Annotated in this window: 53 protein-coding genes, 2 tRNA genes and 3 pseudogenes (2 of these 58 cut by a window edge); 23 read left to right on the top strand and 35 right to left on the bottom strand. The window is 67.2% G+C overall.

The genetic code is table 11. The features are described from left to right. The 3 genes in view from kasA to AAHH99_RS20140 are tightly spaced (at most 35 nt apart) and all read left to right on the top strand, a layout consistent with a single transcriptional unit that may run on beyond the window. Window positions 1-47: the final stretch of a 3-oxoacyl-ACP synthase KasA gene (gene kasA, locus AAHH99_RS20150; protein WP_418770242.1), read on the top strand. The gene continues 1,204 nt to the left of window position 1, outside the view; 47 of the gene's 1,251 nt are visible here — the last part of the coding sequence; the start codon falls outside the window, past its left edge; the stop codon is at window positions 45-47. Window positions 48-70: 23 nt separating this feature from the next. Then, entirely contained in the window at window positions 71-1,324 is a 1,254-nt protein-coding gene (kasB, locus tag AAHH99_RS20145; RefSeq protein ID WP_418770241.1) for a 3-oxoacyl-ACP synthase KasB, read from the top strand. Between the two features lie 35 nt (window positions 1,325-1,359). Next, a complete protein-coding gene (locus AAHH99_RS20140) occupies window positions 1,360-2,784 on the top strand; it encodes an acyl-CoA carboxylase subunit beta (protein WP_418770240.1) in 1,425 nt (474 codons plus the stop codon). 102 nt (window positions 2,785-2,886) lie between these two features. Here AAHH99_RS20140 and AAHH99_RS20135 read toward each other — a convergent pair whose 3' ends face one another. Beyond that, complete coding sequence (locus AAHH99_RS20135; protein WP_418770239.1) at window positions 2,887-4,431, bottom strand: FAD-dependent oxidoreductase; 1,545 nt, start codon at window positions 4,429-4,431, stop codon at window positions 2,887-2,889. Further along, entirely contained in the window at window positions 4,428-5,006 is a 579-nt protein-coding gene (locus tag AAHH99_RS20130; protein ID WP_418770238.1) for a TetR/AcrR family transcriptional regulator, read from the bottom strand. The genes AAHH99_RS20135 and AAHH99_RS20130 overlap by 4 nt, the downstream gene beginning before the upstream one ends. A gap of 59 nt (window positions 5,007-5,065) precedes the next feature. Here AAHH99_RS20130 and AAHH99_RS20125 point away from each other — a divergent pair, with 59 nt between their 5' ends. Continuing rightward, complete coding sequence (locus tag AAHH99_RS20125) at window positions 5,066-6,646, top strand: FAD-binding oxidoreductase (protein ID WP_418770300.1); 1,581 nt, start codon at window positions 5,066-5,068, stop codon at window positions 6,644-6,646. Then, window positions 6,643-7,560 (top strand): diacylglycerol kinase, encoded by a 918-nt coding sequence (locus AAHH99_RS20120; protein WP_418770237.1) that lies wholly within the window; start codon window positions 6,643-6,645, stop codon window positions 7,558-7,560. The genes AAHH99_RS20125 and AAHH99_RS20120 overlap by 4 nt, the downstream gene beginning before the upstream one ends. 115 nt (window positions 7,561-7,675) lie before the next feature. Here the strand turns inward: AAHH99_RS20120 and AAHH99_RS20115 are convergent, their stop codons facing one another. The 5 genes and pseudogenes from AAHH99_RS20115 to AAHH99_RS20095 all read right to left on the bottom strand — a co-directional run. Next, the gene (locus AAHH99_RS20115; RefSeq protein WP_066841821.1) at window positions 7,676-8,188 is read right to left on the bottom strand and encodes a DUF3145 domain-containing protein; all 513 of its coding nucleotides are present in this window, start codon (window positions 8,186-8,188) and stop codon (window positions 7,676-7,678) included. A gap of 109 nt (window positions 8,189-8,297) precedes the next feature. Then, window positions 8,298-9,122, bottom strand: coding sequence for a serine hydrolase domain-containing protein (locus AAHH99_RS20110; protein ID WP_418770236.1), 825 nt, complete (start codon window positions 9,120-9,122; stop codon window positions 8,298-8,300). Between the two features lie 10 nt (window positions 9,123-9,132). Then, window positions 9,133-10,209 (bottom strand): class I SAM-dependent methyltransferase, encoded by a 1,077-nt coding sequence (locus AAHH99_RS20105; protein ID WP_418770235.1) that lies wholly within the window; start codon window positions 10,207-10,209, stop codon window positions 9,133-9,135. Window positions 10,210-10,280: 71 nt separating this feature from the next. Beyond that, a pseudogene (locus AAHH99_RS20100) lies at window positions 10,281-10,391 on the bottom strand (dioxygenase); the annotation flags it as partial. Next, window positions 10,377-10,502 (bottom strand): annotated as a pseudogene (locus tag AAHH99_RS20095) (dioxygenase); the annotation flags it as partial. The pseudogenes AAHH99_RS20095 and AAHH99_RS20100, both read right to left, overlap by 15 nt. A 37-nt stretch (window positions 10,503-10,539) precedes the next feature. Between AAHH99_RS20095 and AAHH99_RS20090 the strand changes: the two are divergent. Both AAHH99_RS20090 and AAHH99_RS20085 read left to right on the top strand, forming a co-directional pair. Next, window positions 10,540-11,628 (top strand): S-(hydroxymethyl)mycothiol dehydrogenase, encoded by a 1,089-nt coding sequence (locus AAHH99_RS20090; RefSeq protein WP_418770234.1) that lies wholly within the window; start codon window positions 10,540-10,542, stop codon window positions 11,626-11,628. A 28-nt stretch (window positions 11,629-11,656) separates the two neighbouring features. Next, a complete protein-coding gene (locus AAHH99_RS20085) occupies window positions 11,657-12,286 on the top strand; it encodes an MBL fold metallo-hydrolase (RefSeq protein ID WP_418770233.1) in 630 nt (209 codons plus the stop codon). A gap of 20 nt (window positions 12,287-12,306) precedes the next feature. Here the strand turns inward: AAHH99_RS20085 and AAHH99_RS20080 are convergent, their stop codons facing one another. Further along, window positions 12,307-13,050, bottom strand: coding sequence for an SHOCT domain-containing protein (locus tag AAHH99_RS20080; RefSeq protein WP_418770232.1), 744 nt, complete (start codon window positions 13,048-13,050; stop codon window positions 12,307-12,309). Between the two features lie 136 nt (window positions 13,051-13,186). Between AAHH99_RS20080 and AAHH99_RS20075 the strand changes: the two genes are divergently transcribed. Continuing rightward, entirely contained in the window at window positions 13,187-14,275 is a 1,089-nt protein-coding gene (locus AAHH99_RS20075; RefSeq protein WP_418770231.1) for an SAM-dependent methyltransferase, read from the top strand. A gap of 4 nt (window positions 14,276-14,279) precedes the next feature. Here AAHH99_RS20075 and AAHH99_RS20070 read toward each other — a convergent pair whose 3' ends face one another. The 5 genes from AAHH99_RS20070 to AAHH99_RS20050 form a co-directional block, all read right to left on the bottom strand. Continuing rightward, entirely contained in the window at window positions 14,280-15,242 is a 963-nt protein-coding gene (locus AAHH99_RS20070; protein ID WP_418770230.1) for a GlxA family transcriptional regulator, read from the bottom strand. Window positions 15,243-15,312: 70 nt separating this feature from the next. Beyond that, window positions 15,313-17,088, bottom strand: coding sequence for an Hsp70 family protein (locus AAHH99_RS20065; RefSeq protein ID WP_418770229.1), 1,776 nt, complete (start codon window positions 17,086-17,088; stop codon window positions 15,313-15,315). Next, window positions 17,088-18,116 carry a dihydrodipicolinate reductase gene (locus tag AAHH99_RS20060; protein ID WP_418770299.1) on the bottom strand — a complete coding sequence of 343 codons (1,029 nt, stop codon included), beginning with the start codon at window positions 18,114-18,116 and terminating at the stop codon, window positions 17,088-17,090. Before AAHH99_RS20060 ends, AAHH99_RS20065 begins: the two co-directional genes overlap by 1 nt. A gap of 134 nt (window positions 18,117-18,250) precedes the next feature. Then, a complete protein-coding gene (locus AAHH99_RS20055) occupies window positions 18,251-19,321 on the bottom strand; it encodes a DUF4185 domain-containing protein (protein ID WP_418770298.1) in 1,071 nt (356 codons plus the stop codon). 67 nt (window positions 19,322-19,388) lie between these two features. Further along, window positions 19,389-19,934, bottom strand: a complete 546-nt coding sequence (locus AAHH99_RS20050) for a hypothetical protein (protein ID WP_418770228.1) — start codon at window positions 19,932-19,934, stop codon at window positions 19,389-19,391. A gap of 140 nt (window positions 19,935-20,074) precedes the next feature. Between AAHH99_RS20050 and AAHH99_RS20045 the strand changes: the two genes are divergently transcribed. The 5 genes from AAHH99_RS20045 to AAHH99_RS20025 all read left to right on the top strand — a co-directional run bounded on the left by AAHH99_RS20045 (window position 20,075) and on the right by AAHH99_RS20025 (window position 25,968). Beyond that, window positions 20,075-21,610, top strand: coding sequence for an ABC transporter substrate-binding protein (locus AAHH99_RS20045; protein ID WP_418770227.1), 1,536 nt, complete (start codon window positions 20,075-20,077; stop codon window positions 21,608-21,610). After that, complete coding sequence (locus AAHH99_RS20040) at window positions 21,610-22,578, top strand: ABC transporter permease (protein WP_064394108.1); 969 nt, start codon at window positions 21,610-21,612, stop codon at window positions 22,576-22,578. The genes AAHH99_RS20045 and AAHH99_RS20040 overlap by 1 nt, the downstream gene beginning before the upstream one ends. Further along, entirely contained in the window at window positions 22,575-23,465 is an 891-nt protein-coding gene (locus AAHH99_RS20035; protein ID WP_418770226.1) for an ABC transporter permease, read from the top strand. Before AAHH99_RS20040 ends, AAHH99_RS20035 begins: the two co-directional genes overlap by 4 nt. Then, window positions 23,462-25,078, top strand: coding sequence for a dipeptide ABC transporter ATP-binding protein (locus AAHH99_RS20030; RefSeq protein ID WP_418770225.1), 1,617 nt, complete (start codon window positions 23,462-23,464; stop codon window positions 25,076-25,078). The genes AAHH99_RS20035 and AAHH99_RS20030 overlap by 4 nt, the downstream gene beginning before the upstream one ends. A 149-nt stretch (window positions 25,079-25,227) precedes the next feature. Continuing rightward, window positions 25,228-25,968 carry an SDR family NAD(P)-dependent oxidoreductase gene (locus tag AAHH99_RS20025; protein WP_418770224.1) on the top strand — a complete coding sequence of 247 codons (741 nt, stop codon included), beginning with the start codon at window positions 25,228-25,230 and terminating at the stop codon, window positions 25,966-25,968. Between the two features lie 7 nt (window positions 25,969-25,975). On the opposite strand, the gene AAHH99_RS20020 is transcribed toward AAHH99_RS20025, so the two are convergent. The 5 genes from AAHH99_RS20020 to AAHH99_RS20000 all read right to left on the bottom strand — a co-directional run bounded on the left by AAHH99_RS20020 (window position 25,976) and on the right by AAHH99_RS20000 (window position 31,578). Beyond that, a complete protein-coding gene (locus AAHH99_RS20020; protein ID WP_126315843.1) occupies window positions 25,976-27,619 on the bottom strand; it encodes an alkaline phosphatase D family protein in 1,644 nt (547 codons plus the stop codon). A gap of 71 nt (window positions 27,620-27,690) precedes the next feature. Continuing rightward, window positions 27,691-29,346 carry a hypothetical protein gene (locus AAHH99_RS20015; RefSeq protein ID WP_418770223.1) on the bottom strand — a complete coding sequence of 552 codons (1,656 nt, stop codon included), beginning with the start codon at window positions 29,344-29,346 and terminating at the stop codon, window positions 27,691-27,693. 225 nt (window positions 29,347-29,571) lie between these two features. Beyond that, window positions 29,572-29,961, bottom strand: coding sequence for a glycosyltransferase (locus AAHH99_RS20010; protein ID WP_418770297.1), 390 nt, complete (start codon window positions 29,959-29,961; stop codon window positions 29,572-29,574). 112 nt (window positions 29,962-30,073) lie between these two features. Continuing rightward, window positions 30,074-30,262, bottom strand: coding sequence for a hypothetical protein (locus AAHH99_RS20005; protein WP_418770222.1), 189 nt, complete (start codon window positions 30,260-30,262; stop codon window positions 30,074-30,076). A 35-nt stretch (window positions 30,263-30,297) separates the two neighbouring features. Continuing rightward, window positions 30,298-31,578, bottom strand: coding sequence for an acyl-CoA dehydrogenase family protein (locus AAHH99_RS20000; protein ID WP_418770221.1), 1,281 nt, complete (start codon window positions 31,576-31,578; stop codon window positions 30,298-30,300). A gap of 132 nt (window positions 31,579-31,710) precedes the next feature. Here AAHH99_RS20000 and AAHH99_RS19995 point away from each other — a divergent pair, with 132 nt between their 5' ends. From AAHH99_RS19995 to AAHH99_RS19985, 3 genes and pseudogenes are all read left to right on the top strand, one after another. Further along, on the top strand, window positions 31,711-32,010 hold the full coding sequence (locus AAHH99_RS19995) for a DUF732 domain-containing protein (protein ID WP_418770220.1): 300 nt from the start codon (window positions 31,711-31,713) through the stop codon (window positions 32,008-32,010). A 50-nt stretch (window positions 32,011-32,060) separates the two neighbouring features. Further along, window positions 32,061-32,978, top strand: a pseudogene (locus AAHH99_RS19990) (lytic murein transglycosylase); the annotation flags it as partial. Between the two features lie 60 nt (window positions 32,979-33,038). After that, window positions 33,039-33,710 carry a DUF1460 domain-containing protein gene (locus AAHH99_RS19985; protein ID WP_418770296.1) on the top strand — a complete coding sequence of 224 codons (672 nt, stop codon included), beginning with the start codon at window positions 33,039-33,041 and terminating at the stop codon, window positions 33,708-33,710. A 7-nt stretch (window positions 33,711-33,717) separates the two neighbouring features. On the opposite strand, the gene AAHH99_RS19980 is transcribed toward AAHH99_RS19985, so the two are convergent. The 8 genes from AAHH99_RS19980 to AAHH99_RS19945 form a co-directional block, all read right to left on the bottom strand. Continuing rightward, a complete protein-coding gene (locus AAHH99_RS19980) occupies window positions 33,718-35,028 on the bottom strand; it encodes a S1C family serine protease (protein WP_418770219.1) in 1,311 nt (436 codons plus the stop codon). Window positions 35,029-35,172: 144 nt separating this feature from the next. Next, window positions 35,173-35,976: a crotonase/enoyl-CoA hydratase family protein gene (locus tag AAHH99_RS19975; protein WP_418770218.1), complete on the bottom strand. Its 804-nt coding sequence runs from the start codon at window positions 35,974-35,976 to the stop codon at window positions 35,173-35,175. Window positions 35,977-36,081: 105 nt separating this feature from the next. Continuing rightward, a complete protein-coding gene (locus tag AAHH99_RS19970; protein WP_418770217.1) occupies window positions 36,082-36,726 on the bottom strand; it encodes a glycine-rich domain-containing protein in 645 nt (214 codons plus the stop codon). A gap of 36 nt (window positions 36,727-36,762) precedes the next feature. Beyond that, window positions 36,763-36,894: a hypothetical protein gene (locus AAHH99_RS19965; RefSeq protein WP_418770216.1), complete on the bottom strand. Its 132-nt coding sequence runs from the start codon at window positions 36,892-36,894 to the stop codon at window positions 36,763-36,765. A 268-nt stretch (window positions 36,895-37,162) separates the two neighbouring features. Beyond that, window positions 37,163-37,236, bottom strand: a tRNA-Ile gene (locus tag AAHH99_RS19960). A gap of 116 nt (window positions 37,237-37,352) precedes the next feature. Further along, window positions 37,353-38,159, bottom strand: coding sequence for a carboxymuconolactone decarboxylase family protein (locus tag AAHH99_RS19955; RefSeq protein ID WP_418770295.1), 807 nt, complete (start codon window positions 38,157-38,159; stop codon window positions 37,353-37,355). A gap of 52 nt (window positions 38,160-38,211) precedes the next feature. Then, window positions 38,212-39,585: a metallopeptidase TldD-related protein gene (locus tag AAHH99_RS19950; RefSeq protein WP_418770215.1), complete on the bottom strand. Its 1,374-nt coding sequence runs from the start codon at window positions 39,583-39,585 to the stop codon at window positions 38,212-38,214. Window positions 39,586-39,588: 3 nt separating this feature from the next. Further along, window positions 39,589-41,106 (bottom strand): TldD/PmbA family protein, encoded by a 1,518-nt coding sequence (locus tag AAHH99_RS19945; protein ID WP_418770214.1) that lies wholly within the window; start codon window positions 41,104-41,106, stop codon window positions 39,589-39,591. A gap of 46 nt (window positions 41,107-41,152) precedes the next feature. On the opposite strand from AAHH99_RS19945, the gene AAHH99_RS19940 reads away from it, so the two are divergent. The 3 genes from AAHH99_RS19940 to AAHH99_RS19930 are packed head-to-tail and all read left to right on the top strand — an operon-like array spanning window position 41,153 to window position 44,164. Next, window positions 41,153-42,022 carry a carbohydrate ABC transporter permease gene (locus AAHH99_RS19940; RefSeq protein WP_418770213.1) on the top strand — a complete coding sequence of 290 codons (870 nt, stop codon included), beginning with the start codon at window positions 41,153-41,155 and terminating at the stop codon, window positions 42,020-42,022. Further along, the gene (locus AAHH99_RS19935; RefSeq protein WP_418770212.1) at window positions 42,009-42,836 is read left to right on the top strand and encodes a carbohydrate ABC transporter permease; all 828 of its coding nucleotides are present in this window, start codon (window positions 42,009-42,011) and stop codon (window positions 42,834-42,836) included. The genes AAHH99_RS19940 and AAHH99_RS19935 overlap by 14 nt, the downstream gene beginning before the upstream one ends. Continuing rightward, window positions 42,833-44,164 carry an ABC transporter substrate-binding protein gene (locus tag AAHH99_RS19930; protein ID WP_418770211.1) on the top strand — a complete coding sequence of 444 codons (1,332 nt, stop codon included), beginning with the start codon at window positions 42,833-42,835 and terminating at the stop codon, window positions 44,162-44,164. The genes AAHH99_RS19935 and AAHH99_RS19930 overlap by 4 nt, the downstream gene beginning before the upstream one ends. Window positions 44,165-44,236: 72 nt before the next feature. On the opposite strand, the gene AAHH99_RS19925 is transcribed toward AAHH99_RS19930, so the two are convergent. Both AAHH99_RS19925 and AAHH99_RS19920 read right to left on the bottom strand, forming a co-directional pair. Further along, on the bottom strand, window positions 44,237-45,082 hold the full coding sequence (locus AAHH99_RS19925; RefSeq protein ID WP_418770210.1) for a CbiQ family ECF transporter T component: 846 nt from the start codon (window positions 45,080-45,082) through the stop codon (window positions 44,237-44,239). Further along, complete coding sequence (locus AAHH99_RS19920; protein WP_418770209.1) at window positions 45,079-47,118, bottom strand: ATP-binding cassette domain-containing protein; 2,040 nt, start codon at window positions 47,116-47,118, stop codon at window positions 45,079-45,081. Before AAHH99_RS19920 ends, AAHH99_RS19925 begins: the two co-directional genes overlap by 4 nt. A gap of 91 nt (window positions 47,119-47,209) precedes the next feature. Here AAHH99_RS19920 and AAHH99_RS19915 point away from each other — a divergent pair, with 91 nt between their 5' ends. After that, on the top strand, window positions 47,210-47,650 hold the full coding sequence (locus AAHH99_RS19915; protein ID WP_064394128.1) for a MarR family winged helix-turn-helix transcriptional regulator: 441 nt from the start codon (window positions 47,210-47,212) through the stop codon (window positions 47,648-47,650). Between the two features lie 397 nt (window positions 47,651-48,047). On the opposite strand, the gene AAHH99_RS19910 is transcribed toward AAHH99_RS19915, so the two are convergent. Further along, window positions 48,048-48,761 (bottom strand): VIT1/CCC1 transporter family protein, encoded by a 714-nt coding sequence (locus AAHH99_RS19910; RefSeq protein WP_418770208.1) that lies wholly within the window; start codon window positions 48,759-48,761, stop codon window positions 48,048-48,050. Window positions 48,762-48,861: 100 nt separating this feature from the next. On the opposite strand from AAHH99_RS19910, the gene AAHH99_RS19905 reads away from it, so the two are divergent. Together AAHH99_RS19905 and AAHH99_RS19900 are read left to right on the top strand one after the other, a co-directional pair. Next, the gene (locus AAHH99_RS19905) at window positions 48,862-50,835 is read left to right on the top strand and encodes an acyl-CoA dehydrogenase (protein WP_418770207.1); all 1,974 of its coding nucleotides are present in this window, start codon (window positions 48,862-48,864) and stop codon (window positions 50,833-50,835) included. Between the two features lie 94 nt (window positions 50,836-50,929). Further along, on the top strand, window positions 50,930-51,238 hold the full coding sequence (locus tag AAHH99_RS19900; RefSeq protein ID WP_418770206.1) for a hypothetical protein: 309 nt from the start codon (window positions 50,930-50,932) through the stop codon (window positions 51,236-51,238). Window positions 51,239-51,244: 6 nt separating this feature from the next. Here AAHH99_RS19900 and AAHH99_RS19895 read toward each other — a convergent pair whose 3' ends face one another. The 4 genes from AAHH99_RS19895 to AAHH99_RS19880 all read right to left on the bottom strand — a co-directional run bounded on the left by AAHH99_RS19895 (window position 51,245) and on the right by AAHH99_RS19880 (window position 54,748). Beyond that, window positions 51,245-51,721 carry a hypothetical protein gene (locus AAHH99_RS19895; RefSeq protein ID WP_418770205.1) on the bottom strand — a complete coding sequence of 159 codons (477 nt, stop codon included), beginning with the start codon at window positions 51,719-51,721 and terminating at the stop codon, window positions 51,245-51,247. A gap of 1 nt (window position 51,722) precedes the next feature. Continuing rightward, window positions 51,723-54,071, bottom strand: coding sequence for a DUF4185 domain-containing protein (locus AAHH99_RS19890; RefSeq protein WP_418770204.1), 2,349 nt, complete (start codon window positions 54,069-54,071; stop codon window positions 51,723-51,725). A 159-nt stretch (window positions 54,072-54,230) separates the two neighbouring features. Continuing rightward, window positions 54,231-54,602, bottom strand: a complete 372-nt coding sequence (locus AAHH99_RS19885) for a hypothetical protein (RefSeq protein ID WP_066841708.1) — start codon at window positions 54,600-54,602, stop codon at window positions 54,231-54,233. A gap of 73 nt (window positions 54,603-54,675) precedes the next feature. Beyond that, a tRNA-Asn gene (locus AAHH99_RS19880) sits at window positions 54,676-54,748 on the bottom strand. A gap of 147 nt (window positions 54,749-54,895) precedes the next feature. Between AAHH99_RS19880 and AAHH99_RS19875 the strand changes: the two genes are divergently transcribed. Continuing rightward, a complete protein-coding gene (locus tag AAHH99_RS19875) occupies window positions 54,896-55,150 on the top strand; it encodes a hypothetical protein (RefSeq protein ID WP_066841707.1) in 255 nt (84 codons plus the stop codon). Here AAHH99_RS19875 and AAHH99_RS19870 read toward each other — a convergent pair. Together AAHH99_RS19870 and dnaG are read right to left on the bottom strand one after the other, a co-directional pair. Beyond that, on the bottom strand, window positions 55,147-55,440 hold the full coding sequence (locus AAHH99_RS19870) for a DUF7155 family protein (RefSeq protein ID WP_369829764.1): 294 nt from the start codon (window positions 55,438-55,440) through the stop codon (window positions 55,147-55,149). The genes AAHH99_RS19875 and AAHH99_RS19870 overlap by 4 nt on opposite strands. Before the next feature lie 64 nt (window positions 55,441-55,504). Then, window positions 55,505-55,603: the 3' end of a DNA primase gene (gene dnaG, locus AAHH99_RS19865; RefSeq protein WP_418770203.1), read on the bottom strand. Its footprint extends 1,833 nt past the window's final position; 99 of the gene's 1,932 nt are visible here — the last part of the coding sequence; its start codon lies off the right edge, out of view — the gene reads right to left on this strand; the stop codon is at window positions 55,505-55,507.

Here is a 55,603-nt window from a genome sequence, read left to right as displayed (position 1 = left end):
TCGGCTTCGGCGGACACAATGTCGCCCTGGCCTTCGGACGCTACTGAGCGGAAGGAAGTCCTCAGCAGTAATGGCAGGGTTATCGACGGGGGACGGTTTCCCCAACGTCGTCGTCACGGGTATCGCCATGACGACGGCCCTGGCCACCAGCGCGGACGACACCTGGAAGAAGCTGCTGGACGGCCAGAGCGGAATCCGCAGGCTCGAGGACCCGTTCGTCGAGGAGTATGACCTGCCGGTTCGGATCGGCGGGCATCTCCTCGAGGACTTCGACCACGAGTTGACCCGAGTGGAACTACGCCGGCTGTCGTATCTGCAGAAGATGTCGACGGTCTTGAGCCGGCGGGTCTGGGAAGACGCGGGCACACCGGAGGTCGACCCCAAACGGCTGATGGTGTCGATCGGCACCGGCATGGGCTCCACCGAGGAGTTGGTGTTCAGCTACGACAACATGCGCGCCAAGGGCCTCAAGGCGGTTTCACCGTTGGCCGTGCAGATGTACATGCCCAATGCCGCTGCCGCCGCAGTGGGATTGGAGCGAAAGGCCCGCGCCGGGGTGGTCACTCCGGTGTCGGCCTGCGCATCGGGTTCCGAAGGCATCGCGCACGCCTGGCGCAACATCGTGCTCGGCGATGCGGACGTCGCGATCTGCGGCGGGGTGGAGACCAAGATCGAGGCGGTGCCGATCGCCGGCTTCGCTCAGATGCGAATCGTCTTGTCCACCACCAACGATGACCCTGCCGGCGCATGCCGCCCGTTCGACAAGGACCGTAACGGGTTCGTGTTCGGCGAAGGGGGTGCGCTGATGGTCATCGAGACTGAAGAGCACGCCAAAGCCCGCGGCGCCAACATCCTGGCCCGGCTCATGGGAGCCAGCATCACCTCGGACGGCTACCACATCGTGGCGCCGGACCCGAACGGCGAACAGGCCGGTCACGCGATGACGCGCGCCATCCAGCTCGCCGGGCTGCAGCCCACTGACATCGACCACGTCAACGCGCATGCCACCGGCACCAGCGTCGGCGATGTGGCCGAGGGCAAGGCGATCAACAACGCGATGGGCGGCCACAAGCCTGCGGTGTACGCACCCAAGGCGGCGCTCGGCCACTCGGTCGGCGCGGTCGGTGCCGTGGAGTCCATCCTGACCGTTATGGCGTTGCGCGAAGGCATCATTCCGCCGACGCTGAACCTGCGAAACCTCGACCCGGAGATCGATCTGGACGTGGTCGCCGGTGAACCGCGGTCAGGCAATTACCAGTACGCGATCAACAACTCGTTCGGATTCGGTGGGCACAACGTCGCGCTCGCTTTCGGGAAGTACTGACACTCCCCGGAATCCAGCGCAACAGGAGGTATTGAATGACGACCATGGCGCCCGAGACAGTCGGCGAATCGCTCGACCCTCGTGACCCACTGCTGCGTCTGAGCACCTTCTTCGACGACGGCAGTGTCGAACTGCTGCACGAGCGCGACCGTTCGGGCGTTCTCGCCGCCGCCGGAACCGTCAACGGGCTGCGCACCATCGCGTTCTGCACCGACGGCACCGTCATGGGCGGGGCCATGGGCGTCGAGGGCTGTGCCCATATCGTCGACGCCTACGACCAAGCCATCGAGGAGCAGAGCCCGATCGTGGGCATCTGGCACTCCGGTGGCGCCCGCCTCGCCGAGGGCGTCAAGGCGCTGCACGCCGTCGGCCTGGTGTTCGAGGCGATGATCCGGGCCTCCGGCTACGTCCCACAGATCTCGGTCGTCGTCGGGTTCGCCGCCGGCGGTGCGGCGTACGGTCCGGCACTCACCGACGTGATCGTGATGGCGCCCGAGAGCCGGGTGTTCGTCACCGGACCCGACGTAGTGCGCAGCGTGACCGGCGAGGACGTCGACATGGCGTCGCTGGGCGGCCCGGACACCCACCACAAGAAGTCCGGCGTCTGCCACATCGTCGCCGACGACGAACTCGACGCCTACGAGCGCGGCCGCCGACTGGTCGGATTGTTCTGCCAGCAGGGCCATTTCGACCGGGCCAAGGCCGAAGCGGGCGACACCGACCTGCACGCGCTGCTGCCGGAGTCGGCGCGGCGCGCATACGACGTGCACCCGCTCGTCGAGGCGTTGTTGGACGAGGGCGTGCCGTTCGAGGAGTTCCAGGCCAAGTGGGCCCCGTCGATCGTCATCGGTCTCGGTCGGTTGTCCGGTCGCTCCGTCGGCGTCATCGCCAACAACCCACTGCGTCTCGGCGGCTGCCTGAACTCTGAAAGCGCCGAGAAGGCGGCGCGATTCGTGCGCCTGTGCGACGCGTTCGGGATTCCGATCATCAACGTCGTCGACGTTCCCGGTTACTTGCCCGGCGTTGATCAGGAGTGGGGCGGCGTCGTGCGGCGCGGAGCCAAGCTGCTGCACGCGTTCGGTGAGTGCTCGGTCCCGCGAGTGACCCTCGTGACGCGCAAGATCTACGGCGGCGCCTACATCGCGATGAACTCGCGCTCGCTGGGTGCGACGAAGGTCTATGCATGGCCGGACGCCGAGGTCGCGGTCATGGGTGCCAAGGCCGCGGTCGGCATCCTGCACAAGAAGAAGCTGGCCGCCGTGGAAGATCTCTCCGAGCGCGAGGCTCTGCACGAGCAGTTGGCCGTGGAGCACGAGAAGCTCGCGGGCGGAGTCGATTCCGCGATCGATATCGGCGTCGTCGACGAGAAGATCGATCCGGCGCACACCCGCAGCAAGCTGACCCAGGCGCTGGCGGAGGCGCCGGCACGCCGCGGCCGGCACAAGAACATCCCGCTGTAACCTCCAGCGGCGCCGCAACCTCCAGCGTCGAAACCGACGTTTGGGCGGGAATGCGCGCGTGGAATCGACCATTTCGTCGGCCTCGGTGAAAGAGGCGCGAAGCTACCGTTCGCGCGCTGACACCAAGAACTCGTCGGCTACCGCCACCACCCGTTCGCGGTCGGCCTCGACCAGTCCGATGCGGGTGCGGCGGTCGACGATGTCCTCGACGGTGAGCGCGCCCTCATGGGTCACCGCGTACTCGAATTCCGCACGGATGACGTCGATATCCTCGGCGACCGGTTCCGTAGGCCGCTCGCACGCAGCGGCGGCGATGACGTTCGGCGCCTCGGCGCCGAAGCGAGCCACCAGTGAACCGGGCATCTCCGTCGGATGACGCAGCGTGGCAACCGGATTCGACGGCGCCCCGACAAGTGGCAGGTTGCGGGTGCGGCAGTCGGTCGCGGTCAGCCCGCGCCACTCGATCGCCCGGTCGAGCACGTCCTCGGCCATGAAGCGGTACTCGGTCAGCTTGCCGCCGATGACACTGATGACGCCCGAGGGTGATTCGACGACCGCGTGTTCGCGCGACACATCGGCGGTGCGGCCCGCGCCCGTGTCGATCAGAGGACGCAGCCCTGCGTAGGCGCCGATCATGTCGGACGGGCTCAACGCGACATCGAGGGCGGTGTTCACCGTGTCGAGCAGGAACGAGACCTCCTCAGGCGCGGGTTCGGGAATGTCCGGGACCGGCCCTGGCGCGTCCTCGTCGGTCAGCCCGAGGTACACCCGGCCCAGCTGCTCGGGCATCGCGAACACGAAACGGTTGATCTCCCCTGGTATCGGAATAGTCAGCGCCGCAACCGGTTTGCCGAACGCCGCCGCGTCGAACACGAGATGCGTTCCACGGCTGGGCCGCAGCTTGATCGAGAAATCCACCTCGCCCGCCCACACCCCGGAGGCGTTGATCACCGCGCGCGCTGCAACCTCCAACGACTCGCCGGTGAGCTGATCGGTCAGCCGGACCGAGGTGCCGGTCGCGTGCGACGCCGCCACCCGCGTCAACACCCGGGCGCCGTGTTGGGCCGCCGTGCGCGCCACCGCGGTGACCAGGCGGGCGTCATCGATCAACTGCCCGTCATAGGCCAGGAACGCGCCGTCGAGACCGTCGCGGCGCACGGTCGGCGCCAGCTCGACGGCCCGGCGCGCGTCGATCCGCCGGGAGCGCGGCAACACCGACGCCGGCGTGCCCGCCAGCTTGCGCAGGCCGTCGCCCGCGGCGAAGCCGATACGCACCAACGCCCTCGACGCGGGGTTCATCGACGGAAGCAGCGGAACCAGTTGCGGCATCGCCGAGACCAGGTGAGGTGCGTTGCGTGTCATCAGGATTCCGCGTTCAACGGCGCTGCGGCGGGCGATTCCGACGTTGCCGGTCGCCAAATATCGCAGCCCGCCGTGAACCAGCTTGGAGCTCCAGCGGCTGGTGCCGAACGCCAGGTCCTGCTTCTCCACCAGCACAACGCTCAGACCGCGGGTCGCCGCGTCCAGCGCGATGCCCGTTCCGGTGATACCACCGCCGATGACGATGGCGTCGACGCGCTCGCCGTCGGCCAGCGCCGCCAGTTCGGCGCTGCGCCGCGCGGAGTTCAGAGCCGTCGAGCCGGTCACGGTGCCAGATACCCGTCGAGGGCGTGCGCCAACTCGGCGTCGAGCGCATCGGTGTCCAACAGCTTTTCGACCATCTGCGCGGACTGAATCGCCGACTGGGTGATCAGCAGGCACATCGCGGCCAGCTGGCGCGCATCACCGGCGCGCACGCTGCCCTCGTCCTGAGCAATCTTGATGGCGTGGGTCAACGCGTCGATGAGGATCATCTGGCTGGTCCCGAGCCGGTTGGCGATGTAGACCATCGCGAATTCCGGTGCATCCCGCAGCACCGACATGATGATGTCGTCGTTCCGCAGGTGCCGGGCCACCTCCACTACCCGCTGCACCAGCGCTCTGCGGTCGGAACCGCTGTCGGGCACTTTGTCCAGCACGCCCGCGATGCGCTCGGTCATCAGCGCCGCGAGCACGCCGTTCGTATCGGACCACCTGCGGTAGATGGTCGGGCGGCTCATGCGCGCGCGCCGGGCGATGTCGGTCAGCGTGACCCGCTTGACCCCGACCGCAAGCACGCAGGCCGCCGCGGCATCGATGATGCGCGCCTCGACCGTCGACTCCTCGTTACGGATTGACGACATGTGTAATACTGTAACGCATGACGCGTCCGGATGCTCCCTCGACCACTCTCCTGCCCCCGATGAAGTGGAACGCCTGGGGCGATCCCGCCGAGGCGAAACCACTATCCGACGGCATCCGGACGCTGCTCGAACAGGCGCTCGGCGTAGAGACGTCGACCGACGGAGAACTCGAATCCGAGCAGGTGCGCCTGCGGCCGTCGGCGCTGACCGACGAGGACCGCGATGCGCTCACCGGCATCGTCGGGAGCGACTACTGCCGCGTCGACGAGCGGGGTCGTCTGCTCCGGGCCGGCGGCAAGTCGACGCTGGACCTGCTGCGCCGCCGCGACCCCGGTGAGCAGGACGCGCCGGACGCCGTGGTGCTGCCGGGCACCGAGGAGGAGATCGCGGCGATCCTGCACCTGTGCGGTGAGCGCCGCCTCGCCGTCGTCCCGTTCGGCGGCGGCACCAGCGTCGTCGGCGGCTTGGATCCGATCCGCGGCGAATTCCGCGCGACGATCTCCCTGGACCTGCGCCGATTCGACGAACTGCACTTCCTCGACGAGGTGTCCGGGGAAGCCGAACTCGGCGCGGGAGTGACCGGGCCGGACGCCGAACGCCTGCTGGGTGCGCGCGGCTTTTCGCTCGGCCACTTCCCACAGAGTTTCCAGTTCGCCACCATCGGCGGCTTCGCCGCGACCCGTTCGTCGGGCCAGGACTCGGCGGGCTACGGCCGCTTCAACGACATGGTGCGCGGCCTGCGGGCGGTCACGCCGGTCGGCGTTTTGGACCTCGGCCGCGCACCGGAGTCGGCGGCCGGACCTGACCTGCGACAACTGCTGATCGGGTCAGAGGGCGTGCTCGGCGTCATCACACGGGTTCGAGTAAGGGTGCATCCGGTCCCGACGGCCACCCGCTATGAGGCGTGGTCGTTCCCCGACTTCGCCTCCGGCGCCGACGCCCTGCGCGCCGTCGTGCAGACCGGAACGGGCCCGACGGTGATCCGGCTGTCCGACGAGGCCGAGACCGGAGTGAACCTCGCGACCACCGACAGCATCGGCGAAAAGCAGATCACCGGCGGCTGCCTGGCGATAACGATGTTCGAGGGCACCGAAGCCCATGTCGCCAGCAGACATTCCGAGACGCGCGCGGTGCTCGGGGCCGCGGGCGGCACCTCGCTGGGCGAAGAACCCGCACGCGCATGGGAGCACGGCCGGTTCAACGCGCCGTATCTGCGTGACTCGCTGCTGTCGGCGGGCGCGCTGTGCGAGACGCTGGAGACGGCGACGAACTGGTCGAACGTGCCTGCGCTCAAGGCCGCGGTCACCGAGGCGCTGACGAACGCGCTGACCGAAACCGGCACGCCATCGCTGGTGCTGTGCCACATTTCGCACGTGTATCCGACCGGCGCGTCGCTGTACTTCACGGTCGTCGCCGGGCAGCGGGGCAACCCGATCGAGCAGTGGCGCAAGGCGAAAGCCGCGGCGTCGGAGGCGATGATGCGCACCGGGGCCACCATCACCCACCACCACGCCGTCGGCGCCGACCACCGGCCGTGGATGCGTGACGAGGTGGGCGACCTCGGCGTCGCGATCCTGCGCGCGGTCAAGGACGCACTTGACCCGGCGGGAATCCTCAACCCGGGCAAGTTGATTCCATGACGATCGACGGCCGCGTCACGATGCTGACGAACCCCGCCTCGGGGCACGGCAGCGCACCACACGCGGCCGAACGCGCTGTCGCGCAATTCCATCGGCGCGGCATGGACGTCGTCGCGATCGCGGGCACCAGCGCCGAGCACGCGCGCAAACTCGTCGAGGGCGCACTCGAACGTGGGATGGATGCGCTCGTGGTCGTCGGCGGCGACGGCATCATTTCCCTTGCGCTGCAAGTGCTTGCGCAGACCGACATCCCGCTGGGCATCATCCCGGCGGGCACCGGCAACGACCACGCACGCGAATTCGACATTCCCACCCGTGATCCCGAAGCCGCCGCCGACGTCGTTGTCGACGGCCTGACCGGCGGGGCCGCCCGGACGATCGACCTCGGGCGGATCCGCGGCGCCGACGGCACCGACAAGTGGTTCGGCACCGTGATGGCCGCGGGTTTTGACTCGCTGGTCACCGACCGGACCAATCGGATGCGCTGGCCCCACGGCCGCATGCGGTACAACCTCGCGATGGTCGCGGAGCTGTCGAAGCTGCGGCTGCTGCCGTTTCGGTTGTCGTTCGACGGCGAGGAGGTGACGACGGAGTTGACGCTCGCCGCATTCGGTAACACCCGCAGCTACGGCGGCGGCATGCGGATCTGTCCCGGCGCCGACCCGACCGACGGGCTGCTCGACGTGACGATGGTGGCCTCGGCGTCGCGCACCCGGCTGATCCGGTTGTTCCCCACCGTGTTCAAGGGCACCCACGTCGACCTCGACGAGGTCAGCACCGCACGGGCCAAGACCATCACTGTGGATTCCCCCGGCATCAACGCCTACGCCGACGGCGAGTACATGTGCCCGTTACCGGTCGAGGTGTCGGCGGTGCCCGGCGCCCTGAAGATCCTGACGCCGCACCGAAAGTGAAATCTACGACGGAAAACCGGCGACAAGCGTCGCCGGATGCACATTCGGCGTCGTCGGCTACCCGACTCCCTGCCTGATGTCGTCGGCTACCCGACTCCCTGCCTGATGTCGTCGGCTACCCGACTCCCCGGCTCAGCCAGCTGACCTCCGCGCCCGCACCGCCGTCGCGGTACGGCTCCAGGGCCTCGTCCCATGCCGTGCCCAGCACGGAGTCCAGTTCGGCGGCCAGCGTGTCTGCGCCGGCGGCCATCATCGCCCGCAGGCGCATCTCGCCGACGATCACGTCGCCGTTGGCGCTCATCGATCCGCTCCACAGTCCGAGCTGCGGCGTGTGACACCAGCGATGGCCGTCGACGCCGGGGCTGGGGTCCTCGGTCACCTCGAAGCGCAGCACCGACCACGAGCGCAACGCACTGGCCAACGCGCCACCGGTCCCGACCGGGCCGACCCAGTTGGTGACGGCACGCAGCTGTCCCGGCATGGCCGGTTGGGGGGTCCACTTGAGGTTCGCCCTCGACTGAAGGGTCGACGACAACGCCCACTCGACATGCGGGCACACCGCAGCGGGTGACGCGTGGATGTAGACCACGCCCGTCGTCGCTTCGGCGAACTGGTTCGACGCACGCATTTGCCACTCCTTCGGCTCCACGAGGGACGTCTTCCCCAAGCGGCCTCTTGGACCCGAAATTACAGCTGTGTCGTGCGTGTCTATTGTGCCTTGTGAGGCGCCTGTTGCGCTAGTCTGCGGCAAATTCTCTCAGGAGTTCGTCAGACAAGGCCCGCCAGGGCTTGTACGCCCACTCGCCGAAATTGCGGTCGGTGAGCACGACGAGCGCCAGATCGGCGTCCGGATCGACCCACAAAAACGTCCCTGACTGGCCAAAATGCCCGAACGTGCGCTCGGAGTTCGCCGCGCCCGTCCAGTGCGGCGACTTGCCGCCGCGGATCTCGAAGCCCAGCCCCCAGTCGTTGGGCCGCTGCACACCAAACCCCGGCAGCACCCCGTCAAGGCCAGGAAACTGCACCGAGATCGCCTCGCCATGCAGTTGTGCGGAGACCGTCGCCGGCCGCAGCAAGTCCGCGGCGAAGGCCGCTAGATCGGCGACCGTCGACGTCGCGCCGTACCCCGCGGCAGCCGCGCCACCATCGAGCACGCTGTCGGTCATGCCCAGCGGTTCGAACACCGCCTCGGTCAGATACCGGTCGAACGCGATGCCCGTCGCCTTCTCGAGCGTCTCGGCGAGCACCCCGAACCCGTAGTTCGAGTAGACGCGCCGCGTCCCCGGCTCGGCCATCGTCTCCGACGAGCGCATCGAGTAACCCGACGCGTGCGCCAACAGGTGACGCACGGTCGCCCCAGGCGGGCCCGCCTCGGTGTCGAGTTCGACGGCGCCCTCCTCGACACCGACCTGCACCGCACGTGCGGCCAGCGGCTTGGTCACCGACGCCAACTCGAATCGCCGCCGCTGCTCGCCGTGCTCGGCCAGTACTCCGGACGGCCCGACCACCGCGGCCGCGGCGTGGGGAACCGGCCAGTCGTCCATGAGATCCAGCGCGCTCATCGCGCCGAGCCTACTTGCGCGCGATGTAGTAGTTGTTGATCGGATCGGTCTCGATCTCGCGGACCTGCACGTCGCTGAAGCCGGCATCGGCGAGCATCGACGCGGCGAGCTGGTGGCCCCAACAGGTGCCGAGTCCCGCGCCGTCGAGGCCGAGCGACACCGTCATGCAGTGCATGGTCGAGACGGTGTAGAGGTACGTGGACAGCGGCACGCCGACGTTGTCCTCCAGTCGGCTCGAGGCCTTGATATCGACCATGAGCAGGTATCCGCCCGGCCGCAGCGCACGGTGGATGTTCGCCAACACCGCGGCCGGCGCGGCCTGATCATGGATGGCGTCGAAAACCGTGACCACATCGAAACTTTCGGGCAAGTCGAGGGCGGCGACGTCGGCGGCGACGAAGGTGACGTTGCCCAGGTCCAGCCGAGCCGCCTCGGCGCGCCCCACGCCGAGCCCCTCGTCACTGAAGTCGATCCCGGTGAACCGGCTGGCCGGGAAGGCCTGGGCCATCACGTTGATCGCGTGCCCGCTACCGCAACCGATGTCGGCGACGTCGACGCCCTCGCGCAGCCGCTGCGGCAGTCCGTCGGCCATCGGAAGGATGACGTCGACGAGCGCGGCGTCGAACACCTCACCGCTCTGCTCCGCCATCACGTTGTGGAACCGCGGGTACTCGCTGTAGGGCAGCCCTCCGCCGGAGCGGAAGCAGCCGATGATCTTCTGCTCAACCTCGGCCAGCAACGGGATGAACTGCGCGACGCGCGCGAGGTTGTCCGGGCCTGCGGCGCGGGTGAGCACCGCGGCACGGTGTTGCGGCAGCGAGTACGTGCCCGCCGCCGCGTCGTAGTCGACCACCCCGGCCGCGACCACACCGCCCAGCCACTCCCGCACATAACGTTCGTTGAGTCCCGCGGCCGCGGCGATCTCGGCGCTGGTGGCCGGGGCCGAACCGGCCATGGTGTCCCACAACCCGGTCTGGTGGCCGATCGACGACAGCAGGGCAAGGCTGGCGTTGTCGATCGCGGACACCATCCGCGCGGCGAAATCCTCGGTCGTGTCCGCGGCTGGGCTGTGGTCGATATCGGTCATCGCGATTTCCTTCCGGCGTGCTGAGCTGATGTCCATTGCACAACGGAGTCCCGCGCCGGGTGGTTCAACCGCTAAATCAATTCGATCGATCTCTTGGCCAGCCCCATCCAGTAGCCGTCGATCACCTGCCGTGCCTGCTGTGCGGGATCCCTAGAGGCGCCGAGCGCGACGAGGATGGCCGCTGGACGCGGCAATTCGCCCGCCCATGCCGCCAGCTGACTCACCCACGTCCCGTCGTCGACGAGCGGCGGCGCACCGTAGGAGAGGAACAGCGCGGGAAGCGAATCAGCCATATGTCCCGGTGTTCCCCGCAGCCGATAGGTTGTACTCATGAGTCAAACGGTGCGCGGAGTGATCTCACGAAAGAAGGACGAACCAGTCGAGGTCGTGAACATCGTGATTCCCGACCCGGGTCCGGGTGAGGTGGTGGTCGACGTCACCGCGTGCGGGGTCTGCCACACCGACCTGACGTATCGGGAGGGCGGCATCAACGACGAATTCCCGTTCCTGCTGGGCCACGAGGCCGCGGGCACGGTTGAATCCGTCGGCGAAGGCGTCACCAACGTCGAACCCGGCGACTTCGTGATCTTGAACTGGCGCGCGGTGTGCGGCCAGTGCCGGGCCTGTAAGCGCGGCCGCCCGCACCTGTGCTTCGACACCCACAACGCCGCGCAGAAGATGACGCTGACCGACGGCACCGAGTTGACCCCGGCGCTGGGCATCGGCGCGTTCGCCGACAAGACCCTCGTGCACGAGGGGCAGTGCACCAAGGTCGATCCCGCCGCCGATCCCGCCGCGGCCGGACTGCTCGGCTGCGGCGTGATGGCCGGCCTGGGCGCCGCGGTCAACACCGGTGCGGTGAGCCGCGACGACACCGTGGCGGTGATCGGCTGCGGCGGTGTCGGCGACGCCGCGATCGCCGGCGCCGCACTGGTCGGCGCCAAGCGCATCATCGCCGTGGACACCGACAACAAGAAGCTCGAGTGGGCGCGCGACTTCGGCGCTACCCACACCATCAACGCCCGCGAGCTGGACCCCGTGGAGACCATCGCCGACCTCACCGACGGCTTCGGCGCCGACGTGGTGATCGACGCGGTCGGGCGACCGGAGACCTGGAAGCAGGCGTTCTACGCCCGCGACCTGGCGGGAACCGTTGTCCTGGTGGGTGTCCCGACCCCGGACATGACGCTGGAGATGCCGCTGATCGACTTCTTCTCGCGCGGGGGCGCACTGAAGTCGTCGTGGTACGGCGACTGCCTGCCCGAACGCGACTTCCCCACCCTGATCAGCCTGTACCTGCAGGGGCGTCTACCGCTGGACAAGTTCGTCACCGAACGCATCGGCATCGACGACGTCGAAGAGGCGTTCCACAAGATGCACGGCGGCTCCGAGGTGCTGCGCTCGGTGGTGATCTTGTGATGAATGCTCGCGCGAAGAACGGAGAATCATGAACGGCGGACCGGTCGGCCGGGTGGTCACCCACGGCACCTTCGAACTCGACGGCGGCAGTTGGGAAGTCGACAACAACATCTGGATCGTCGGCGACGACTCCGAGGTGGTGGTGTTCGACGCGGCCCACGACGCGGGACCGATCGTCAACGCGGTCGGCGGTCGCCATGTGGTCGCGGTCGTGTGCACTCACGGGCACAACGACCATGTGACGGTTGCGCCCGAACTGGGTCAGGCGCTCGACGCTCCGGTACTGATGCACCCGGCCGACGACATGCTGTGGCGAATGACGCACCCGGACAGCGACTTCCGCACTGTCTCCGACGGCGACACCCTGCGGGTCGCCGGGACCGAGCTTCGCGCCCTGCACACGCCCGGCCACTCGCCGGGTTCGGTGTGCTGGCACGCGCCCGAGTTGAACGCGGTGTTCTCCGGCGACACCCTCTTCCAGGGCGGGCCTGGGGCGACAGGGCGGTCGTTCTCCGACTTCCCTACCATCCTCGAGTCGATCTCCGGCCGACTCGGCAAGCTGCCCGACCACACAGTCGTCTACACGGGTCACGGCGACTCCACGACGATCGGCGACGAACTCGTCAACTACGACGAGTGGGTGGCCCGCGGCAGCTGAGCTGCCAATCGGCTCGGCGGCTAGTCCCCCAGGATGCGGCGCTTCTCTGCCTCGAACTCGGCCTCGGTCAGCGCACCCGAATCCCGAAGAGCGGCCAGCTGCTTCAGCTGTTCGAGGCGTGCGCCCCGGTCGTCGGGTTGATACGCCGACGCGGGCGTCGAGACCGCCCGAAGCGTCGGCGGTGCGTCGGCGTTGACGATCTCGTGCGGCGCCAGCGGGCGCGCCGCCTTGGCCGCGCGGCCCGACCAGATCAGGGCGGCGATGAGCGCGAGTACCCCGACTGCGGCCAACGCGCCGCACAGCCACGCCAGCCAGCCGTACGAACTGCCGTGGCCGAAGGACAGGCGGGGATCGATGTATCCGTTCACATTGCCGTCGGTCGAGACTCGATAGGTGCCGGGCTCGGCGACCCGGACCACCCAGATCCGCACGTGGGTGTCGCTGTTCACGGTGGTTGTCCCGCCGATACTTTCAGTCACCTCGGGATCCGCTGCACCGCCGGGCGCGTCGATGTTGATGCTGAGCGCGGGGATCGGAAAGCCACTGGTGGGTTGTCCGGTGGTCACGGTGTGGAAGCTGACGGTCACCTCGCCTGCGGGCAACTCGATGTTTCCGGACCCTGGTATCGGCACCTCGCCGTATGCGTCGAAATCGTCGAGGACGAACGCGTTGAGCACCAAGGTGACGATGAAACCGACGACGGCGGTCACGAGGGTCAACACGGAGACGACGACGGCGACGCGCGGCCCGACCCTTCCGCTCATGGGCAGAGTTTGGCACGGCAGGCAGCGCGCGGCGCGGTGTTGCAACGGATACGTCGACCTCCGTCGGCGGCGACGGCCCGCGGGGACTACGGTCGGATGGGACCGAACCTGTTGTCCGCACGTCACGGAGGTCGCGATGCCCGAGTCCAGCATCGTCGTGCGGCCCGAGCCGATGGAGAGCGGGTCGTACACCGCCGGTTCGCGTCTGCAGGCCGCGGGCTTGCAGGGAGCCATCAAGCTCTTCGAGGAAGCGGCCGCAACCGTTCCGATCCCGAGGCCTCCGCAGCCGTTCGTCATCGCCGACTACGGCGCGTCGACCGGCCACAACTCGCTTCTACCCATCTGCGCGGCAATCGCGGTGGTGCGCAAGCGGACCCGCACTGATCACCCCACCCTGGTCGTGCACACCGACGTACCGGATAACGACTTCACCGCGCTGTTCCGCACTCTGGCCGAGGATCCGGACACCTATCTGAGCAAGGACTCGGCGGCCTTCGCCTCCGCGATCGGGCGGTCGTTCTACTCGCAGATCATGCCGTCGAGCAGCGTGATCCTCGGCTGGAGTTCGTGGGCCATCCATTGGCTCAGCCGTGTCCCCGCGCCGATCCCCGACCATGTCCACGTGGCCTACAGCCGCGACGAGACCGTGCGCGCCGCCTACGCCAGGCAGGCCGCCACCGACTGGCACGAGTTCATCGCGTTCCGCGGTCGTGAACTGCGCCGCGGCGGACGTCTCGTCGTGATGACGACGGCGGTCGACGACAACGGTGAGGTGGGGTACCGCAAGGTGCTCGGCGCGCTGGTCGACGCGATCGACGAATTGGCCGCTGACGGCTTGCTGACGGCCGACGAGGTGCACCGGATGGGTATCCCGATCGTCGGCCGGCGCGAGCAGGATTTCCTGGCGCCGTTCGCTCCGAAGGGCCGCTTCGAACAACTCGAGATCGAGCATCTCGAGATCTTCGACGCCGGGGACCGCTTCTGGCAGCAGTACCAAGTCGACGGCAACGCAACGGCTTTCGGGGCGCAGTGGGCATCGTTCGCCAGGGCGGCGGTGTTCCCGATGCTGGCGACGACACTCGAGGGCGGCGTGGCCGACCCGCGATCGGTCCAGTTCTTCGATCGCCTGGAGGCGGGCCTGGCCGCCCGGCTTGCCGCGGCCCCCGAGAAGAGTCAGATCCCGATGGCGCACCTGGTGTTGACCAAGAAGCCGAGGAACCCCTGAGCCGTCAGCCGGCGATGCGATCGCGAAACGTGTTGCGGTAGCTCTGCGGCGACACACCGGTCAGTCGCCGGAACTGCTCGCGGAAGTTCGCCGCGGACGTGAAGCCCACCTCGCGGCCGATGCGTTCGACACCGTGATCGGTGCTCTCCAACAACTGCTGCGCATGGCGGATACGCACGCCGGTCAGCCACTGCATCGGCGTCTGCCCAGTCTCGGCCTGGAAGCGACGGTTGAGGGTCCGCACGCTGAGCGCCGCCTGCGCGGCCAAGTCGTGCAGTGTGAGGTCGCGATGCGCGTTGTGTTCGAGCCATGCCAGCAGGTCATCGAGCGTGGTCTGCTCGGCAATGCTGTTGATCGCCGGGCGGTTTCGCACGATGAACTGGGCCTGGCCTCCGCTGCGGTGCAATGGAGCGACCGCCATGCGTGCGGCATCGGCGGCCATCGCGCTGCCGTGGTCGAGCGCCACCATGTGCAGACACAGGTCGAGCCCGGCCGACGCGCCGGCCGACGAGAGGATGTCGCCGTCGTCGACGTAGAGGACGTCGGGATCGAGGTGCACATCGGGGTACCGCGCACCGAACAGGTCGGCGGCCACCCAGTGGGTGGTGGCCCGCCTACCGTCGAGCAGTCCGGCCTCCGCGAGCGTGAACGCGCCCGTGCAGATGGACGCGATCCGCGCGCCCCCGCGGTGGGCCGATCGCAGCGCGTCGACGAGCTCATCGGGCGGCGGGGTGTCCAGGTCGTCGCAGCCGGGCACCACGATGGTCTCGGCGCGCCGCAGATCTGCGATCCCGCGGTCGCTCGCGATGGCGAGTGGACCTGCGGTCACAACCGGAGCCGTCGCACACACCATGACGCGGTATCCCGGCTCCCCTGAGGGCAGTCGAACGCGGCCGAACACCTCGACCGCCGTCGCCAGGTCGAACGCGATCGTGTTCGGCAGCGCGACAACCGCGACTGTATGCATGCCGGCACCCTACCAATAGGTGGCAATAATCAGCAGAACCGCCGAAATCTTGCCAGCCGACCGAACTACCCTACGGTCCCGGCTGACCGGGTAGTTGCGGAGCGGGCACCCACGGAAGACCTGGGATGGTCGGATACGGCGCCGTCGGGCTCCACGGCGGTGGCTGGGTGGTCGGCGGCGGCTCGGACGTCGGCGGCGGCTCCGTCGTCGGCGGCGGGGGCTCCGGCGACGGCGGAGGTGGAGGTGGCGGTTCGGGCGACGGGGGCGGTTCGGTGACCGTCCGCGTCACCGGCGGAGGCGGCCGGTAGACGGTCTGCGGCGCCTGGGTGGCCGGCGGCGGTGGCGGCGGCTCGGCGGTGGTCGGCGTCGTGGGCCGCGGGGTGACCGTCATCGGCGGTGGGGTGGTCGACGCGGGATCGGGTGCGGACTCGTCGCCGGACATCACCCACAGCACCGCGGCCACCAGCGCCGCCAGCACCACGAGGACACCGCCGGCCAGCGGGACCGCCGGATTGCGGTACCACGGCACCGGTCGCGGCGGCAGGTCGTCCCAGGACTCGTCGTCTCCGAACTGCATCTGCGGCCGCACCTCGCCGGCGCCCGCGGGCGGTCCGTAGTCGTAGGGGTCCGTTGCCATGCCTTCCGGGACCTCAGGCAACTCCTCGGCGTCCGACCAGGCCAACGCCCCGAAGGAACCCGACTGTGGTGCCCCCTCGTCGCCCGAGGAGCCGACCTCGGGGGCCATCGCCGTCGCCGCGGCGGCGGCAGCCGCAGCCCCGGGCGCCGCGGACATCGCGGTCATCCCCTCTTCCACGGTGCCCCGCACGGCGGCCAACCCGCCGCCTACGGCCGCGGCCAATTCGGGATGGGCCGAGGTGATGACCGGCGCCCGGAACCGCTCCGAGAGCGTGGTGGTGACGATCGGGATCCGCGCCCCGCCGCCGACCGACGCGACGGCCGCGAGTTCACGAATTCCGTTGCGCTCCAGGGTCTCCTGCAGGGTGTTCGCGAAGCCCGTGAGGGGTCCGCTCAGCACTTCGTCGAGTTCGGTGCGGGTCAGCCGCACGTCGCTGCGGTGTCCGGGCAATTCGGCCACCAGCGAGGTGAACGTCGCCGTGGACAGCCGCTCCTTGGCGCCGCGACACTGCGCTCGTAATCGAGACAGCGAGCCGATCGCCGAGGTGCTGGACAGATCGACGGCCCCGGCCGCCGACAGATCCTCGAGGACGTGGGTGAGCAGCGCCTGGTCGACCAGGTCACCGGACAGGTCGTGGTGGCGGACGGTCTCGCCGATCTGCGCGTAACCGTTACCGGCATCGAACAGGCTGACGCTCGTTCCGGTCCCGCCGAAGTCGCAGAGCGCGATGACGCCGCGGCTGGGCACCCCCGGTTCGTCCTGCAGCGAGGTCAGCGCCGCCACCGCGTCTGAGACCACGGGCGCGGTCCGGGGCCGCGCAAACTCGGGAACCGCGGCCAGCGCGCCGCGCAGCGCGTCGACGGATGCGGGCCGCCAGTGCGCCGGGTGCGTCACTGCGATGTTGCCGCCAGGACTTCGGCCGCCTCCGACCGCGTGAAGCATCGCCCGCAGGGCGTCGGCGAGCACGACTTCGGCCTTGTGAGTGGAACCGTCGGCGGCAACGATGCCGACATGGTCGCCGACCCGGTCGACGAAATCGGTCAGGATCAGGCCGCGTTCGTCGAGGTTGGGGTTTTCGTTGGGCACGCCGACCTCGGGCGGCCGGTGCGGGAACCGCGTCAACACCGGCGACCGGGTCAGGGCTGATCTGCCCACGACGACGGCCGCCAGGTTGGTCGCGCCAACCGACAGCCCTATCCCATCGGCCATCAGCGGATGGTGCCTGCGCCCGGAATCAATGGCAAATCCAACGCCGTCACCCAGCCCGGCGAGAGGTCGTTGACCGCGGGCACCGCGTTGAGCGCGCGCAGGCCGGTCGCCAGGCAGCCGGCCGCGGCGGCGTCTCGCCCGGAACCGTCGGTGAAACGGAACGCGGTCTCCTGGAAGATGCTGGGTGTGCCCTCGATGTCGACGCGGTAGACGTCGTTCTCGTTGCCCGACGGCCAGTCGGGCGCCGCGTCGTTACCGATCCGGTTGACGTGTTCGAGCTGGATGCGGGTCTCGCCCCGGTACACGCCGTTGATCGTGAACCGCACGGCCGCGACGTTCCCCGGGGCGATGATGCCCTTGGCGGTCTTGCGTTCGGTCGGCGTGACCCACTTGTCCCATGTGGTGGTGATCTCGTCGAGCATGATGCCCGCGGCATGCGCGATCATCGGAACGGTTGCGCCCCAGGCGAATATCAGGATGTCGGGATTTTCGAGAAGCGGACGGTACTCGGGCGGCTTGCCGATGCCCATCTCGCGGTCGTAGTCGCCTTCGTAGTTGGTGTAGTCGAGCAGTTCGGAGGCACGAACCTTGCGCACCTCCGAACACAGACCCATCAGCGTCATCGGGAATAGATCGTTGGCGAACCCGGGGTCGATGCCGGTGGTCAGGCACGACGATTCGCCGAGTTCGCAGGCTTCGGTGATGGGTTCGATCCAATTCGGCGGGTTCAGATGCATCGTGGGCCAGATCCAGGGCGTCATCGCGGTCGAACAGACGTCGATGCCGGCCCGAAGGAATCGGGTGATCAGTGCGATGTTGTCGTCGGCGTGATTGGCCGTCGGTCCGTAGTGCACCAGCGCGTCGGGTTTCAGCGCGATCAGCGCATCGACGTCGTCGGTCGCGGCCAGACCCAACTCCGTGTCCAGCCCGCAGATCTCACCGACATCGCGGTCGACCTTGTCCGGGTCGTTCACGCCGACGCCGACCAGCTCGAACAGGGGGTGTTCGACGATTTCGGGGATCACCATCTTGCCCACGAAACCGGTGCCCCAGACCACTACACGTTTGGCGCCGGAATCCCCAGATCTCCCAGCCACTGCTCGCCTTCCCTTCGGCCCCGCTCTAACACCATAGGGGCGTCACGACCCCGACGGATCGGACGCTACAGATTGATCGGGTCGGGCGGCGGCACCGTCTTGGTGCTGTCTTTGAGCGCGGTCTTGAACTGCATCGCTCGATACGGCCAGCCGGTCGTCGTATTCCACTGCGAGACAATCAGCCCGATGCCACCGTCGATGTCGAAGCGCGATCCCGGCAACAGGTAGCCGCCGTAGAGCTGGGCGACCCGGCTGCCGAGATGGTCTTCGTCCTGCCACGCCGATCCGAGGATGGGTGTCTGAACCGGCGTGGTGTGCATGTTGGCGACCGGTGAGGCCACCACGCGGTAGCCGAGCGCATACTTCGATGCGAGAAATCCGCCGAGGACCCACTTCCCCGGCCCGATGCGGCGGAACGCGAGCTCGCCCCATCGCTCGCCGGCGGGCGTGATCGGCGTCGCCGATCTCGTCCCCCACGACCATCGCGTCCCGTCGAAATGCCAACTCAGATAACGGGTCCTGTCGCCGATATGCTCCGGACGCACGCGCATCAGCACGATGCCCTTGTCGCGCTGGAAGCCGGTCGCGGCCACGTACACCCAGCCGTCGTCGGGGTCGTAATCCCAAGCCCAGCACTGTGCATGACCGTCGTGGAGGTCGGCGGGAAACTTGGCCTTGTCCCCAAGATGTGTCCAGTTCACACCGCTGTCGTGCGAGCGCCAGATCTCGGTCCAGACGACGTTGCCGAAGCCGCGGTTGACGATCGCGTGCAGATACATCGACCCGCCGACGGTCAGCAGGTCCGACGGGATCACCGTGCTGATACCGCCGCGAAGCCAGCCGGTGCCGGCGTCGTCGTGCTCGTAGTGCCACAGTTGGCGCGCGTAATCGGGATCGCTGCCGCCGGCGCGTTCGTAAACGATCGGGTGGTCGGCGTCGCCCGTGCCGATCAGGACGACCGGGGATCGCCAGTCCCCCAGGCCGACCCGCAGACCCGAGAAGGTGTCACCGAACACCGAGACCAGCTTTCCGTTCGGCGCGACCGCCGACGCGCCGAGGTCGGTGCACGTGACACCCCATCGATCGGTCAGGCCAGGACCGGTCAGATCGAGGGCCTTGCCGTTGAGGAGCGGCAGGCGGGCCCGCCCGGCGGGGTCCAGCCCGCCGGCCGGCCGCTCCTCCGATCGACGGATCGTCAGCTACCTAGTAGCAGATGCGCAGACCGCCGGGCTCGCAGATGAGTGGATACGGCGTGACGGGAATCGCCAGCGGTTCCTTGAACGTCATCGTCAGCGGCAATTCGACCATCCCGGGCTGCTCGCCGCACACCGCACCGTGAATGATCCTGGCGCGCCCGGTGAGCGTGGCCCCGTTGAAGGAGTAGATCTCCTTCTGCAGCGCGGTGCTGCCGTCGGGGCAGTTGCGGATCGAGTCGAAGGTGTTGGCCTGGAACGTCCACTCGCCGCCGACCATGTTGGCTTCGGCGCCTCCGCGGCCGGCCGGTGTGACCTTGAGCCGGCACCCGACGGGAAGGATCAGCGGCTCGCGCAGATCGCCCACCGTCGGTACGCAGATCGGGTAGATCTCCCAGGTGGTCTCGGCCTGTCCGGCGATCTTGACCGTGTAGACCCCTTCGGGGGTGTCGGGGGATTTCACATCACCCTGGCCGGCCGCGATCCCTACGGCACCGAACATCAGCCCGAGCGCGCACGCCGCGATGCCCAACGCCCGTGCGATCGTCTTGGTCACGTCGTGCCCCTCCAGCCGTCTACGGTTGATGTCGAGTATCTCAGTGTGCACGCAGCGTCGTCACGGCTTTCCCCGGCTCCGGGTTTCGCTGCTCCCTGGCGAGGGGTAGAAACGATGCACACAACCGGCGGGGTGAAGGCATGAAACGACTGGTGGAAGTACTCGCCACCGTGGTCGTCACCGCCGTCGCCGCCGTGACGGTGCTGGCCGGGTGCTCCACCGGCCAAGGTGTGGATCTCGGGGAGTCCTCGAACAACCTCGTCGCCGCCATCGCCGGCGAACCCGACCAGCTCGACCCGCACAAGACCAGCGCGTACTTTTCCTTCGAGGTGCTCGAGAACGTCTTCGACACGCTCGTCGAACCGGACTCCAACCTCGAGATGCGGCCCGCACTCGCCGAGTCGTGGGAGGTCAGCCCCGACGAGTTGTCGTGGACCTTCCATCTGCGGCCGGGCGTGACGTTTCACGATGGCAGCCCGTTCACTGCCGACGACGTCGTGTTCTCGTACCGGCGCATCATCGACGAGCAGTTGGCCAACGTCGACAAGTTCAGCGCCGTGACCGACGTGCGGGCCGTCGACCCGATGACCGTGGTGCTCCGGGTCAAACATCCGACGCCCAACCTGTTGACCAACATCGGCGGATTCAAGGGCATGGCGATCGTGCAGCGTCGCAACGTCGAAAGCGGTCAGATCGCCACTTACCCGGTGGGTACCGGACCGTTCGCGTTCCAGTCGCAAAAGAGCGGCGACTCCATCATCTTGACGGCGAACAAGGCGTACTGGGGTGGCATTCCGAAGGTGGGCGGTGTGACGTTCCGGTTCATCTCCGAACCGTCGACCGCGCTGTCGGCGCTGCAGGCCGGTGAGGTCGACTGGACCGACTCCGTCCCGACGCAGCGGGTGGAGCAGCTTCGTGACGACGACTCGCTGCATCTGCAGGTGGCCGCCAGCAACGACTACTGGTATCTCGCGCTCAACGAGGCGCATAAACCGTGGGACGACGTGCGGGCACGCCAGGCCGTCGCCTACGGCATAGACCGCGCCGCGATCGTGCAGGCCACCAGCTACGGCACCGCGGCCGCCAACCAGCTCGCCATCCCCGAGGGCAACCCCTGGTACACCGCATACGACCGCTACCGCTACGACACGGAGACCGCCCGGCGGCTGCTCGACGAGGCGGGCGTCGGTGACGTCGATCTCGACATGCTGGTCACCAGCGAGTATCCCGAAACAGTGACCGCGGCGCAGGTCATCGCGGATAACCTTGCCCCGCTTGGCATCACGGTCAGCATCCGCACCGTCGACTTCGCCACCTGGCTCGACGAGCAGAACAACGGCAACTTCGACATGCTGATGATGGGCTGGCTCGGCAACATCGACCCGGACGACTTCTACTTCGCCCAGCACCATACGAACGGAACGAGCAACGCCCAGAAGTACTCCAATCCCGAGGTCGACCGCCTGCTCGACGCGGGCCGCGTCGAGACGGACCGCCAAGCGCGCTTCGAGCTCTATCAGCGCGCCGCGACGATCATCGCCGACGAGGTGAGCTACATCTACCTGTACAACCCGTCGGTGATCCAGGCGTGGGTGACCAATCTGTCCGGTTACGAAGCCCGCCGTGACGGTGCCGTGCGCTTCCGCACGGCGAGCCTGAACGGGAGCGAAACCTGATGACCGGCTTGCTCACTCACCCGATCACGCGGTTTCTGGCGCGCCGGTTGGCGTACTCGGCGGTGGTGCTGCTCGGCGTGCTGGTCGTCAGCTTCGCGCTGGTGCACCTGGTGCCCGGCGATCCGGTGCGCATCGCGCTGGGAACCCGCTACACACCGCAGGCTTACGAGGCGTTGCGGTCCGCGAGCGGCCTCGACAAACCGCTCGTCGAACAGTTCCTGTCCTACATCGGGAACGCGTTGACCGGCAATCTCGGGGTGAGCTTTCGCAACGGCGACCCGGTGACGGTGATCCTGCTCGAAAGACTGCCAGCCACAGTGTCACTGGCGGCGGTCGGAATCGTCATCGCTTTGCTGATCGCCATCCCGGCCGGAATCTGGTCGGCGCTGCACGAGGGCCGGGTCAGCGACGCGCTCGTGCGGGTGGGCAGCCAGTTCGGGGTGTCGATCCCCGACTTCTGGATGGGCATACTGCTCATCGCGCTGTTCGCCTCGACGCTGCACTGGCTGCCCACCTCGGGCTACCGGCCACTGTTCGACGACCCCGTGGGCTGGTTGCGCCATCTGATCCTGCCCGCGCTCACCGTCGGACTGGTGGCGGGCGCGATCCTGACGCGCTATGTGCGCTCTGCGGTGCTCGAGGTCGCCGCGATGGGTTACGTGCGAACCGCGCGCTCGAAAGGGCTTGCGCCGCGGGTGGTCACGCTGCGCCACACCGTGCGCAACGCTCTGATTCCCATCCTGACCATCACCGGTATCCAGCTGGCCACGATCATGTCCGGGGTGATCGTCGTGGAGGTGGTGTTCGCCTGGCCGGGGCTGGGCCGGCTCGTCTACAACGCAGTGGCAGGGCGTGACTACGCGGTCATCCAGGGCACGGTGCTGTTGATCGCGGCGCTGTTCCTGTTGATCAACCTGATCGTGGACGTGCTCTACGCCGTCGTCGACCCGAGGATCCGGTTGTCATGACAGCTCCCGCCGAGTCGAGCAGCAGGGTGTCGTCGCTGCGGCTGCTCATGGGGAACCCCGTCACGGTGGTCAGCGCGGCCCTGCTCGTGCTGATCGCGTTCGTCGCCGTCACCGCCAACTGGATTGCGCCGTACGGCATCAACGACGTCGACGTCCCGAACGCGCTGCAACCGCCCAGCGGGGCGCACTGGTTCGGCACCGACGAACTGGGCCGCGACGTGTTGTCGCGGGTGCTCGTGGCCACGCAGGCGTCGATGCGGGTGGCGGTGGTCAGCGTGGCGTTCGCGGTGGTGGTGGGCGTGACGGTCGGTGTGGTGTCGGGCTATCGCGGCGGATGGCTCGACACCGTGTTCATGCGCGTGGTCGACGTGATGTTCGCGTTTCCGGTGCTGCTGCTCGCGCTCGCCGTGGTCGCAATCCTCGGACCCGGTGTCACGACGACGATCCTGGCGATCGGCATCGTGTACACACCGATCTTCGCCAGAGTGGCCCGCGCCAGCACCATGAGCGTCCGCGTCGAACCGTTCGTGTCGGTGTCGCGCAGCATGGGCACCGGACACCTCTACATCCTGGGCCGTCACATCCTGCCCAACATTGCCGGACCGCTGGTGGTGCAAACGTCGCTGTCGCTGGCCTTCGCCATCCTGTCCGAGGCCGCATTGTCGTTTTTGGGGCTGGGCATTCAGCCGCCGCAGCCGTCGCTGGGGCGGATGATCTTCGATTCGCAGGGCTTCGTGACGATGGCGTGGTGGATGGCGGTGTTCCCCGGTGCCGCCATCTTCGTCACGGTGCTCGCGTTCAATCTGCTCGGTGACGGTCTGCGCGACGTCCTCGATCCCCGGCAGCGCACGCTCGCCGAAACCCGCCGGAAAGGGACGCAGCAGTGAGCGATCCGGTGTTGAGCGTGGGAGACCTGCGGGTGAGCATCGGCAACCGGGAGATCGTGCGCGGAGTGTCGTTCGACGTGCACCGGGAACAGACCCTCGGCATCGTGGGCGAGTCCGGTTCGGGCAAGTCGATGACCGTCCTCGCCGCGACGGGCCTGCTCGACGCGCCGGGTGCGCGGGTCTCCGGAACCAGCACGCTGACAATCGAAGCCAGCCGTACCGAGCTCGTCGGCGCCTCGAACCGAGTGTTACGCAGCGTGCACGGCGGCCAGATCGGCTTCGTGTTCCAGGACCCGGGTACGTCGCTGAACCCGCTGTTGACGCTGGAACGGCAGATCACCGAATCACTTGAGGCGCACCGGCGGATGACCCGACAGCAGGCGCGCGTCCGGGCGCTCGAGTTGCTCGAGGCGGTCGGGCTTCCTGACCCGCAATCGCGGCTGCGCGCCTTTCCGCACCAGCTGTCCGGTGGGCAGAAGCAGCGCGTGATGATCGCGATAGCGATGGCATGTGACCCGGCTCTGCTGATCGCCGACGAACCGACCACCGCCCTCGATGTCACCACTCAGGCGCAGATCGTCGAACTGGTCGCTGAACTGCAACGCGACTTCGGCACCGCGGTGGTGTGGATCAGCCATGACCTCGGCGTGATCGGCCAGGTTGCCGAGGACGTGACGGTGCTGCGCGGCGGCGAAGCGGTCGAACAAGCCTCGGTCATGGACGTTTTCGACCGGCCTCGCCACGAGTACACCCAAGAATTGCTCGAAGCGCGACCGCTCGTCGGGCGCCCGGGTCCACCCCCGGCGCCGGATGCACCGGTACTGCTGAACCTCGAGGGTCTCGACGTGCGGTTCGAAGTCAGCACACCGGTCGGCAAGTCGATCGTGCACGCCGTCAAAGACCTGTCATTTCAGATCCGTCGGGGCACCACGCTGGGCCTCGTCGGCGAGTCGGGCTCGGGCAAGTCGACCGTGGCGTCCGCGCTCACCGGTCTGCTGCGGCCAGACGCTGGCACCGCGAAGCTCGGTGACGCCGACGTGTTCGGGGTGCGGGGGAAGGCGGAGAAGGCGTTGCGCCGGCGGATCGGCCTCGTGTTCCAGGACCCGTTCTCGTCGGTGAACCCGCGCGCCCGCGTTAGCACCGCGATCGCCGAGCCGCTGATCGTGCACCGGCTCGCGAAGGGTCGGCGCGCCCGCGCCGCCCGGGTCGATGAACTGCTCGACCTCGTCGGTCTGCCGACGTCGTTCGCGTCGCGCTACCCGCACGAGCTGTCGGGCGGCGAGCGCCAGCGGGTGAGCATCGCCCGCGCGCTGGCCGGTGAACCCGAGTTGCTGATCCTCGACGAAGCGACTGCGGCGCTGGATGTTTCGGTACAGGCGAAGGTGCTCGATCTGCTGGCCGGTCTGCAACGCGACCTGGGGCTGACCTACCTGTTCATCGCGCACGACCTCGCGATCGTCCAGCAGGTCAGCCATGACGTGCTGGTGATGCGCGAAGGTGCGGCGGTGGAGTACCGGCCGGCCGCCGATTTGTTCACCTCACCCCGCGACGACTACACCCGCGCGCTGTTGGCCGCCGTACCCCCGGAGCGTCCCCGGGCTTCGGCCCAGTAGGGTTGTCAGCTTCCTAGCGGCGAGAATGCATTCAGGGCTGTGATCGGCTGAACAACCCTGGATGCAATCTCGACCCTAGGAACCAGATTCGTCTGTTGGGTGACTCCGGTCGCCGGCTCGCACGCTTGTCCGTGAGAAAGTCTTCAACCATGACTCAACTCAGCGACAAGGTCGCACTGGTGACGGGCGCTTCGGCGGGATTGGGCGCGGCGGTCGCGCAACTGTTCGCGCGACGCGGTGCCACCGTCTTCGGGATCGCGCGCGACGCCGAACGGATGGCGTCGGTGTTCGAGGCCGTGCCTGGCGGCCGCTTCGCGTCGGTGGACGTGACGTCATCGGCGGCGTGCGGTGAAGCCGTCGCGCGGTGCGTGGAGGAATTCGGGCGACTCGACGTACTCGTGAATGTGGCGGGCTTTCATCAGATGCGCCACACCACCGCGGTGACCGACGACGAGTGGGAACGCGACCTGGCGGTGAACCTGCACGGGCCGTTCTACCTTTGTCGTGCCGCGCTGCCGCATCTCCTGGAGAGCGGCGGCAACATCGTCAACGTCTCGTCGATCGCGGGTGTGGAAGGCGAGGTGTATTCGGCCGGATACTGCGCGGCCAAGCACGGTCTCGTCGGGCTGACCCGGGCGCTGGCCGTCGAGTACACCAAGGAGAAGGTCCGGGTGAACGCGGTCTGCCCTGGCGGCATGCCGACCGCGCAGACCACCGAGTTCTCCGCACCCGACAACGCCGACTGGGACCTCATCATGCGCATCGCGTCGCCGCGCGGGTTCATGGACACCGTTGACGTCGCCAAGACGATCGCATTTTTGGCCAGCGATGACGCCGCGGCGATCCACGGTGCGGTCTACCGTGTCGACAACGGCAAAGGCGCCGGCTGAAGCGATTTCAGAGTAGTTTGTGCTCGATGACGGTGGTCAGGTGCGGCTTGCGCCAGCGGCCAGTGACCTTCTCGATCCGTACGCCCATCTCGCCGCCCGCGATCTCCAGCGTCCCGACCTGGTTGCGGAAATGCGGCTCGGAGACGGGGCGCCAACGGAGCCGCGGCTTGGGCACTTTCGTGGTTTTCACCAGCGCGTTACCGACGGTCTCGACGAACCCCGTGTGGCCGAGCCGCAGGATGACTCGTTCGACCGCCGACGGCTCCTTGCGCAGTCCCGAACACACCACCTGCCAGACCTTGGTGCCCAGCCTGGTCGCCTCGTCGGGTACCTCGACCTCGGACACCCAGCAGTGGTGCACATCGCCGCCGAACAGCACCACTGAATCGGGCGCGGGACCTCGCCGTCCGCTCGCCACGTCGATGACCAGGTCCTCGAAGCGCCGGAAGCTCTCCTGAAAACAGGCCCAGTGGTCGAGATTGGCCGTGATCCGGACCTTCTCCCCCAAACCAGTGAGCCACCGTCCCCAGGCGCCGTCGCCGACGGCCTCCGACCACGCTTCGATGTGGTGCATTCCGTAGGGCAGCAGGATCGGCAGCGAGCTGGCGAACAGCAGGTGCTGGTAGTTCCCGTCGGCGTTGGCGGTGATCCAGTCCCATTCCTCGTCGGTGGTGATCCGGCGCCGCCCCGGTTTGAGCTGGCGGCCGGTGCGGGCGTCAACGACGATCAACCGCGCCGGACCGAGATCACGACACATGCTGAAATGTGATGCGCCGTCGTCTTTTTCGGCAATCTGAGCGAGCTCGCGAACCAGTTCGGAACCCTGCCTGGTCTCGATGACGCGCTGGAACGTCTGGTCCTTGGCCAGTTCGTCGGGCGACATGTTGCCGAGGTGCTGGTAGATCCAGTAGGCCATCAGCCCGCCGATGATCCGCGTCTGGTACCAGTCGGTCTGGCGCTTCTCGTCGAGCCAGGCCTGCGACGTGTTCCACTTGTCGTTGATCTCGTGGTCGTCGAACATCATCGACGTCGGAATGGTCGAGAGCATCCACCGCACGACCGGATCGCACCAGGCGTCCCAGTAGCCGATGCAGTACTCCTCGAAGTCCTCGAGCACCTCGACCGGGCCGTCGGCGTGTACCTCGCGATCGGCGACCAGATCCTTGATCGTGTCGTTCACCTGGTCGGCGTAGAGCTGGTCACCCATCATCAGCAGGGCGTCGGGCCACAGCGCCGACGGCTGGCGCAGCATCCGCATCCCGTATGTGCGCAGCACGTCGATGCCCTTGCCCTTGGGGTGCCACCAGTGCTGATACGTGTAGGGCGGGTGATGGGGGGCCGACGCGCGGCAGGACCCGAACAGCAGCCGAAGCGAGCCGTCCCGCGGCATCAACCGGATCCGCGGTTGCGGATACTCATATCCGTTTGGCGGCCAAGCCTTTTCCCCGTCGAGATGCACCTCGTAGGGGTGGTCGCTGTCGGGGTCGAGGTCGGTAACGCAGACGATCGCGAAGTGATGACCTTCGACCTCGAAGGTGTCGGCGTGACTGCCGAGGATCTCGACCCCGCACGGCTTGTCCGTCTCGACCCATACGGTCGCGTCGGTTTTGCCGACGTGGCGAAGCAGCGGACCCACGCGAACCTCGGGCATCGCACCATCATGCACCCTCGTTGACGGCGGCGTAACGGCGGTGACGACTTTCGCGGTGCGCCCGCGACCCGTCAGTGTTCGGGCCGCCGACGACCGAGGAAGAACGCCAGTCCGATGGCGCCGAAGCCGAGCGTGCCGATCACACCCGCCGAGACCATCAGGAAGATGTCCCTGCCGGTCAGACCGCCGGTCGACGCCTCGTCCGACGCCAGCCGCAGCCGGTAGTCGCCGGGCAGCGGAGCCTCGGCCGGCTCGCTCAGACCGGGGAACTGCTGAGTCTTGCGGACCTCGAATTGGCGCTCCCCGCTTGCCGTTTGCGTCCATTCACCCCAGACCGGCGTCGCGCCGTCGAGCAGCACCTTGCGCCCGCCGTACACCCGGTCCTCACCGACGTCGACGATCTGGCGCACCCGGAACGGCTCGTAACGGGCGTTGGAGTAGTTGACCAACACCGGCACGTTGTCGTAGCGCAGAACGGGTGGCGGAGGCGGAGGCAACGGCAGGCCGGCGCCCGGGAAGTAGCCGCCACCGAAGAAGGTGCCGACGGCGATGTTGCTCACCGCCTGCGCGACGTTGGCCGCCGCGACGACAGGGCTGAGCACGGCCGCGGTGAAGCTGTAGGCGGCGAACTGTGCCGCCTCGAGCACCAGCCGCGACAGCGGCGGGATGTAGGCGATGCGCGGTCGCATGTCGTAGACGTAGACGATGCGCACCGGGGCCCGGAACGGGTTCATCAGCACCGGGCGGTAGAACTCGTCGTACTCGATCCACTCCGGTTGCCACTGACGCACATTGCTGACCAACTCGAAGTCGCGGTCGCGCTTGGCCTCGAGTTCGACCTTCGCACTGGCGCTGGCCTCGGCGCCGTTCAAGCCGAGCGTCATGTCGACCGACTGCTTGAAGGCGTTCACGTCCTCCTCGGGGGCGGGCGCAGGCTCCGGTTCGAACACCGGCTTCGCGTTGCGTGCGAGTTCGACGTCTTCGGCCGGCGCTTCGAGCGTCTCGGGCGCCAGTGTCTCGATCTCCTTAGAGGCGTTCTCGATCGACACGGTCGGGGTGTCGGAGTCCGAACCGCTCTCCTCGTTGGCGGTGGTCTCCGCCACCGTCTTGTCGCTCGACGTCGGTGTCTCGGTGTCCGACGCGGGTGCGACCGCTGCAGACGACGCGGTGGACTCGCCGGGTTCGGCCGGTTCGCTGGTCTCGGGCTTGGTCGCCGGAGCGGCGCCGCTGGTACGCGGCGCCGCCGACGTCGCCGGGGTCCGCTCGGCGGGCGTCGACGGCTCGGCGACTGGCGTCGACGGCTCCGCGGACTGGACCGCGGTGCTGGTCTTCGGCGGGGCCACGGTTTGCGGCTCGGGCTCCGGCTGCTTGGTGGGAGCCGGCTCAGGCTCGGCGGCGGGCTCCGGCTCGACGGCCGGCGCCTGCGTCTGCGGTGCCTGCGTCTGCGGCGCCTGGGTCTGCGGTGCCTGCGTCTGCGGCGCGACCTGGGTCGCCGGCACCTGCGGCTCGGGGGCCGAGGTCGGCTGCTCGGCGGTCACCTCCGGCTCAGGAGCGCTGACTCTAGGTTCCGGTGCGACGGTCGTCACGACGTCGTCGGAATCCGGCTGCGCCACGGCAGGCGCGAGCCCGGCGGTCAGCGCGGTCAGGGAGATCACGGCTCCCGACGCGACGACGGCGATACCTCGTTTCCGGACATCCCTGCGGAATTCATTCAGCGGAGCACCCATCGTGCCTCCACTCCCTTCTCTGCCTGGTTGGCGGCTCGGCGCCGTGCGACACGGTTCGTCGCTGAGACGGAAACGAGCACCCTGAGGGCTCCCCCGACGCTGCCGGCCTCACAGAATTCATCGCTCCGCCTACCCGAGCGTTACAGAGCGGCGGCCCCCGCTTGTGCGCTTTCAGCGAACATCAACGATCGCCTGTCCACCTGGCCCGGGCATGCTCCGTCGCCCTCACGAAGTCGGCGCGACAGGAGGGTATACATGCCCCGTGTCCGGGGCCTGCCGGGCCACCAGACCGTCGACGACCGCGGCCACTTCGGCAAAGCCCGGCGACGCGGCCATGTCGGCCGCAATGCGGGTACTGGCCTGTCGGTATCGCGGCTCATCGATCACCCGCAGGATCTCTCGGCGTAGCGCGCGTGCGGTCGGTCGCTCGCTTCTGATCCGCCGGCCGACGCCAGCCCACTGAACGCGAGCGCCGACCTCCGGCTTGTCTTCCTTGCCGCCGGTGGCGACGATCGGCACGCCGTACCGCAAGGCGTACTGGACACCTCCGTAACCGCCGTTGGTGACGAAGACGGCGGTACGCGGGAAAAGTCGTCGTACGGCAGTGCTCGGCAGCGTCGAAACGTTTCGCCGAGTGACCCACCGCGACGGCTGGAGCGTGGAGGCTTACCGGCTGTGGTGCCGGCGACTGCTCATCGAAACGGTGTTCCGCAGGCCCGTACGAACGTCACGGCCTACGACGGCGAAGACCGCGAACGGCCAGCGCGATACCGACCAGAGCGATGATCGGGCCAAGGATCGACCACGTAATGGTGTTGCTCATCGGGCTGCCACCGACCACGCCGAAGCCTTGGAGGGTGAACAGCAAGCCGAATAACGCGACGATCACTCCGAGTAGGGCGATGGCGAACCGCATGCCTTCACCCTAGGCGAGCGCCCTCGAAGTGAACGTCAGCGGCGCCCCGACAGATATTTCTGATATGCCTCGGCGGCGGCCGCCAATTCGGGGCGGGCATCGAGCACGGGCTGCATCTTCTGGCGCGCCTGCTCCCGCTTGTAGGGCAGGAACTCCGTCGGGAAGTCGCCCTCGTGCGGTTGATAGTCGCGCAGCACACGGCGCGCGACGGTGGCCTTGTGCACCTCGTCGACGCCGTCGGCGATGCCCATCGTCGGGGCGGAGGCGTACATCGCCTGGATCGGGGTGAGGTCGGTGGTGCCCAGCGACCCGAGGATGTGCAAGGCGTTGAACGACACCTCGCGCAGGACCTTGGCCATCGTGAACTTGACCGCGGCGATCTCGGTGCGAGCCTCCTGGGTCGAGGTGTTGTCGATCTTCCACGCCGTCTCGAGGACGAACAGGCGCAGCATCTTGATCATCGCGTAGGACTCGGCGATCTTCTCCTGCACCATTTGGTGTTCGCCGATGATCTTTCCGTGCGATTCGCGGCTGAGCGCGCGCTCGCACATCATGTCGAAGGCCAGTGTGCACTGCGCGATAGTGCGCATGGCGTGGTGGATTCGTCCGCCGCCGAGTCGCCTCTGTGCCAACACCTTTGCGCCGTTCTCCGGCCCCAGCAGATGGTCGAGCGGCACGCGTACATCGCGGTAGATGATGTGGTTGTGGTTGCGCGGCTCGGGCATGATCTCCACGCCGGGCGTCTTGCGCGGGACGACGAACATCCCGTTGGTGCACATCACGAAAAGAATGTCGGCGACCCGGCCTGCCGAGGTGAACCACTTCTCGCCATTGATCACCCATTCGTCGCCGTCGCGCACCGCGTGGGTCTTGAAAAGGTTGGGGTCGCTGCCGCCTTGCGGTTCGGTCATCGAGTAGGCGGAGAACATGTCCTGGTTGAGCAGCGGTTTGAGCCATCGCTCCTTTTGTTCCTCGGTGCCGTAGGCCGCGAGCATCTCCATGTTCCCGGTGTCTGGGGCAGACGCGCCGAACATGTGGGGGGCGCCGGAGTAGCGGCCGATGATCTCGTTGAGCAGGCCGAGCTTGAGCTGTCCGAAGCCTGGGCCGCCGAGGTCTTTGTCGAGGAAGATCGCCCACAGGCCCTGGTCCTTGACCTCCTGCTGGAGCTCGCGGACGTAGGCCTTGACCGCCGGATCGGGTATGCGCACCGCGTGCGCGAACACGTGGTCGAGTGGCTCGACCTTCTCTTCGCAGAACTGCTTGACCCAGTCGAGCTTCTCTTGAAATTCCGGATCGGTGCTGAAGTCCCACGCCATGCTCGCAGTCTGTCACCACCCCTGCGCAGCGATGCGGCAATCCCGGCCTCGGTAACGCCGTAATCTCGATATGCATCCGATCCTGCGTGCCCCGAACCAGAACGGGTAGTCGGGCGCTAGGAAGGACGTGACATGACTACGCGTGCGCTCAGAGCGCTTTCAATCGCAGCGGTCGGCCTGCTGATGGCCGCGCCCCAGGCTGCCGCTTCGCCCGAGGACGACCTCTGCCGCAGCATCACCTCGGTGGGTTATACGGGCGACTGCACGACACTGACCACTCTGGCCCGCGACGCGTGTACGCAGTTCGCACGCGGTGCCGATTCGACCGCCGTGGCCGAAAAGCTGGACATTGCGACCAAGGACGAAACGCTGTCGAACTTCATCGTGGCCGGTGCGCGGCTGTACCTGTGCCCCGAGCCGACGAGCACCTAAATTCGCTGACGGGATCGGCGCGCGCTCGGCGGCGCTAGACTCCGACGGCAATGAACGCCCGTCTCGACGCCGCCAAAATCATTGCCGCCGCAGGCACCGTGGTGATCTTGTTCGCGCCGGTGGGCTGCTCGAGTTCGGACAGCCCGGAAGCGTCCTCCACGACGACGGCTGGGCCGGCTCCTTTGACCCCAGCACCCGCAGCAGAGGAACCGCGCCGAGAATTGGCATCCGATCCGGTGCGCATCGCCGAGGACCTGGTCGCCGACGAACGAGCGCTGCGGGATCCGTCGTCGACCGAGTCGTTGAAGAACGCGGCGGCGCAGCGGCAGCAGTTGGCGTATCGAGCCATCGGACGACACCCCGAGTGGGACCCGATCGTGCGCCCGCGGATTCCGCCGGAGCTGGGGAAGATCTACGACCACAACGTCCACGCGCGCCGTGAACTCGGCGTGATGAGCCGGCCGAAGGACACGCTGCCCGCGTGGCGGATCGTTGCGCCCACGCCGGTGGACCAGCTGATGACCCACTACCGCGAGGCGGAATCCGAGTTCGGGGTGCCATGGCACTATCTGGCGGCGATCAATCTCGTCGAGACCGCCTTCGGACGCGTCGCCGGGGTGAGCACGGCAGGTGCGCAGGGACCGATGCAGTTCATGCCGTCGACGTTCGCCGCTTTCGGCGCGGGCGGCGACATTCACTCGCCTCGCGACAGCATCATGGCGGCTGGCCGCTACCTGTCCGCCAACGGGTTCACGCGCGACCGCGACTACGCGCTGTACCGCTACAACAACTCGAACAATTACGTGCGGGCGATCCACGACTATGCCGCGGTCATGGCCGCCGATCCTGCCGGCTTCGACACCTACTACCGGTGGGAGGTCTACTACCTGTCCACCGCCGGTGACGTGCTGCTGCCGGTGGGCTACGCCGAGGCCGACCCGATCCTGGCCGTGAACTACCTTGCCGCCACGGAAGCGCCGGCGCCCGATGTCCAGATCTCCGAGCAGAACACGCAGGCCCTCGAGCGGATGCTGGCCGTCAGTAACGGCGCGGCACCACCGAAGCGAGCCGAGGTCATCTCGCGCGAGTTTCTCGGAACCCCTTATGGCGCACACACTCTCGTCGGTTCGGCGAGCAAGCCGGAGCAGTTGGTGGTCGAACTGTCCAACGTCGACTGCTTCACCTATGCAGATTACGTCGAGGCGCTGAAGCGGGCGGGTAACCGCGACGAGTTCATCTCCGCGCTGATCGATGTCCGCTACAAGGACGGTGTCGTGGGCTTCGCGAACCGCAAGCACTTCTTCACTGACTGGGCGGCGGCCACACCGGCGGTCGCGACCGACATCACAACCAGCCTGAGCACCAACGCGATTCAGGTGCAGAAGAACCTGAACCAGAAAGACTCCGGCGGCGTGTATCTGCCCGGCTTGCCGGTCGTTCCCCGAACGGTGTCCTACATACCGAGCGCGCAGTTCGACATCGGCGTGGTGAGCGGACTTCGAACCGGCGACTACATCGGAGCGTATTCCGGAGACGGCGGCCTCGACGTCACGCACGTCGGCATCTTCGTCGACACGCCGGATGGCCCGGTGTTACGCAACGCCTCCTCGCTTCCCGGCGACAACAAGGTCGTCGACACCCCACTGTTCGACTACGTCCGGACCGTTCCCGGAGTGGTGGTTCTGCGGCCGGTTCAGTAGCCGGCCCCTACGCTTCGCCCAGGGTTACCTTCGTGGTCTGAGCAGCCCCCGCTTCGTCGAGATAGGTGACGGAAACGCTCTCACCGGGGGCGCGCGATCGGATCGCCGCCACGAGCGCTTCCGGGCCGTCGATCGGCTGATTGTCGACCTTGGTGATCACTGCTTCGCTCGGCAGTCCAGCGGCGGATGCGGGGCCACCGTCGACAACGGCGACGGCTGCGCCGCCGGCCTTGGTGGCTTCCCTACCGAGCTTTACACCGAGCGCACCATGACTGGCGGATCCTGTCGTGACCAGTTCGTGGGCGACACGCTTGGCCTGATCCGAGGGGATCGCGAAGCCCAGCCCGATAGATCCGCTCGGACCGTCGGAGCCGCTGCCCATGCTTGCGATTGCGGAATTCACGCCGATCAGCTCGCCGCGCATGTTCACCAGTGCGCCGCCGGAGTTGCCCGGGTTCACTGCAGCATCTGTCTGGATGGCGTTGAGCACAGTGACGTCTCCACCCGCATCGCCGCCGGCGAACACCGGCCGGTTCAGCGCGCTGACGATGCCCGTCGTCACCGTTCCCTGCAAGCCGAGGGGCGAGCCGATTGCGACGACTTGCTCGCCGACATTCACATCCGCCGAGGATCCGATGGTGATGGGCGTCAATCCGGAAACCCCCTCGGCGCGAACGACGGCAAGATCGCCCGATGGGTCGGCACCGACAACGCTGAACGGTGCGGTTCTGCCGTCGGAGAAGGCCACGGTTGCCGTGGGCCCGCCACGCCGCGAGCTGGGAAACACTCCGCGATCGCTGTCGGCCACGGCAGCCACGACGTGGTAGTTGGTGAGGATGAGTCCGTCCTCGCTCAACACGATCCCCGAACCCGAAGGGCCCTCACCGCCCAAGTCGATCTTCAACTGGACGACGCTCGGCAGCACCCGGGCCGCCACCTCCTCGACGGTGCCCGTGGGAGCAGCGGCGGCCGGGCGTGGTGTGAGGGGCGCAGCACCGATGGGTGTCTGGGCGGCGGTCGCGTGGTGCGTAGGGTCGTCGATGCCCACGACGGCGGCACCGACCCCACCGCCGACGACCGCGCATACGACAGCGCCGGCGACGACGAGCCCGCGGCGAGACTTCTTCAGGCCGATCCTGGGAATGGGAGCTGTATCAGCTTGCTGTGCAGGATGTTTCAGGTCATAGAGTGGAGGCTGGCCGCCGTGCCGCCACTCGTAGCGGAGATGTGACGGGATGTGAGCCTGGTTGTGCAGATACGACTGTCCCGCAGCCGAACTCGAGGGCTGGTCCGTGGAATACCGCGGAGTGTTGGTCATTTGCGTTCGTTCTCTTCCTGGATCGTTGATCAGCCCACATGGCCTCAGCACACGGTCCCCGCATCGACTGAGAGTGGACTGAGAACTGACTCAACAATTTCCGAGAGATCGAATCGTGACCGTCACACCGCAGAGGTAGTGGTTCTACTCGGGATCGGTGAAGACGGGCCGCTCGCCCGACATCCCGGCGCTGACAGCGGCGATCTGGTTGGGCTTGCCAAGCAGTTCGGTCTGCAATTGGGATTCACGCGACAGCGCCGCCGCGGCGTCATCACTGACCCAGGTCTCGTTGTAGAGGCACTTGGCGGCGCGCACGGCGTCCGGGGATCTCTGCGCGATCTCGCCGGCAAGTGTCAACGCGGCGGCGAGCGGATCGTCCGCGGTGCGAGTGACCAAACCGAGCTCCGACGCTTCACTGCCGGAGACGATGCGACCGGTGAACGTCAACTCCTTGGCGACGTCGATCTGTATCAGCCGGGGCAGTGTCTGCGTGATACCCATGTCGGGAACGAGGCCCCACTTGATTTCCATGATGGACAACCTCGCATCGGGAGCCGCTATTCGGATGTCTGCGCCCAGCGCGATCTGAAGACCTCCGCCGAAGCAGTTGCCCTGGATCGCGGCGATGACGGGCGCGGGCACCAGCGACCAGTCGTAGGTCACACGCTGGGCGAAGTTGGCCGGGTGATCGGAGTCTCGGTTCAACAGGACGTTCGTGCCGCCCCGCTGGGCCGCGAAGCTCGCGACGTCGAGGCCTGAGCAGAAGCCCTTACCCTCGCCGTGGAGCACGACCGCGCGGATCGAAGGGTTGCCGGCCACCTGCGCAGCGGCGTTGACCAGGCCTTCGAACGTGGCGTGGTCGAGCGCATTGTGCTTGTCTGCGCGGGTCATCGTCACGGTGGCCACGCCGGTGCCGCCGATTTCCACTCGAACTCTGTCTTCGCTCACCTGTGGCAACTTACCGCGCAGCGTTGCGGTGTTTGGGCGACGGCGTCGCTATCGCAGCTATCAGTCATGAGCGGCTGGTCACCGATGTCGAGCACCGAGGCCGGGCTAGGGCGCCAGACGTAACACAGCCAAGCGGACGAGCGGCTGGATCACGGCGACTTTCTCCGCCTCGGCGAGGCCGCCCGGCAGCTCGCGGACATAGAACGCGTGCATGTTGACGATGAATTCCACTGCCTCGCTTGCTATTTCATCGACGGAAAGCACGGTTCGACCGGTGCCGTCCATAACGTGGATGGTGTGGTGTTCGGCGATGACACTGAGCGCCCCGAGCCTGTCGTTGATGACCCGGCTTGACGCAGTGACGTTGTTGCTGTCGTACCAGACCGCTGGGAGCGGGTCTCCGAAGAACTCCTCATATCGCAAGCAGAAGTCGTCGAAGGAAGCCGTCTCTTGTGAGCCCCCGTCCAGTGTCGTTGTTTCGGGTCCGCCGCGTTCCCCGGCCGGCGCGTGGTGGAGGTAGTCCCCGAAGTAGCGCTGACTGAAGTCGGTGTACTCGGTGGTGAAGAGGACGAAGGCGTGCCAGGCTTCGTCCACCATCGCCGAACACATGTCGAACGACTTCTCAGGGGTTGCCGCGTTCAGCACGAGGTACTTCTTTGCCTCGGTGAAAAGCTGTTCGGCGGACGCCCGGGTCGCGACGACCCCGTCCCTGACAAGTCGATCGATCACGTAGGGCGCTTCGAACGCCAACGCCGCCTCAAGTCGACCTTCAAGCGCCACAGCTGATCACCGCTTCCCGGACGAAACACCGGCGCGGGGTTGAATGCACCCGCAATTGGCGGGCGCGGACCGTCCTGCGGGGCTGGTGATGGTGAGCCTGCCGACGGTGACCTTCTCCGTGGTGTCCTTCTTGTTCATGTTGCTACCTTCCTGTTCCCCAGGCCCCACTGGTCGAGGCCCGTTCGGTGAACCAACTATCGCCCGAAACGACAGCTCGGACAGTCCGCAGACTGGAGGGTTCGGAGGGGGAACCGCGGTCCACCGATCGGCGGACCCAGCGGCCGGCCGGCTCTCAGATGAGTGTCAAGGTTCCACCGAAGCAACTGTCAACCATCAGCCGAAACACTGTCAGGAATCACCCGAAACAGATATGTCCAGCATCAGCCGACCTAATACACCTTTGAAGTGGGGCGGGCGGGGCTCGAACCCGCGACCAACGGATTATGAGTCCGCGGCTCTAACCGACTGAGCTACCGCCCCCGGCGCTGCGCGGCACCATCGTCCCATATCCCGATGTGCCCACCTCTCAGCGACTGATTCGCTCCCAGCGAATTAGTCGCTCAGAGGTCGGCACAAACAGCACTGGCCGAGAGCCGTCAGGCGATATCGGCGTACACCGGCTGCCCGTCGTCGCCGATCGAGTACCGCTCCGTGCCCGACGCCACCCGCGGCGTGTCAGCCCCCAGCGATACCGCGATCTTGTTGCACGCGTTGCGCATGACATCCAGGGTCAGCTCCAATGCCTGCTTCTCCGAGAAATTCCGCCGCACCTCCGCCGCCAGCTCGGCGTCGATGCGCGCCGGCGACCAGATCAGCGCGTCGACGTACCGCAGCGCCGCCTTCTGCGCCTCGGTCAGGCTCTCGGCGGATTGATAGGCCTCGATCTGCCCATACATCTCCTCCGAGCCGCCCGAGTCCAACGCGTCGCCGTCCCGCAACGACTTGCACAACCTGCAGTTGTGCTGCGTTGCGCCACGCAACCGGACGATTTCGGTCGTGACCGGATCGAGCGTCCGCAACCGCGCCACCGCAGGGGCGAACCCGTTGAGCAGCGCATCGACGGGATCGGACTCCGGATCCCACTCCACGACGCTGACGTAACCGGGTCTACCTAACCCCAGCGCTTCACAGCCCGCCCACACCCGCGGCACGAAGTCCGCGATGAAGGTCGCGACGACGGTCCGAAAGGCGTTGTCGCCCAAAGTCTCCAATAGCCGCTTACGCTGGTTGTCACCGATACCCGACACGTCGGTCGCGAACTGCTCGGCGAACGCCGCCACCACCCGGTCTGCTTCGGTGTTCTCGTCGACCAGATCGACCTGCACCGCCAGCGGCGGCAGCGACAACGACCTGCCGCACGTCAACCGGATCAGCGTGTCCCGTTGGCTGTCACCCGACGACATCGCCACCAAACCGGCAATCCGATCGGCAAACTCATCAGCGCCCACGCACCGATTATTGCGCCTGACTGACCGAAGACATGTGAAAGTCCGGAATCCGCAACGACGGCATCGCCGCCCGCGTCGCCCAATCACCCCACTCGCGCGGCAACGTGAACTCGCTGACTCCCGCCTCCGTCGCGCGGCGCAGCAGGTCCAGCGGGCTTTCGTTGAACCGGAAGTTGTTGACCGCCGCCGTCACCTCGCCGTCCTCGATCAGATACACACCGTCACGGGTCAGTCCGGTCAGCAGCAGCACCGACGGGTCGACCGCCCGCAAGTACCAAAGTGTGCTCAGAAGCAGACCATGCTCGGTCGCCGCGATCATGTCCGCCAACTCCGACTCGCCACCGGTCATCAGCAGGTTGCCCGCCGGCATGGCCGGGGTGGCGTCGAATTCCGCCGCCGCAGCCCGCGAATACGCCAGTGCGTTGATCGCGCCATCGCGCATCCAGTCCACCCGCTCGATGTCCATCCCGTTGTCGAACACCGAAATCCGCTCCGACGACGTCGACGTCGCAACGAACGGCGTGCACGCCAGCCCCTCGGCGAACGGATCGGAGTACAGCGTCAACGGCAGATCGGTGAGCCGCTCCCCCACCCGCGTGCCGCCGCCCGGCGCGGAGAACGCCGTACGACCCTCCTGCGCACCTCGGCCGTCCATCGCCCACGTCAAGAAGATCATCAGGTCGGCCACCGCCGACGGCGGCAGGATGGTCTCGTAACGGCCGGCGGGAAACTCCACCGTGCGCCGGGCCCACCCCAGGCGCATCGACAACTCCTCGAGCATGGAACCGATTGGTACACCGTCGAAGTCGGCGGTATTGACGCCGACCCACGCGCTTGCGTCGTCACGTTTGCCATTGATCTCCACCGACCCCGTCGGCTGCGTGTAGCGCCGCCGCAGCCCGCCCGACGTCGCGACGAACGTCGTCTCCATGATGTGCCGGGCATAGCCGTACAACCGGTCGCTGCCGCGAAACGCGCGAGCGAGGCCGTCAGCAACCGGCAGAAACACCTCCGCTCCTGTGCTCGGCACCGGAGCATCCCAGTCCGGCGGTGCGTCGCCACCGGCCAGCAGCGGTGCGCTGTCGCGAGCCTCGGGCGCCGAGCGCGCCCCCTCCTGCGAAGCCGCCACCAGACTCCCGACCGTCGATGGGTCCACCTCGCTGGATCGCACCGATCCGACATGCGCTGCGCTTCCCTTGCGCACCACCGAAATCACCGTCGTGTAGCGCCTCCTCGACTCGCCGTTCGTGGTCATCGAGTTGCCCGCCCACCGCAACGACGCGTCCGCCTGGTCGGTCACCAACACGACCGTGTCGTCGGCCCCACCCAACCGGGTCGCCTCGGCCAGCGCGATCTCCACCACCTGCTGTGCGCCGATCATCGCTTACCGCCCGCCCTCGGCGCGGGTGTTGAGCACGTTCACCCCGCGGTACAACGCCGACGGGCTGCCATGGCTCACCGCGGCCACCTGGCCGGGCTGCGCCTTGCCACAGTTGAACGCACCGCCGAGCCGCCACGTCGACGGACCACCGACGGCCTCCAGCGAGCCCCAGAAGTCGGTCGTGGTCGCCTGGTACGCCACGTCGCGCAGCTGGCCGTCGAGCCGGCCATCGCGGATGCGGAAGAAGCGTTGCCCGGTGAACTGGAAGTTGTAGCGCTGCATGTCGATTGACCAGCTCTTGTCTCCGATGATGTAGATACCGTCGTCGACGCGGGCGATCAAATCCTCTGTGCTCACCTCGTCGGGGCTCGGCGCCAGCGACACGTTGGCCATCCGCTGGATCGGCACGTGGTGCGGTGAATCGGCGTAGGCGCACCCGTTGGAGCGCTCCTCCCCGAGCCGCGGTGCGAACACCCGGTCGAGTTGGTAGCCGACGAAGATACCCTCACGCACCAGGTCCCACTTCTGCGCCTGCACTCCTTCGTCATCGAAACCCACCGTCGCCAAACCGTATTCGACGGTCCGGTCGGCGGTCACGTTCATGACCGGTGAGCCGTAGCGCATCGCGCCCAGCTTGTCGGGCGTGGCGAACGAGGTCCCCGCGTACGCGGCCTCGTATCCGATCGCCCGGTCGTATTCGGTGGCATGGCCGACCGACTCGTGGATCGTGAGCCACAGATTCGACGGATCGATGACGAGATCCGTCGGCCCCGCCGTGACGCTGGGCGCCTTGACCTTCTCGGCCAGCCACGTCGGCAGCATGGCCAGCTCCTCGGTCCAGTTCCACACTTCGTCACCGGCCACGTACTCCCAGCCCCGCGCGGTCGGCGGGGCCAGCGTTCGCATGGTCTCGGACGTCCCCGCCGCGGCATCGACGGCGACCGCCTCCAGCGACGGTTGCACCCGCACCCGCTGCTGGGTGATCGTCGAACCGAAGGTATCGGCGTAGAACGTCTGCTCCTTGGCGGTCTGCAGTCCCGCCGAGACATGATCCACGCCGTCTGCGGCCAACAGCCGTCCCGAGTATTCGCCGAGCACACCGAGCTTGTCGGTGGTTGCGACGGTGAACGGGTCGACGTCGTAGTCCGAAACCCAAATGGCCTCGGAGTACACGGGCTCGGAGGCCAACTCGATGCGCTCGGCGTTGAGCGCCGCCAGCGTCCTGGCCACCCCCACGGCGCGGCGCGCGGTCTGGGCCGCGACGTCCGCGCTGAGCTCGGCATGCGACGCGAAGCCCCACGTCCCGTCGACGATCACCCGCACCGCCAAGCCGATCTCCCGGTCGACCACCGCGGTCTGCAGGACACCGTCGCGCAACTGCACGAACTCCGAAGTGACCGCCTGGATGCGAAGGTCGGCGTAGCTGGCGCCTGCGGCCACCGCCGCCGAGGTCGCGGCCTCGGCCAGCTCGCTCCTCGGCAGGTCGAGGAAGTCGGCGTCCACGCCTCGAGTAGCTGTCACGACACCACCGTAGTGGTGGCGCCGCCGGGCCGCTTTAATGACTCGGATGGCACAACGCCGCCGCACGACCGCGACCGCGTACGCACTCCTGGCGCCGAGCCTGTTCGGAGTCGTCGCGTTCATGCTGCTGCCGATGCTCGTGGTGGTGTGGCTGTCGTTGCATCGGTGGGACCTGCTGAGCCCGATGGAGTATGTGGGCCTGCGCAATTGGCAGTCGGTGCTGACCGACCCGACGTTCGGCACCTCGCTGGTCGTCACGCTGCTGTTCGTCGTGCTGGTCGTGCCCGCGCAGACCCTCCTCGGATTGATCGCGGCCTCACTGCTGACACGCGGGCTGCCCGGCAGCGGGTTTTTCCGGACGTTGTATGTGCTGCCGTGGATCTGCGCGCCGCTGGCGATCGCGGTGCTGTGGCGCTGGATCCTGGCCCCCACCGACGGAGCGGTCAGCACCGTCCTCGGCCGCCAGATCGAATGGCTCACTGATCCGACGCTGGCACTGCCGGTGGTGTCGGCGGTGGTCGTGTGGACCAACGTGGGATACGTGACGCTGTTCTTCCTGGCCGGCATCCTCAACATTCCCGAGGACATCCACAATGCCGCCCGCACCGACGGCGCGACGACGTGGCAGCGGTTCCGGCACATCACCCTTCCGATGTTGCGGCCGACGTTGTTCTTCGTACTGGTGACCGGAATCATCAGCGCCGCCCAGGTTTTCGACACCGTGTACGCGTTGACCGGCGGCGGCCCGCAGAACCGGACCGACCTGATGGCGCACCGCATCTACGCCGAGGCCTTCGGCGCCGCGGCCGTAGGCCGGGCCGCGGTGATGGCGGTTGTGCTGTTCGTCCTGTTGGTCGGTGTGACCATCGTCCAGCAGCTGTATTTCCGTCGACGGATCAGCTATGACCTCACCTAGCCGCGTCACGTCCGCCGCCGTCATCTACCCCGTCCTGCTGGCGGGCGCGTTGATCACGCTCGCGCCGTTCGTCCTCGGCCTGCTGACCTCGCTGCGGGACCCCCGCGCGTTCGACACTGAGTCGCCGCTGTCACTTCCCCTGCCACCGACGCTGCAGAACTATGCGAACCTCGCCGACGCCGGATTCGGCCGGGCCGCCGTCGTGACCGCGCTGATGACCGCGGTGATCCTGCTCGGCCAGCTGACCTTCTCGGTGTTGGCGGCGTACGCGTTCGCGCGGCTGCAGTTTCCCGGCCGCGACGCGCTGTTCTGGGTGTACATCGCGACGCTCATGGTGCCAGCGACGGTCACCGTCGTCCCGCTGTATTTGATGATGGCCGAAGCGGGCCTGCGGAACACCTTCTGGGCGCTGGTGCTGCCGTTCATGTTCGGTTCGCCATACGCGATCTTTCTGCTGCGCGAGTACTTCCGCGGTATCCCGGGTGACCTCATCAACGCCGCCCGCATCGACGGCGCCAACACGCTGGACGTGATCGTGCATGTGGTGTTGCCTGCGAGCAGGCCGATCCTGGTTACGCTGGCGCTGATCACCGTTGTCTCGCAATGGAACAGCTTCATGTGGCCGCTGGTGATCACCAGCGGGAGTCAGTGGCAGGTGCTGACGGTCGCTACTGCGGGCCTGCAGTCGCGCTACAACGCGCAGTGGCCGCTGGTGATGGCGGCGACGACGGTGGCGATCGTGCCCCTGCTGGTGTTGTTCGTCGCGTTGGGTCGTCACATCGTGCGCTCGATCGTGGTGACGGGGCTGAAATGAGCGTGCGGCCGAGGTTTTCCACACTGCTCGCCACAGGTGTGGCGATGACGGGTGTGCTGCTACTGGTCGCGGCCATGCTGCTCGGACAACCGAACGACGCGGGCGAGCGGACCGTGGTGACCGTGCGGTTGTGGGATGAGCAGGTGGCCGCGGCCTACCGCGCGTCGTTCATCGAGTTCGAGCGTGGGCACCCCGGCATCGAGGTGCGCGTCAACGTCGTCGCCTACTCGACGTATTTCGACAGCTTGCGCACCGATGTCGCGGGCGGGGGCGCCGACGACATCTTCTGGATCAGCAACGCCTACTTCGCCGAATACGCCGACAGCGGCCGCCTGATGAACATCGATCACACGGCGGCGTCGCGGGCGTGGGAGCCGTCGGTGGTCGACCAGTTCACCCGCGACGGAACGCTGTGGGGTGTACCGCAACTGACCGACGCCGGTATCGGGCTGTACTACAACGCCGACCTGCTCTCCGCGGCGGGAGTCGACCCGAGCGAGTTGGCCACGCTGCGCTGGTCACCGGATCCGGCCGTCGACACGCTGCGACCACTGCTGGCCCGACTCACCCTCGACCACCAGGGCGGCACCGCCGGCGCAGCGAACTTCGACGCGCAGCGGGTCCGGCAGTGGGGGTACAACGCCGCCAACGACCTTCAGGGCATCTACCTCAACTACATCGGTTCGGCGGATGGGGTGTTCGCCGTGGGCGACCGGTTCGCGTTCGACAATCCGCAGGCCGCCCAGGCGTTCAGGTATCTGGTGGCGCTGATCAACATCGATCACGTCGCCCCGCCCGCATCGGCCACCAACGACAACGGCGACTTCTCCCGCAACCAGTTCTTGCAGGGCAAGATGGCGCTGTTCCAGTCCGGGACGTACAACCTGGCGGCGATCGCCGACGCCGCCCCGTTCCGCTGGGGAGTCGCGATGCTGCCCGAAGGACACGCCGGCCGCGTCAGCGTGACGAACGGCATTGCCGCTGCCGGTAATTCGGCCACCGCGCAACCCGAGGCGGTGCGCGAGGTGTTGACCTGGATGGGCAGTGCCCGCGGCAACGCTTATCTCGGCGCCGGCGGCGCGGCGATCCCCGCGGTGCTCGGCGCGCAGCGGGTCTACCACGAGTACTGGCGTTCCCGCGGCGTAGACGTCAGCCCGTTCTTCGATGTGCTCGACGGTCCCCGCATCGAGGCGCCCGGCGGCGCCGGTTTCGCCGCGGGATTCGACGCGCTCAAACCCTACTTCGACGAGATGTTCCTCGGCCGTCGCGACGTGGCGGCCACACTGGCCGAGGCTCAGGAGGCAGCGAACGCGGCCGCGCAGCGTTAGTACTCACCGAGACTGCGGTTTCTGACGAGATTCGATGATATTCCGTCATAAACGGCAGCCTCGCGGCGGTGATCATTGAGTGACGGCGCTGGTGCCCGCCACCGTCAACTCCAGCGCCAACGCCGTCCCGCACACTGCGGCGACGATGAGAAACGCCCACCAGTCAATGGCTTTCGGGCCCGACGGTGCGGCGGAGATCTGTCCGGCACCACCGCGCGCGGTGATCGCATCGCCCATCTCGTCGGCACGCCGCAGCGCGACGGTGATGGCAGCGGCCAACAGATCGATCGCCTCGAGCCACCAACGACGCCACCGTCCGCGGCGGCTCGGGTGCACCTGCTTCGGGCGCAGATTCCGCGCGGCGTAGAGCACGCGAAACTCGTCGATCAGCATCGGGAAGGCGCGCAGCGCCAGCGCCAGAGCGACCGCCCACTCGTCGACCGGTATCCGGAACACCCGCAGCGGTCTGCCCAGCTTCGCGACCGCGGGCGCGATTTCGGCAACGTTCGTCGTCCAGGACACCATCGCCCCGAGACCGAGCAGCACGATCGACAGCGCGGTGATGCGCAGGAAGTTCAGCAGACCGCCCAGCCCGACCTCGACCGAACCCATGGAGATGATGGGGCTGCCGCCGGCGAAGGTCGCCGTCAAGCCGCCGAGAAAGAGCAGGAACCACAGCCAGCCGGGTATCGACGGGAGCACACCGCGCGGGATGTTGGCCAGCCGCGCCGAGATCAGCACGACCACCGCGACGGCGCCGATCGGCACCCAGCCCGGATAGAACGTCATCAACACGCCGATGACCGCGACCAGCAGGAGCTTCGTACCGGCCCAGAGTTGGTGAACCACGCTGTTGCCGGGCACGGGCCGCAGCAGCACGACGCCCCTGCGCTGCCGACGCTTCGTCGGCGCCGTCATGACAGTCCCCCCGCCGTCGTCGGTGCGGGCACCAGCACGCCACCTTCCAGATGCAAAGTGCGCGGGCACAATTCCTCCAGCCCGGCGAAGTCGTGGGAGATCACGACGACGGTGAGCCCGACGCGGCGGCGCAGGTCGACCAGCAACCGCAGCAGGCCCCGCTGACTCGCGCCGTCCAGGCCGGCAAGCGGCTCGTCGAGAATGAGGGCCCGCGGCGAGCGGGCGAGCAGCCCGGCGAGGACGACGCGACGCATCTGTCCGCCGCTGAGCTGGTCGATGCGCCGTTCGGCCAACGTGGAATCGAGGCCGACGGTCGACAGCGCCTGGTTGACCCGACCGCGATCACGCGGAGAGAACCCGGCAGCGGACGCGATCTCGAGATCGACCCGGCTGCGCATCAGCTGCAACCGCGCCGCCTGGAACGAGATCGCCACGGCGCCAACCTGTTCTGACGCAGGCTTCCCGTCGAGCAGGCATTCACCCGCGGTCGGTTCGGTGAGACCCGCCATGATCCAGGCCAGCGTCGACTTACCCGACCCGTTGAGGCCGTGGATCAACAGGCCGTCGCCCTCGTGAACCGTGAAGGTGATATCGCGCAGCGCCGTCGCGGCCCACGGTGTGCCGCTGCCGTACTCGTGGCTCACATCCACGAGTTCCAGCACGGGAGCGGCATCGACGCCGGCAGCGACGGTGCCTGCCGGTGCATCGGCGGATTCCACCATGTCGGCGTTGTCGGCTGCGCCGCCGTTACCGGACAGGTCGACCGTGCGATCGGCCGCGTCGGCCTCGTCGTTGTAGTGGGTGATGTGCACCAGCGACATCTGGTGGCGCCGCGTCAGCCCGGACAGCACCGACATCAGTCCCTCACGGCCCTCCTGGTCGACCATGCTGGTGACCTCGTCGGCGATCAAAAGCGACGGTTCGCGCGCCAGCGCCGCCGCGACGGCAAGCCGCTGCAGTTCGCCACCCGACAACCCGCCGGTGTTGCGTTCGGCCAACCCGTCGAGGCCCACCTCGGCGAGCAGCTGGCCGACGTCGGTGGCCTTGCCGGGTGGGAGCCCCCAGACCACGTCGTCGGCGACGCGGGTGCCGAGCACCTGGCTCTCCGGGTGCTGCATGACGACCGCCGTGCCGCCGATACGGCCCAGCCCGACGGCGCCCGGCCGTTCGATGGCGCCCGCCGTCGGCTCCCGCCCGGCCAGCATCAACATCAGCGTCGTCTTGCCCGAGCCGTTGGCACCCGTTATCGCGAGGTGCTCACCCGGTTCCACGCGCAGCGAGACCGGCCCCAGCGCGTCATGGTCGGCGCTCGGATAGCGGAACCGGACGTCGCGCAGCCGCGCTGGCACCGGGGCGATCGCGCCGACGTCTTTGGAGGACTCCAGTTTGTGGACATCGGGGATGCCCGACAGCCGCTCCATCACCCGCGACAGGGCCCACCACCCGACGAGGCTGACGAAGGTGATCGACATCACCCCCGCACTGAAGAACAACAGCGGCCAGTACTCGAGCGCTGTGGCGAAGTCGCGCTTGAGTCGCTCGGCCGCGCCCTCCATATCGGGGATGCGGGCGATCACCGCGGCGAGGCCGTTGATGTTGGCGGTGACGGACTCGAAGATCAGGTGACGCAGCCGCGACAGGATCGACAGCGCCACCACCACCGCCGTCCCGAACACCGCTCCGGCGATCAGCGCCGCGAACAACACGGTCGGGGTGCCGCGTCCGCGGCGCTTGACGATGCCGGTCAGCCCGCCGATATAGGCGCAGTTGACGACTGTCATGAACCCGCCCATGCCCGCGATCAGGAACGCGATGATCCCGCCGGCGATGGTCGCGGTGAGCAGCACCCGCAACCGGTAGCGGTATGCCAGCAGCCCCATCGGCACCGTGCCCAGCAGAGAAAGCCCCGCAGCGAACGGAACGACCACGGAGATGATCGCGGTGGCCGCGCACAGCGCAGCCATGACGGAGGCCTGCGCGAGTTCGACGGGACGCAGACGACCGGTATGTCGAGTTCGTGCCCCGGTCGCGGTCATTGCACGATTCTGCCAGTCGCGGTCGGGGCGGCCACACTGCGCTGGGATCGATCGAGGCGGATTCGGCGTTTGAAACACCTAATCTGGCGGCATGACCCAGACGCTCGGGGCCGATCTGCTGTCCGTGGTCGCCCGGATCAACCGCCTGGCCACGCAGCGGGCCCGCCTGCCCCTCGGCTATGCCCAGGCGCGACTGCTGTCCACGATCGAGGACCAGGGCGAGGCCCGCATCTCCGATCTGGCCGCACTCGACCACTGCTCACAACCGACGATGACGACCCAGGTCCGCCGCCTCGAAGAGGCGGGCATGGTGTCGCGAACGGTCGACCCCGAGGACGCACGCGCGGTGCTGATTCGCATCACCCCCAAGGGCGTGGACACGCTCCGACAGGTGCGGCTGGACCGCGGCGCGGCGATCGATCCGTACCTCGAACGGCTCGACGTCGCCGACCGGGAGACGCTCACTGACGCGGTGCGCGTACTGCGACGGCTGCTGGACGAGGCGTCGACGTCCAACACCGTCACCAAGTGACCACCAAAGGAGAGGTCACCGTCGGCGACAGCTGATGCCTGCTTCGTCGCGAAGCCGCATTCGAGCAGCAGAAGTTCGACGAGTGGGAGCCCGCCGGAATACAATCTCGCGGTTTGAACTCAGGCGGTGACCCGCGACTGCCGCATCTGCGAATATCGCAGTCTCCGAACATGTTCAGCAGCACTTGGGTCGCCTCGTAGCGGGCCATCCGGCCGGCGGGTGTGAACCCCGGGGGGTTCATCAGCTGCCTAACTCACAGCGGATGCAGATCCTGGACCGCCCGGTTAGTCAACGAGGACAGCGGTCGCGGACACCGGTTGAAACGTCTGGGAGGATCAAGGGTCTTGCGACGCTCGCGCCGATTCTGGGAGACGAGTAGCGGTGCGAACCGCTTCGCTCACGTGACGGACGTGCCGACCAGCAGTCCGACGACGTAGGTCGCCGCGATGGCCACACTCCCGAATGCCAACTGACGTAGAGAGGCGAACCAGATCGGTCGCCCGGTGAAACGCGCTGCCACACCGCCCGCGACGAGCAGGCCCACGCCACCGCACGCCAGCCCTGCCCACAGCGAATGGAAGCCGAGCAGATACGGGATCAGCGGGATGATCGCGCCAAGCGTGAACATCAGGAACGACGAACCGGCCGCGACCGACGGCGACGGCTTCTCCCGGGGGTCGACGCCCAACTCCTGGACAAGATGGAAGTTCAGGGCCCGGTTCTCGTCGCGATGGACCTCGTCGGTGGCCTTGACCGCGGTATCACGGGTCATGCCCATGTTCATCAGCATCGCCACCAGCTCCGCCCTCTCGGCCTGTGGGTGCTTGCGAAAGGCTCGTCGCTCGACGAGGACCTCGGATTCGATCTGTTCGTTGGCGGTGGTCACGGAGGTGTACTCCCCCAGCGCCATCGAGAACGCGCCGGCCAACAGCCCGGCGACGCCGCTGATGACGACGGTGTTGGCATCGGCCGCTGCGGCGACGCCGGCGATGAGGGCGGTGTTGCTGACGAGACCGTCCATGGCGCCGAAGGTCGCGGCGCGCAGCCAGCCGCCGGTGACATCGGCGTGCCGATGCGTCGAGGTGTGCGGTACTCCGGTAGGCGCGGCCATGGGGATGATTCAACGCCTCGGATTTCGGCTGGTCCAGTGAGGATTGCCTGGGTTTACCGCATCACGTTTGCGGGAGCGCGCGGACGGCTACCGTCGAGACATGACCACCACTGCGGAACATCTGCGCAATGCGCTCGACGGACGTTGGCGCGATGTGAAGAACCGGATGCGTGCGGAGCTCTCCAGCGAGGTCTTCCGACCGCACTACACCCCCAACACCGTCATCGCCCGTACGAAGGTGGCGGAGCAGCTCAAGATCATGGCGGCTATGGGTGCCGCCGAGGACGGCTTCAAAAAAGAGCACGGCGGCAACGGCGACGTCGGTGCGGCAGTCACGCAGATCGAGATGCTGGCTATGAGCGATCTGTCGCTGATGGTGAAAGCCGGTGTGCAGTGGGGGTTGTTCGGAGGGGCCGTGGAGAACCTCGGCACCGAGCGACATCACGAGAAGTACGTCAAGCCGATCATCGATTGCGAGCTTCTCGGCTGCTTCGCAATGACCGAGACCGGTCACGGCAGCAACGTGCAGGCGCTGGAAACCACCGCCACCTACGACCCGGCAACCCAGGAGTTCGTGGTCGACTCCCCCACGCCGACCGCGCGCAAGGACTACATCGGGGGCGCCGCCGAAACTGCCGGCATCGCCGCTGTTTTCGCCCAACTGATCACCCCCGATGGTGAAGGGCACGGTGTGCACTGCGTGTTGGTCCCGATCCGCGACGAGGAGGGCAACGACCTGCCGGGCGTGACCACGTCGGACTGCCATTACAAGGGTGGCCTGCCGGGCGTCGACAACGGCCGGATCCAATTCGACCGGGTCCGCGTCCCGCGCGAGAACCTTCTCAACAAGTACGGCGACGTCGCGCCCGACGGCACGTACAGCTCGCCGATCGAGAACCCCGGCCGCCGGTTCTTCACCATGCTCGGCACCCTCGTCCGCGGCCGCGTCACCGTCGGCGGCAGCGCCGCGGCCGCGGCCCGCGTCGCGCTCGACATCGCCACGCGATATGCGTTGCAGCGCAGGCAGTTCGAGGCGCCTGGTGACGGGGATGAGGTACTCGTCATGGACTACCTCGCGCACCAACGCCGCCTGCTGCCGCTGATCGCCGAATCGTATGCGCTGCAGTTCGCGCAGAACGAACTCGTCGCCAAATGCCACGACCTGCAGAGCGCCGAGGAACCCGATCCGGAGGAGCAGCGCGAGCTCGAGGCCCGCGCGGCCGGTTTGAAAGCCGCCAACACCTGGCATGCCACCCGCGCGATCCAGGAGGCGCGCGAGGCGTGCGGCGGCGCGGGCTACATGGCCGAGAACCGTCTGATCGCGTTGAAGGCCGACACCGACGTGTTCACCACCTTCGAAGGCGACAACCACGTGCTCACGCAGTTGGTGGCCAAGCAGCTGCTCACGGCCTACGCCGACGACGTCAAGAGCATGAGCCCGGTCGAATGGGTGCGGTTCGCCGCGAACTTCGCCGGTGAACGGGTGCTGAAACGCACTGCGGCCGAGACGATCATGCAGACCATCCTCGATACCCGGCAGGACAACGAAGAGGAAGGCAGCCTGTTCAACCGCGGCACCCAGGTCAAGATGTTCGAGGACCGCGAGGAATACATGATCTCCACGGTGGCGCGCCGGTTGCAGGGCAAGTCGAAGGAGATGAGCGAGTTCGACGCCTTCAACGCTGTGCAGGACCATGTGCTGCACAGCGCCCAGGCCCACATCGACCGGGTGATCCTCGAAGCGTTCGTCGCCGGCATCGATGCGTGCGAAGACGACGAGGCCCGCAAGATCCTGAACATGGTGTGCGATCTGTACGCGCTGACGGTGATCGAAAAGGACCGGGCGTGGTTCATCGAGCACAGGTTCATCTCGACCGAACGCGCGAAGGCCGTCACCCGTGGCATCAACGAACGCTGCCGGACACTACGCCCGTACGCCGAACTCCTCGTCGACGGCTACGGCATACCCGAACAGTTGCGTTATGCGGAGATGCTGCATCCCGAGCGCATTCCCGACGCCGACGAGCACACCGAGCAGGACGCGATCAGCTCGGGCACCATCGAGCCGAAGTAACGGGGTTCTTGGGATCGGTAGCAGCGGGACGGCCGTGTACTTGACCGCATAGGCACCGCCGACACGGCGGTGCCGTGAGGCAAAGGATGCGATCATGAAGGCCTTATCGCGATTCGCCGCAACGGCAGCGGTTTCCAGCGGCATGGCGCTAGCCGGGCTGGGTTTGGCAAGTGCGGCCGGGGCCGACTACTACTGGTTCAGCTGGTGTCCCGGTCAGACTCCTCCGTCGGCGGCATCGAACCGAACGCTTGACTGGGATTGGAACGTCTGCCACCAGTATCGGTATCAGGGCAACGACCTCATCGACGAGAGCGGTCGCCTCTATCCGGCTCCCCCACCGGCGCCCGGTGCGATCTGCGGTAGGGACCTGTTCACCGGGACGCCCATCTACTGCGGGCCCTGACGGAACTCAGCTACGCGTCCACACGCAGTCGCCGCTCAGTTCGATCAAGAACATCCTCGCGGGCACGTCGAAGTGCAGCGGTTGACCCGGGTTGCCTTCGACGGCGGTCGGCGTACTGAGCTCACCGGGGCTGACGACGACCTGCTGTTGTGCGCGGCACGTCGTGCTCGAATCCCGCGGCGTCCCAATCCATTTGCCTGCGGCCATGTCCGAATTGCGCATGCCCTGTCCGTGTAGTTTCAGCGGAGACGCCTGGCTCACCCAGCGGTCGGCGGGCGGCTGCGGACCGGTCACGTCCTGCCACGCACCGCCCCGGCACACCGACAGGGTGTTCGTGCCAGGCACCTGCGTCATGGCGCCCTCGAGATCGGCGGTGCACTGACCGGTCTGCGGCGGCGGACCTGGCGGCTGACCGGGTTCTGCGCACGCGACGGGGGCACTGATCAGAGGGATCAGCATGCCGACGAGCACGACTCTCAACACGTCAGACCTTGCTCAGATCGGTCTTCATCATCATCACGTTGTAGGAGTTCCACTCCGACAGGTTCCAGTACAGGTCGGTGCCCGTGCCCTGGGTCGACGGCGACCAGGGATGCATCATCGGGGCATAGATCCCACCCGGCTGCTGCTTCATCAGCACCTTCGGTTTCGACCAGGTGCCCTGCGGGGTGTCGGACGTCCGCATCACGATGTTGTTGAACTGGTCACCGTGCATGGCGACGTACTTGTTCAGCTGTTTGTTGTATTGCACAGACATTTCGCTGACCTGGTTTCCTTCGGCGGCGGCACCACAAGCACCCTGCTCGACCCCGAAGACGACCGTGGCCGCGGATGGGTTGTTCTTCACCCAGCCGGCCGGGGCTCCGCCCCAGGCACTCCCGCCGTTCCAGTATTCGTACTTGGAGAGGTCCAAGATGTCCTGCTCAGGCACCCGCGCCAGGTAAGCCGCGCCCTGACGGCCGTTGGGGGTGCCGTACGCGTAGACATATCCGTCGCCGGGCCGGACGAACGCCATCTGCTGAAAGTTCTGGTTGCCGGTCCACGACTGGTTGTAGCGAACGGTTTCCGGTGCGACATGGAAGGTTTCGCCGTTGTCATCGGACCAGGCGATCGCCGAGTAGTTCGTCGTCCAGGTTCCGGGTGCGCCCCACTGCGTCACCGACATGAAACTCACGTATTGGATCGCGCCGTACTTGGAGCCTTCTACGGGCACCGAGATTCCCGCGGTGGGTATCAGGGTGATCCCGGCGGGCAGACCTTCGGGGAAGATGACCTGCCTGGCTCGGGTGGGGAATCCGTCGGGGCCCAGCGGCGCGCCGCCGAACATGTTGCCGTTGTACCACTCCCCGTCGGGGATCTCCATCCCGTTGGCGAGGTACCAGTCGGAGGTCCGCATGATGGTGTTGGATCGCCAGTCCTGCGACATGTTGCCGTCGAAGAACGTGTCGCCGAACGCGATCAGGACCTGATGTTCGTTTTCCGGGGTGGTGGGGTCGTCCTCAATTCCGTTGTCCCACATGATGCCGAGGTCGGTGCCACCAACCGAGAAGCGGTCGACGGTATTGGCCATGAGCGGATTGCCGGGGTACGACCAAGGACCCGTGACCCAGGAGACGAACTGCGTCGACGGGCTCACCTGCGGGTTGGGGAACGGCGAGTACAGCGGATTGAAGGGTTCGGCGGCCGTCAGCGCCATCCTGGCCATCGGGTCCGCCAGCATCATCGTCGGGGTGGTCACCACCGGCGTGGTGGTGGGCCGCCCCGCCAGCGCCGCGAAGAAGTTCTCGAACTCCCGACGCGCGAACGCGAGCAGGCCCCAGATCAGCGGCGGCTGCGCAGGTGACGACGGCACCGTGCCTGCCAGTGGGTTGAGAATCCAGTTGATCGTGTTGGTGACCAAATTCGTCACGGCGGTGAACAGGTTCGCAGGAGCCGCCGGCGTCACGGTCGTCGGCTGGTAGGCGAGCATCAACGGCGACGCGTTGTTCATCGTTGTCGTCGCCAGTGATCGTGCATCGGCGAACACGACGTAGTTCCCCGTTTCCTGCACCGCGGCGGCGGGATCGGAAAGCGACTGCGTGGCATCCGTGTCGGTCGTTGCGCCGGCTTGTTGGGTGGAAGTTTTCGAGGTTCCGTCGGGCTTCGGTTGCGATGACGGGTCCGCTTCGCCGGTGTCGGAGTCCTTAGCCGGCTCGGCGGTCGGCTTCGGCTCGGCGGTCGGCGTCGGCTCGGCGGAGGGTGTCGCGGACGGCTCGGCGGTCGGCGTCGCTGTGGGCTCGGCTGTCGGGGTGGGTTCGGCCGTCGGGGCGGCCGTCGGCTCGGGGCTCGGTGTTGCCGTGGGCTCGGCGGTCGGCGTCGACGTGGCCTTCGGTGCTTCCGCGGTCGCAGTCGAGCCTTCTTCCTCCTTTTTTGGCTCTTCGTCGGCGTCGTCGACGGTCTTGCGCGACGACCCCGTATTGGTCTGGGCGCTGACCGTCACCCCGCCGGTGACCGTGCGGGTCCGCGTCGTCGAGTCGGTCGCCCCGTCGTCTTTGTCGTCTTTGTCTTCTTTGGCGGTTCCAGCCGAGGCCGAGGTCGAGGTCGACCCCGTCGTGGACGTCGACCCCGTCGTGGAGGCGGTCGCACCGTTGCCTGACGTCGCGGACCCGGTCGCGGTCCCCGTGCCGCCGCTGGCGCCGGTTGCGCTGCTCGCGGACTCCGATTTAGAGGACTTGTCCGATTGCGAGTCGGTGGTGTCGGCCACTGCGTAGCCGTGTCCCACGGCGATCGCGGTACCCACTCCCATCGCGACGGCCAGCCCCCCGGCACGACCGACGTACCTTGCTGCGCCCATGTTTGCCCTCCGAAGAAAGTCCCCGCCCCGTCGAAGCAATGTAATAGCAGCTATGGGGGGTGTACAGCAAAATCGGCAGATGTCCCATTCGCAACAACTGTCAGTCCAGTCATCGCTGTGCAAGGGTTTTGCGTTACGGGCTCATGGAGGAGCTATCGCCTATGGGGCCAGAAGGCCGCCCTTGCGTAGCGCCTTCTCATACAGATCGAACGCGTCACCGAGGCCGTCGTTGACCCACGCGTCCACCATTCCGACGCTGTCGGCCACCAGCTGGACCTGAGTCACGAACCGCTGAAAGTCCTCGTCTCGACGCAGCGTGTCGATCTGCTCCTGCGAGCCTTGGATCAACACGAACCCGCCGAGCTGCATGCTCTGTGGGCGCAGCACGGCGACGTCATAGCGCTCGATCGCCCCGTCGCGCAGAAGCTGGGCGCCGTAACCCTCGAGGGACTCCCGGAAAAGTTCGAGTGCTTGCACTTCGCGTCCGCGGGTGGGAATACCCCACGCGACCCAGATGCCTGCATCAGCCATCCGCCCATCATGCGCTGCGCGAGGTGAGATGGGTTGGCTCGACACGGTTGCGAAGCCGAAAGTGGTGGTGTTGCTCCCCCGGCTGGACTCGAACCAGCAACCCTTCGGTTAACAGCCGAATGCTCTGCCAATTGAGCTACAGGGGACTGCTCTCCCGCCATCGCGCTGTGTGCGGGACGGGGGTTGACTCTAGCTTACGTGTCGGCGACGCCGCCAATACGCCGCCACCGCTCACGCTCTCAGGTACGTGAGGCAGGATGGAACGCAACGCACCGTCGTCTGGAAGGGACCCAGTGATCGGGTATTTCGTCGTATTGGGTGTCGGCTATGTACTCGGCTCGAAGGCCGGCCGCCGCCGATATGAGCAGATCGCCGGCACCTACAAGGCGGTCACCGAGAGCCCCGCGGCGAAAGCCGTACTCGACGCCGGGCGACGCAAGATCGCCGACCGGGTGTCACCGGATCCACCCATGATCAAGTTGACCGAGATCGACAACGGAACCGAGATCATCGGCCCCGAGACCGCGCAGGCGAGAAGGGTCCGTTAGCGGTACGGGTCGGTGATCGTCTGGCCCGGGACCAGCGGACCCGTGTTGACGCCGGTCTGACTCTGGTTGAGCCCGAAGTCGGGAGTGCCGACGTTAATGCCGTTGCCGTTGGAGACGCTCAGGCAGCGACCGTCCTCCTTGTTCCCGAACCACGCCAGGCACTGGCTGAGCGGCTGCGGGTCCGCATTGGATTCAGATAGTGCGGAGGCTGCGAGCGGCGCAGCGACAGCGGCCATCGCTATCGCGCCTGCGGCGACGAACCGTCGCGTCCGGTTGTTGGTCGATGTCACGTGCACGCCTTCCTGACCGTTCCCACGGTTGTATAGCGCGCCCACCATATCGCGTTACCGGGGGCTACGCAGAGATGTCGTCTCCGCTGGCCTGCTCGAGCAGGCTGCGCCGATACGCCTCCATCGCGACCAAGTCCCCGAACAATGCGTGGTACTCGTCACC

The sequence above is a fragment of the Mycobacterium neumannii genome, from assembly GCF_048452905.1.
Taxonomy (GTDB): Bacteria; Actinomycetota; Actinomycetes; order Mycobacteriales; family Mycobacteriaceae; genus Mycobacterium; species Mycobacterium neumannii_B.
Note: the sequence above shows the minus strand (reverse complement) of the source record. Positions and strands in the feature narration are given on the sequence as shown.

Excerpts from the sequence above, each read along its gene's own strand:
- AAHH99_RS20015 (WP_418770223.1), bottom strand. The coding sequence starts at position 29,346 with ATGGGTGCTCCGCTGAATGAATTCCGCAGGGATGTCCGGAAACGAGGT.
- AAHH99_RS20120 (WP_418770237.1), top strand. The coding sequence starts at position 6,643 with ATGACGATCGACGGCCGCGTCACGATGCTGACGAACCCCGCCTCGGGG.
- AAHH99_RS20040 (WP_064394108.1), top strand. The coding sequence starts at position 21,610 with ATGACCGGCTTGCTCACTCACCCGATCACGCGGTTTCTGGCGCGCCGG.
- AAHH99_RS20045 (WP_418770227.1), top strand. The coding sequence starts at position 20,075 with ATGAAACGACTGGTGGAAGTACTCGCCACCGTGGTCGTCACCGCCGTC.
- AAHH99_RS19955 (WP_418770295.1), bottom strand. The coding sequence starts at position 38,159 with ATGTCGTCGGGTGACAGCCAACGGGACACGCTGATCCGGTTGACGTGC.
- AAHH99_RS20070 (WP_418770230.1), bottom strand. The coding sequence starts at position 15,242 with ATGCATACAGTCGCGGTTGTCGCGCTGCCGAACACGATCGCGTTCGAC.
- AAHH99_RS20060 (WP_418770299.1), bottom strand. The coding sequence starts at position 18,116 with ATGGTGATCCCCGAAATCGTCGAACACCCCCTGTTCGAGCTGGTCGGC.
- AAHH99_RS20125 (WP_418770300.1), top strand. The coding sequence starts at position 5,066 with ATGAAGTGGAACGCCTGGGGCGATCCCGCCGAGGCGAAACCACTATCC.
- AAHH99_RS19925 (WP_418770210.1), bottom strand. The coding sequence starts at position 45,082 with ATGACGGCGCCGACGAAGCGTCGGCAGCGCAGGGGCGTCGTGCTGCTG.
- AAHH99_RS19965 (WP_418770216.1), bottom strand. The coding sequence starts at position 36,894 with ATGAACAAGAAGGACACCACGGAGAAGGTCACCGTCGGCAGGCTCACC.
- AAHH99_RS19980 (WP_418770219.1), bottom strand. The coding sequence starts at position 35,028 with ATGACCAACACTCCGCGGTATTCCACGGACCAGCCCTCGAGTTCGGCT.
- AAHH99_RS20065 (WP_418770229.1), bottom strand. The coding sequence starts at position 17,088 with ATGGCCGATGGGATAGGGCTGTCGGTTGGCGCGACCAACCTGGCGGCC.
- AAHH99_RS20085 (WP_418770233.1), top strand. The coding sequence starts at position 11,657 with ATGAACGGCGGACCGGTCGGCCGGGTGGTCACCCACGGCACCTTCGAA.
- AAHH99_RS20075 (WP_418770231.1), top strand. The coding sequence starts at position 13,187 with ATGCCCGAGTCCAGCATCGTCGTGCGGCCCGAGCCGATGGAGAGCGGG.
- AAHH99_RS19940 (WP_418770213.1), top strand. The coding sequence starts at position 41,153 with ATGGCACAACGCCGCCGCACGACCGCGACCGCGTACGCACTCCTGGCG.
- AAHH99_RS20115 (WP_066841821.1), bottom strand. The coding sequence starts at position 8,188 with ATGCGTGCGTCGAACCAGTTCGCCGAAGCGACGACGGGCGTGGTCTAC.
- AAHH99_RS19935 (WP_418770212.1), top strand. The coding sequence starts at position 42,009 with ATGACCTCACCTAGCCGCGTCACGTCCGCCGCCGTCATCTACCCCGTC.
- AAHH99_RS19930 (WP_418770211.1), top strand. The coding sequence starts at position 42,833 with ATGAGCGTGCGGCCGAGGTTTTCCACACTGCTCGCCACAGGTGTGGCG.
- AAHH99_RS19905 (WP_418770207.1), top strand. The coding sequence starts at position 48,862 with ATGACCACCACTGCGGAACATCTGCGCAATGCGCTCGACGGACGTTGG.
- AAHH99_RS19950 (WP_418770215.1), bottom strand. The coding sequence starts at position 39,585 with ATGATCGGCGCACAGCAGGTGGTGGAGATCGCGCTGGCCGAGGCGACC.
- AAHH99_RS20035 (WP_418770226.1), top strand. The coding sequence starts at position 22,575 with ATGACAGCTCCCGCCGAGTCGAGCAGCAGGGTGTCGTCGCTGCGGCTG.
- AAHH99_RS20130 (WP_418770238.1), bottom strand. The coding sequence starts at position 5,006 with ATGTCGTCAATCCGTAACGAGGAGTCGACGGTCGAGGCGCGCATCATC.
- AAHH99_RS19890 (WP_418770204.1), bottom strand. The coding sequence starts at position 54,071 with ATGGGCGCAGCAAGGTACGTCGGTCGTGCCGGGGGGCTGGCCGTCGCG.
- AAHH99_RS19985 (WP_418770296.1), top strand. The coding sequence starts at position 33,039 with ATGCTGGCCGTCAGTAACGGCGCGGCACCACCGAAGCGAGCCGAGGTC.
- AAHH99_RS20140 (WP_418770240.1), top strand. The coding sequence starts at position 1,360 with ATGACGACCATGGCGCCCGAGACAGTCGGCGAATCGCTCGACCCTCGT.
- AAHH99_RS20005 (WP_418770222.1), bottom strand. The coding sequence starts at position 30,262 with ATGCGGTTCGCCATCGCCCTACTCGGAGTGATCGTCGCGTTATTCGGC.
- AAHH99_RS19900 (WP_418770206.1), top strand. The coding sequence starts at position 50,930 with ATGAAGGCCTTATCGCGATTCGCCGCAACGGCAGCGGTTTCCAGCGGC.
- kasB (WP_418770241.1), top strand. The coding sequence starts at position 71 with ATGGCAGGGTTATCGACGGGGGACGGTTTCCCCAACGTCGTCGTCACG.
- AAHH99_RS19915 (WP_064394128.1), top strand. The coding sequence starts at position 47,210 with ATGACCCAGACGCTCGGGGCCGATCTGCTGTCCGTGGTCGCCCGGATC.
- AAHH99_RS20110 (WP_418770236.1), bottom strand. The coding sequence starts at position 9,122 with ATGAGCGCGCTGGATCTCATGGACGACTGGCCGGTTCCCCACGCCGCG.
- AAHH99_RS19995 (WP_418770220.1), top strand. The coding sequence starts at position 31,711 with ATGACTACGCGTGCGCTCAGAGCGCTTTCAATCGCAGCGGTCGGCCTG.
- AAHH99_RS20000 (WP_418770221.1), bottom strand. The coding sequence starts at position 31,578 with ATGGCGTGGGACTTCAGCACCGATCCGGAATTTCAAGAGAAGCTCGAC.
- AAHH99_RS20090 (WP_418770234.1), top strand. The coding sequence starts at position 10,540 with ATGAGTCAAACGGTGCGCGGAGTGATCTCACGAAAGAAGGACGAACCA.
- AAHH99_RS19920 (WP_418770209.1), bottom strand. The coding sequence starts at position 47,118 with ATGACCGCGACCGGGGCACGAACTCGACATACCGGTCGTCTGCGTCCC.
- AAHH99_RS20080 (WP_418770232.1), bottom strand. The coding sequence starts at position 13,050 with ATGAGCGGAAGGGTCGGGCCGCGCGTCGCCGTCGTCGTCTCCGTGTTG.
- AAHH99_RS20020 (WP_126315843.1), bottom strand. The coding sequence starts at position 27,619 with ATGCCCGAGGTTCGCGTGGGTCCGCTGCTTCGCCACGTCGGCAAAACC.
- AAHH99_RS19910 (WP_418770208.1), bottom strand. The coding sequence starts at position 48,761 with ATGGCCGCGCCTACCGGAGTACCGCACACCTCGACGCATCGGCACGCC.
- AAHH99_RS20025 (WP_418770224.1), top strand. The coding sequence starts at position 25,228 with ATGACTCAACTCAGCGACAAGGTCGCACTGGTGACGGGCGCTTCGGCG.
- AAHH99_RS20105 (WP_418770235.1), bottom strand. The coding sequence starts at position 10,209 with ATGACCGATATCGACCACAGCCCAGCCGCGGACACGACCGAGGATTTC.
- AAHH99_RS19885 (WP_066841708.1), bottom strand. The coding sequence starts at position 54,602 with ATGGCTGATGCAGGCATCTGGGTCGCGTGGGGTATTCCCACCCGCGGA.